At 68.9% G+C, this 57001-nt stretch carries 47 protein-coding genes and 1 pseudogene (2 of these 48 only partly in view); 25 read left to right on the top strand and 23 right to left on the bottom strand.

What is annotated here, in order from left to right:
- Positions 1–309, bottom strand: partial view of a hypothetical protein gene (locus HPS01S_RS14490; RefSeq protein WP_066157462.1) — the 5' portion only. The gene continues 3 nt to the left of window position 1, outside the view; the window shows 309 of its 312 coding nt (coding positions 1–309); its start codon is at positions 307–309; the stop codon falls past the left edge of the window.
- A 66-nt stretch (positions 310–375) separates the two neighbouring features.
- Between HPS01S_RS14490 and HPS01S_RS14485 the strand changes: the two genes are divergently transcribed.
- The 4 genes from HPS01S_RS14485 (at position 376) to HPS01S_RS14470 (ending at position 7825) form a co-directional block, all read left to right on the top strand.
- Positions 376–1428: a DMT family transporter gene (locus tag HPS01S_RS14485; protein ID WP_066157754.1), complete on the top strand. Its 1053-nt coding sequence runs from the start codon at positions 376–378 to the stop codon at positions 1426–1428.
- 372 nt (positions 1429–1800) lie between these two features.
- On the top strand, positions 1801–3330 hold the full coding sequence (locus HPS01S_RS14480; RefSeq protein ID WP_084397392.1) for a BCCT family transporter: 1530 nt from the start codon (positions 1801–1803) through the stop codon (positions 3328–3330).
- Between the two features lie 211 nt (positions 3331–3541).
- Complete coding sequence (locus tag HPS01S_RS22370; protein ID WP_066157456.1) at positions 3542–5629, top strand: ATP-binding protein; 2088 nt, start codon at positions 3542–3544, stop codon at positions 5627–5629.
- Positions 5630–5731: 102 nt separating this feature from the next.
- Positions 5732–7825, top strand: coding sequence for an ATP-binding protein (locus tag HPS01S_RS14470; RefSeq protein WP_157576326.1), 2094 nt, complete (start codon positions 5732–5734; stop codon positions 7823–7825).
- Positions 7826–7840: 15 nt separating this feature from the next.
- On the opposite strand, the gene HPS01S_RS14465 is transcribed toward HPS01S_RS14470, so the two are convergent.
- Both HPS01S_RS14465 and HPS01S_RS14460 read right to left on the bottom strand, forming a co-directional pair.
- Positions 7841–8911 (bottom strand): patatin-like phospholipase family protein, encoded by a 1071-nt coding sequence (locus tag HPS01S_RS14465; protein WP_066157452.1) that lies wholly within the window; start codon positions 8909–8911, stop codon positions 7841–7843.
- A 4-nt stretch (positions 8912–8915) separates the two neighbouring features.
- Complete coding sequence (locus tag HPS01S_RS14460) at positions 8916–10010, bottom strand: calcium/sodium antiporter (RefSeq protein WP_066157448.1); 1095 nt, start codon at positions 10008–10010, stop codon at positions 8916–8918.
- 116 nt (positions 10011–10126) lie between these two features.
- Between HPS01S_RS14460 and dinG the strand changes: the two genes are divergently transcribed.
- The 4 genes from dinG to HPS01S_RS14440 are packed head-to-tail and all read left to right on the top strand — an operon-like array spanning position 10127 to position 16023.
- Complete coding sequence (gene dinG, locus HPS01S_RS14455) at positions 10127–12427, top strand: ATP-dependent DNA helicase DinG (RefSeq protein ID WP_066157445.1); 2301 nt, start codon at positions 10127–10129, stop codon at positions 12425–12427.
- 59 nt (positions 12428–12486) lie between these two features.
- Positions 12487–13962, top strand: coding sequence for an MBOAT family O-acyltransferase (locus HPS01S_RS14450; protein WP_066157442.1), 1476 nt, complete (start codon positions 12487–12489; stop codon positions 13960–13962).
- A 27-nt stretch (positions 13963–13989) separates the two neighbouring features.
- Entirely contained in the window at positions 13990–15513 is a 1524-nt protein-coding gene (locus HPS01S_RS14445) for an alginate O-acetyltransferase AlgX-related protein (protein ID WP_066157439.1), read from the top strand.
- A gap of 39 nt (positions 15514–15552) precedes the next feature.
- Positions 15553–16023 (top strand): CopD family protein, encoded by a 471-nt coding sequence (locus HPS01S_RS14440; protein WP_066157436.1) that lies wholly within the window; start codon positions 15553–15555, stop codon positions 16021–16023.
- A 20-nt stretch (positions 16024–16043) separates the two neighbouring features.
- Here HPS01S_RS14440 and HPS01S_RS14435 read toward each other — a convergent pair whose 3' ends face one another.
- The 4 genes from HPS01S_RS14435 to HPS01S_RS14420 are packed head-to-tail and all read right to left on the bottom strand — an operon-like array spanning position 16044 to position 21132.
- On the bottom strand, positions 16044–17078 hold the full coding sequence (locus HPS01S_RS14435) for a metal-dependent hydrolase (protein WP_066157433.1): 1035 nt from the start codon (positions 17076–17078) through the stop codon (positions 16044–16046).
- A gap of 44 nt (positions 17079–17122) precedes the next feature.
- Positions 17123–17764 (bottom strand): dioxygenase family protein, encoded by a 642-nt coding sequence (locus HPS01S_RS14430; RefSeq protein WP_079364272.1) that lies wholly within the window; start codon positions 17762–17764, stop codon positions 17123–17125.
- 34 nt (positions 17765–17798) lie between these two features.
- On the bottom strand, positions 17799–20477 hold the full coding sequence (locus HPS01S_RS14425) for a bifunctional acetate--CoA ligase family protein/GNAT family N-acetyltransferase (RefSeq protein WP_066157430.1): 2679 nt from the start codon (positions 20475–20477) through the stop codon (positions 17799–17801).
- Positions 20478–20487: 10 nt separating this feature from the next.
- Entirely contained in the window at positions 20488–21132 is a 645-nt protein-coding gene (locus tag HPS01S_RS14420) for a DUF502 domain-containing protein (RefSeq protein WP_066157427.1), read from the bottom strand.
- Positions 21133–21217: 85 nt separating this feature from the next.
- Here HPS01S_RS14420 and HPS01S_RS14415 point away from each other — a divergent pair, with 85 nt between their 5' ends.
- Complete coding sequence (locus HPS01S_RS14415) at positions 21218–21535, top strand: hypothetical protein (RefSeq protein ID WP_143434132.1); 318 nt, start codon at positions 21218–21220, stop codon at positions 21533–21535.
- 3 nt (positions 21536–21538) lie between these two features.
- Here HPS01S_RS14415 and rsmI read toward each other — a convergent pair whose 3' ends face one another.
- On the bottom strand, positions 21539–22453 hold the full coding sequence (gene rsmI, locus HPS01S_RS14410; RefSeq protein WP_255284219.1) for a 16S rRNA (cytidine(1402)-2'-O)-methyltransferase: 915 nt from the start codon (positions 22451–22453) through the stop codon (positions 21539–21541).
- On the opposite strand from rsmI, the gene HPS01S_RS14405 reads away from it, so the two are divergent.
- The 3 genes from HPS01S_RS14405 to HPS01S_RS14395 are packed head-to-tail and all read left to right on the top strand — an operon-like array spanning position 22453 to position 24140.
- A complete protein-coding gene (locus HPS01S_RS14405) occupies positions 22453–22869 on the top strand; it encodes a YraN family protein (protein ID WP_066157424.1) in 417 nt (138 codons plus the stop codon). The genes rsmI and HPS01S_RS14405 overlap by 1 nt on opposite strands.
- Before the next feature lie 27 nt (positions 22870–22896).
- A complete protein-coding gene (locus HPS01S_RS14400) occupies positions 22897–23517 on the top strand; it encodes an SIS domain-containing protein (protein ID WP_066157420.1) in 621 nt (206 codons plus the stop codon).
- On the top strand, positions 23514–24140 hold the full coding sequence (locus HPS01S_RS14395) for a BON domain-containing protein (RefSeq protein ID WP_066157417.1): 627 nt from the start codon (positions 23514–23516) through the stop codon (positions 24138–24140). The genes HPS01S_RS14400 and HPS01S_RS14395 overlap by 4 nt, the downstream gene beginning before the upstream one ends.
- Positions 24141–24174: 34 nt before the next feature.
- On the opposite strand, the gene HPS01S_RS14390 is transcribed toward HPS01S_RS14395, so the two are convergent.
- From HPS01S_RS14390 to HPS01S_RS14380, 3 genes are all read right to left on the bottom strand, one after another.
- A complete protein-coding gene (locus HPS01S_RS14390) occupies positions 24175–25077 on the bottom strand; it encodes an NAD(P)-dependent oxidoreductase (protein ID WP_066157414.1) in 903 nt (300 codons plus the stop codon).
- A 120-nt stretch (positions 25078–25197) separates the two neighbouring features.
- Entirely contained in the window at positions 25198–26334 is a 1137-nt protein-coding gene (locus HPS01S_RS14385; protein ID WP_066157411.1) for a PilT/PilU family type 4a pilus ATPase, read from the bottom strand.
- Between the two features lie 19 nt (positions 26335–26353).
- Positions 26354–27397: a type IV pilus twitching motility protein PilT gene (locus HPS01S_RS14380; protein ID WP_066157408.1), complete on the bottom strand. Its 1044-nt coding sequence runs from the start codon at positions 27395–27397 to the stop codon at positions 26354–26356.
- Between the two features lie 38 nt (positions 27398–27435).
- Here HPS01S_RS14380 and HPS01S_RS14375 point away from each other — a divergent pair, with 38 nt between their 5' ends.
- Positions 27436–28170: a YggS family pyridoxal phosphate-dependent enzyme gene (locus HPS01S_RS14375; protein ID WP_066157405.1), complete on the top strand. Its 735-nt coding sequence runs from the start codon at positions 27436–27438 to the stop codon at positions 28168–28170.
- Here HPS01S_RS14375 and HPS01S_RS14370 read toward each other — a convergent pair.
- Both HPS01S_RS14370 and HPS01S_RS14365 read right to left on the bottom strand, forming a co-directional pair.
- Positions 28142–28687, bottom strand: a complete 546-nt coding sequence (locus HPS01S_RS14370; RefSeq protein ID WP_066157402.1) for a DUF3617 domain-containing protein — start codon at positions 28685–28687, stop codon at positions 28142–28144. The genes HPS01S_RS14375 and HPS01S_RS14370 overlap by 29 nt on opposite strands.
- 48 nt (positions 28688–28735) lie before the next feature.
- Complete coding sequence (locus HPS01S_RS14365) at positions 28736–29209, bottom strand: Lrp/AsnC ligand binding domain-containing protein (RefSeq protein WP_066157399.1); 474 nt, start codon at positions 29207–29209, stop codon at positions 28736–28738.
- Between the two features lie 106 nt (positions 29210–29315).
- Between HPS01S_RS14365 and HPS01S_RS14360 the strand changes: the two genes are divergently transcribed.
- Positions 29316–32369, top strand: a complete 3054-nt coding sequence (locus HPS01S_RS14360; RefSeq protein ID WP_066157396.1) for an L-glutamate gamma-semialdehyde dehydrogenase — start codon at positions 29316–29318, stop codon at positions 32367–32369.
- Between the two features lie 70 nt (positions 32370–32439).
- Positions 32440–34257 (top strand): annotated as a pseudogene (locus HPS01S_RS14355) (carboxyl transferase domain-containing protein); the annotation flags it as partial.
- 25 nt (positions 34258–34282) lie between these two features.
- Here HPS01S_RS14355 and HPS01S_RS14350 read toward each other — a convergent pair.
- From HPS01S_RS14350 to HPS01S_RS14340, 3 genes are all read right to left on the bottom strand, one after another.
- The gene (locus HPS01S_RS14350) at positions 34283–34768 is read right to left on the bottom strand and encodes a response regulator (protein WP_066157393.1); all 486 of its coding nucleotides are present in this window, start codon (positions 34766–34768) and stop codon (positions 34283–34285) included.
- A complete protein-coding gene (locus tag HPS01S_RS14345; RefSeq protein ID WP_169803946.1) occupies positions 34765–38484 on the bottom strand; it encodes a PAS domain S-box protein in 3720 nt (1239 codons plus the stop codon). Before HPS01S_RS14345 ends, HPS01S_RS14350 begins: the two co-directional genes overlap by 4 nt.
- A 112-nt stretch (positions 38485–38596) precedes the next feature.
- Positions 38597–40099 (bottom strand): FAD-linked oxidase C-terminal domain-containing protein, encoded by a 1503-nt coding sequence (locus tag HPS01S_RS14340; protein ID WP_066157387.1) that lies wholly within the window; start codon positions 40097–40099, stop codon positions 38597–38599.
- A gap of 194 nt (positions 40100–40293) precedes the next feature.
- Here HPS01S_RS14340 and HPS01S_RS14335 point away from each other — a divergent pair, with 194 nt between their 5' ends.
- On the top strand, positions 40294–40722 hold the full coding sequence (locus HPS01S_RS14335; RefSeq protein WP_066157385.1) for an Hsp20/alpha crystallin family protein: 429 nt from the start codon (positions 40294–40296) through the stop codon (positions 40720–40722).
- Here HPS01S_RS14335 and HPS01S_RS14330 read toward each other — a convergent pair whose 3' ends face one another.
- Both HPS01S_RS14330 and purU read right to left on the bottom strand, forming a co-directional pair.
- A complete protein-coding gene (locus HPS01S_RS14330; RefSeq protein ID WP_066157383.1) occupies positions 40723–41592 on the bottom strand; it encodes a LysR substrate-binding domain-containing protein in 870 nt (289 codons plus the stop codon).
- A gap of 5 nt (positions 41593–41597) precedes the next feature.
- Complete coding sequence (purU, locus tag HPS01S_RS14325) at positions 41598–42446, bottom strand: formyltetrahydrofolate deformylase (protein WP_066157381.1); 849 nt, start codon at positions 42444–42446, stop codon at positions 41598–41600.
- 140 nt (positions 42447–42586) lie between these two features.
- Between purU and aptA the strand changes: the two genes are divergently transcribed.
- From aptA to HPS01S_RS14310, 3 genes are read left to right on the top strand one after another with little or no spacing between them, the layout of a single operon-like run.
- Positions 42587–43927 (top strand): omega-aminotransferase AptA, encoded by a 1341-nt coding sequence (gene aptA / locus HPS01S_RS14320; RefSeq protein ID WP_066157378.1) that lies wholly within the window; start codon positions 42587–42589, stop codon positions 43925–43927.
- A 36-nt stretch (positions 43928–43963) separates the two neighbouring features.
- A complete protein-coding gene (locus HPS01S_RS14315) occupies positions 43964–45046 on the top strand; it encodes an SPFH and helix-turn-helix domain-containing protein (protein WP_066157376.1) in 1083 nt (360 codons plus the stop codon).
- A gap of 12 nt (positions 45047–45058) precedes the next feature.
- Positions 45059–46126: a hypothetical protein gene (locus HPS01S_RS14310; RefSeq protein WP_066157373.1), complete on the top strand. Its 1068-nt coding sequence runs from the start codon at positions 45059–45061 to the stop codon at positions 46124–46126.
- Between the two features lie 20 nt (positions 46127–46146).
- Here HPS01S_RS14310 and HPS01S_RS14305 read toward each other — a convergent pair whose 3' ends face one another.
- A complete protein-coding gene (locus HPS01S_RS14305) occupies positions 46147–46974 on the bottom strand; it encodes a ChaN family lipoprotein (RefSeq protein ID WP_066157371.1) in 828 nt (275 codons plus the stop codon).
- A gap of 57 nt (positions 46975–47031) precedes the next feature.
- Here HPS01S_RS14305 and HPS01S_RS14300 point away from each other — a divergent pair, with 57 nt between their 5' ends.
- Positions 47032–48153, top strand: a complete 1122-nt coding sequence (locus tag HPS01S_RS14300; RefSeq protein WP_066157368.1) for an AbrB family transcriptional regulator — start codon at positions 47032–47034, stop codon at positions 48151–48153.
- Here the strand turns inward: HPS01S_RS14300 and HPS01S_RS14295 are convergent.
- From HPS01S_RS14295 to HPS01S_RS14280, 4 genes are all read right to left on the bottom strand, one after another.
- Complete coding sequence (locus HPS01S_RS14295) at positions 48125–49273, bottom strand: ABC transporter substrate-binding protein (protein ID WP_066157366.1); 1149 nt, start codon at positions 49271–49273, stop codon at positions 48125–48127. The two genes, HPS01S_RS14300 and HPS01S_RS14295, sit on opposite strands and share 29 nt — an antisense overlap.
- A 113-nt stretch (positions 49274–49386) precedes the next feature.
- Positions 49387–49671, bottom strand: a complete 285-nt coding sequence (locus tag HPS01S_RS14290) for a BTH_I0359 family protein (protein WP_066157363.1) — start codon at positions 49669–49671, stop codon at positions 49387–49389.
- Between the two features lie 149 nt (positions 49672–49820).
- A complete protein-coding gene (locus HPS01S_RS14285) occupies positions 49821–51062 on the bottom strand; it encodes a DUF3108 domain-containing protein (protein WP_066157360.1) in 1242 nt (413 codons plus the stop codon).
- A complete protein-coding gene (locus tag HPS01S_RS14280; protein ID WP_084397386.1) occupies positions 51059–51937 on the bottom strand; it encodes an IclR family transcriptional regulator in 879 nt (292 codons plus the stop codon). Before HPS01S_RS14280 ends, HPS01S_RS14285 begins: the two co-directional genes overlap by 4 nt.
- 145 nt (positions 51938–52082) lie before the next feature.
- Here HPS01S_RS14280 and HPS01S_RS14275 point away from each other — a divergent pair, with 145 nt between their 5' ends.
- The 5 genes from HPS01S_RS14275 to HPS01S_RS14255 form a co-directional block, all read left to right on the top strand.
- Complete coding sequence (locus HPS01S_RS14275; RefSeq protein WP_066157358.1) at positions 52083–53096, top strand: fumarylacetoacetate hydrolase family protein; 1014 nt, start codon at positions 52083–52085, stop codon at positions 53094–53096.
- 97 nt (positions 53097–53193) lie between these two features.
- Complete coding sequence (locus HPS01S_RS14270) at positions 53194–54687, top strand: DUF4178 domain-containing protein (protein ID WP_066157355.1); 1494 nt, start codon at positions 53194–53196, stop codon at positions 54685–54687.
- A 40-nt stretch (positions 54688–54727) separates the two neighbouring features.
- On the top strand, positions 54728–54949 hold the full coding sequence (locus HPS01S_RS14265) for a DUF350 domain-containing protein (protein ID WP_066157351.1): 222 nt from the start codon (positions 54728–54730) through the stop codon (positions 54947–54949).
- 109 nt (positions 54950–55058) lie between these two features.
- Positions 55059–56615: a polyamine aminopropyltransferase gene (locus tag HPS01S_RS14260; protein ID WP_066157348.1), complete on the top strand. Its 1557-nt coding sequence runs from the start codon at positions 55059–55061 to the stop codon at positions 56613–56615.
- Between the two features lie 7 nt (positions 56616–56622).
- Positions 56623–57001, top strand: the start of a protein-coding gene (locus tag HPS01S_RS14255; RefSeq protein WP_157576322.1) for an FAD-dependent oxidoreductase. 1196 nt of this gene lie beyond the right edge of the window; only the first 379 of its 1575 coding nucleotides appear in the window; the start codon lies at positions 56623–56625; the stop codon falls past the right edge of the window.

Genomic DNA, 57001 nt, shown 5'->3' with positions numbered 1-57001 from the left:
GGCGCGCGCGGAGCGCCGGGGCGGCCGGTCGAGGCCCATGGGCAACGGGTCGTCCCGGGAGCCGAACACCCAGGGCGTGGCGGGCAGTGGCGGGTGGGACACCCTGAGCACGGGGAGGGCGCGCAGCGGGCCGTCGGGCATGTCGGGCGCGTCGTCGGTGAGCCCGTGCTGCACGCTGGAGCCGAGCCCGTCGACGTCGGCGGTCAGGGCGGACTCGGTGAGTTCCGGCGAGGGCACATGCAGCGTGAAGCCGCCCAGGCTCAGCAGGAAGTGCAGGGCAAACAGGGCAACGAGGCACCGGCGGAACATCGCGCAATTATAGAAATGGGGTGCGGCACCGTCTGGGCTCGGTGGGGCGCCGATACACTGCGGCGCGTGATCCCCGCCACCCTCTCCCCCGTGCTGCGCGGCGGCCTGCTGGCCCTGCTGGCGGCGGCCCTGTTCGGTCTGAGCACACCGCTGGTGCAGCGTTTCGGCCAAGGTCTGGGACCGTTTTCCACCGCGGCGCTGCTGTATGGCGGCGCGGCGCTGGTGGCGGTCTTCACGCGACGGCGCGCTTCGGTGGAGGCGCCGCTGCGCCGCAGCGACTGGCCGCGTCTGCTGGCGATGGTGGGGGCTGGCGCGGTGCTGGGGCCGGTGGCGCTGGCCTGGGGGCTGCAGCGCACCAGCGGCGCCAGCGCCTCGCTGCTGCTCACGCTCGAAGCCGTGTTCACCGCGGTGCTGGCCTGGCGCTGGTACGGCGAGGTGCTGGACGGGCGGGTGAAGTCGGCGGTGGCGCTGCTGCTGGCCGGCGGCGCGCTGCTGGTGATCGACCAGGGCCTCACGGGCCAGGTGCAGTTGCTCGGCCTGCTGGCGGTGGCCGTGGCCACGGTGGCCTGGGGCGTGGACAACACGCTCTCGCGCGGCGTCGCCGACCGCGACCCGGGGCAGGTGGTGCTGGTCAAGGCGGCGCTGGGGGCGGTGGTCACGACGGTGCTGGCGCTGGCCCGGGGCGAACCGCTGCCGACCGTGCTTGCGGTGCTCGCATTGCTGGCGGTGGGTGCGACGGGGTATGGCCTGAGCCTGCGTTTCTATCTGCTGGCGCAGCGGCATTTCGGCGCGGCGCGCACCGGCTCGGTGTTTGCGTTCGCACCTTTCATCGGCGCACTCGGCGCGTTCGCGCTGGGCGAACGTTCGGGCAGCGTGTTGCTGCTGGCGGGCGGGGCGCTGATGGTGGCGGGGATGCTGGTGCACCTGGCCGAGGAGCATGGCCATGCCCACGACCACGAGGCGCTGGACCATGAGCACGCCCACACCCACGACGACGGGCACCACGACCACGCCCATCCGGTGATGCCCCAGGGCGCACACAGCCACCCGCACCACCACAGCCCGCTGCGCCACAGCCACCCGCACGCACCGGACCTGCACCACCGGCACAGCCACTGAGCGGGCCGCATCTCCGTGCCGGCCACTCAGGTATGTGAGCACAGGCTCACGCGCTGAAGCGCATCCGCGCACAATACGGACTTCGTTCATGACGGCATGGCCGGCGCCCCCCTTGCGCTGGCGGTGCCGGTCCTTGCTGACAGCCCCGGCACAGCGTGCTGCAATGGCACCGCTGCCACCGCCCCGAAGCGCCCCGCATGGGCCTTGCGGGCCGGGCGACACCGTCACATCGGGCCGGACCGCCGCCGTCTTCTGGCTTGATTCCCCGGCTGCGCCGGCACCCGCACCGCCCAGGCGCGCACCTGAGCGGTGCCGTGCTGTCGTCCTGAGTTGCAGCCGAAGGGCGGGCCGTTTTCCCGGAGGAGAAATCTCATGCAACTCATCGTGTCGGCCGGTCTGATCCTGGCCATTGTCCTGTGGGGTGTCATTGCCCCCGCGTCGCTGGGCGGCGTGTTCGACACCGCGCTGGCGGGCATCACACGCAACTTCGGTTGGTTCTACCTCTGGGTGGTGCTGGGCCTGGTGGTGATGGCGCTGATCCTGGCCGTCAGCCGCTACGGCGATCTCAAGCTCGGCGGCGAGGACGACGAGCCGGAGTTCTCCATCGGCGCCTGGTTCGCCATGCTGTTCGCCGCGGGCATGGGCATCGGCCTGGTGTTCTGGGGCGTGGCCGAGCCGATCTCGCACTATGGCGCACCGCCACCCGGCATTGCTGCCCACACGCCGGAGGCCGCCAACGCGGCCATGCGCTACAGCTTCTTCCACTGGGGGCTGCACCCCTGGGCGGTGTACAGCATCGTGGCGCTGGCGATCGCGTTTTTCCAGTTCCGCCACGGCGGCTCTGCGCTGGTGAGCACGGCGGTGGAAGCGCTGCCCTGGGCGCCGATGAAGAAGCTCGGCCCGGTGGTGAACGTGTTGGCGGTGATCGCCACGGCCTTCGGTGTGGCGGCCTCGCTGGGCATGGGGGCACTGCAGATCAACAGCGGCCTGGCGGCGGTGATGGGGGTGCCGGTGAACAGCACCGCGCAGGTGGCCATCATCGTGGTCACGACGGTGCTGTTCCTGACCTCGGCCGTGACCGGGGTGAGCAGGGGCATCAAGTGGCTTTCAACCTTCAACCTGATCGTGGCGGGTGTGCTGGCGCTGGCGGTGTTCGTCCTGGGGCCGACGGTGGCGGTCATCGACACTTTCACCAACACGCTGGGCAGCTACCTGAGCGAGTTCGTGCGCATGAGCCTGCGCATGACGCCGTTCCGCGACAGCGGCTGGGTGGGTGGCTGGACGGTGTTCTACTGGGCCTGGTGGGTGAGTTGGTCCCCCTTCGTGGGCCTGTTCATCGCGCGCGTTTCGCGCGGACGCACCATCCGCGAGTTCGTGCTGGGCACGGTGCTGGCACCCACGCTGGCGGCGTTCGTGTGGTTCTCGGTGTTTGGCGGCACGGCGCTGCACCTGGAAATCCTGCAGGACCTGCCCATCGCCGAAGCGGTGAGCGCCGACGTGTCCACCGGTCTGTTCGCCATGTTCGACCACCTGCCGCTGGGCGGGTTGATGAGTGGCGTCGCCACGGTGCTGGTGCTGGTGTTTTTCGTGACGTCGGGAGATTCGGCCACGTTGGTGCTGGGCATGATGAGCACCGGCGGTCAGGAAAACCCGGGCGCGCGGGTGAAGATCGTCTGGGGCTTGCTGGTTTCGGGCATCGCCATCAGTCTGCTGCTGGCCGGTGGCGTGAAGGCGGTGCAGACGGCGACCATCGTGTTTGCGCTGCCGTTTGCCGTGGTGATTCTGCTGATGGCGCTGGCGCTGTGGCGCGGCGTGCGCGAGGACTGGAACGAGGAACAGCGGCGCGACCGCGCGATGCGGCGGCGCATGCGCGACATGGTGGACCGCACGCCCGCGCCCTGACAGACGGACTCAACTTGCACCACTTCGTGACGAAATGAACGGTAGGGGGCGCTGATATCGGCTGCGCGTAAGGTTCGCGCACCAGAATCGGCCCCGCTCGCCAGCCGCCGGGTTGGTGTTCGTACATATAAAGAGAGATCGTCGTTGTGGATTGGTGCATTGCGTCCGCGCGCCCCGTGGGGTGCCGGGATCGTGGCGTGAGGGTGTCGCCTTGAAGGCGCTTTCCCGCTCCTTTGCGCTGCTGGTCGCGTTGTTCACGGTGGTGGCGGCCGGTGTGCTGTGGTGGCAGTCGCTGCGCTCCCAGAACCAGCTGCGCGATCAGGTGCTGTTGCAGGCCGAGCAGCGCAGCCTGCAGGTGGCCGATGCGATGGCCGGGCAGGTGCAGGCGCACCTCAACACCATGGACGTCACGCTTCGCACGCTGCGCGAACACTGGGTGCGTGAGCCGCGGGAGCGTTTCGACCTGCTGGCCAAGGACGCGCTGGCCAGCCTGCCGCCGGGCCTGGTCTCGCACGTGTCGGTGGCCGATGGCAGTGGCCACCTGGTCTACAACAGCCTGGGGCTGGACAACGGGGGCTATGTGGGCGACCGCGAAAGCTTCCAGTTGGCGCGCCTGGGCTCCGACCTGATGCGGGTGTCGGCGACGGTGCGTTCGCGCCTGACCGGGCGCTGGGTGTTTGCGGTGGACCGGCCGGTGCTGCGCCAGGGGCGCTTCGACGGCGTGGTCTACCTGGTGGTGGAGTCGGCCTACATCGCCCGCGAGCTGGGCAAGCTGGAACTGTCGGATCAGGACGTGGTGTCGCTGGTGCACGCCGACGGCCGCTACGTCGCGCGCAGCGAGGCCAACGAGGCGTCCGTGGGCAAACTGGTGCCCGCCGACCGGCCCTACCGCGCGCAGCCGGCGCTGATGCACGGCACCTACCGGGTCGACGATGTGATGGACCACGCGCCGCGCACCTACGGCTGGCACCGGCTGCCCGATTCGGGGCTGGTGGTGTCGGTCGGCCTGGCCGACGACTCGGTGCTGGCGCCGCTGGCGCCCGCGATGTGGCGCAACCTGCTGGTGACCGGGGTCCTGTCCCTGCTGCTGCTGGGTTTTGGCGGCGTGATCGTGCGCGACCAGCTGCGCATGGCGCGCAGCCAGCGCGCGCTGGCGCGCAGCGAGGCCGGGCTGAAGGAGGCGCAGCAGCTGGCGGGTCTGGGCAGCTGGGAATGCAATCTGGCCACGGGCCAGCTGCACTGGTCCGACGAGGTCTACCGCATCTTCGAGGTCGATCCGGCCACGGTGCGGCCCTCGTTTGAACGCTTCCTGGAGTGGGTGCATCCGGACGACCGGACGATGGTGAAACAGGCTTTCGACGGCTCGATCCGTGACCGCCGGACCTACAACGTGGTGCACCGGCTGGTGCTGCCTGGTGAGCGCATCAAGTACGTGCGCGAGCGCGGCGTGACCGAATACGAAGGCGACCGCCCGGCGCGCAGCAGGGGCACGGTGCTGGACATCACCGAGGTGCGCGAGGCGCAGCTGGCGCTGCAGCAACTCAACGATGAGCTGGAGTCGCGCGTGAGCCGGCGCACCAGCGAACTGGCCCAGGCCAACCGCGAGCTGGAGGCGTTCGCCTACAGCGTCTCGCACGACCTGCGCACGCCGTTGCGCAGCATCCACGGCTTTGCCTGCGTGCTGGAAGAGGAGGAGTCGGACCGGCTCTCCGACGCCGGTCGCCGGCACCTGCGCCGCATCCAGGACGGGTCGCGCCGCATGGGTCAGCTCATCACCGACCTGCTGTCGCTGGCGCACCTGGGTCGCGCCAAGATGGACCTGGCACTGGTGGACCTGAGCGAGATGGCGCTGCAGCTGGCGGCCGAATTGCACCGCTCGGAGCCCGGGCGCGAGGTGGACTGGGACATCCAGCCGGGCCTGCGGGCCATGGCCGATCCGGGCCTGATGCGGGTGGTGCTGCAGAACCTGCTGGGCAACGCCTGGAAGTACACCGGGCAGACGCCGCAGCCACGCATCAGCCTGACCCGCGAACACAGCGCCGATGGCCTGGTGACTTTCTGCGTGCGCGACAACGGCGCGGGCTTTGACATGGCCTATGCCCCCCAGCTGTTCCAGCCCTTCAAGCGCCTGCACGCCCACCACGAATTCGAGGGCTCGGGCGTGGGCCTGGCCACGGTCAGCCGGGTGGTCCGCCGCCACGGCGGGCAGGTGCGCGGCGAGGGGGTGGTGGGGCAGGGTGCCGCGTTCTACTTTTCGCTGCCCGAGGCGCCGGTGTTGGCGCCCGTGACGACCTGGTGACGCCGCACCGGCAAAAACAGAGTACAAATCGATACATGTCCGTGGGCCCAACCTGCCGCGAGAGCCGGGGAGCCGTCTTCATCGGACGCTACAGGGGGTGACTTGATTTATCGCCTGCGTTCCATGGTCACGGCCGTGGCGCTGTTCACCGCGCTGGCCGTGCTGCTGCTCTGGGGACTGAGCCTGCAGTTGCAGCGTCAGTTGCGCGATCAGGTGCTTGAGCGCGCGCAGCTGCGCAGCCAGCAGCTGGCCGACGCCATGGCCGGGCAGATGGACACCAGCCTCGCGGTGCTGGACCTGGGGTTGCTGAGCCTGCGGACGGCATGGCCCAAGTCCCGCGAAGCGTTCGACGAGGTCGAGCAGCAGGTGCTGGCCACCCTTCCCAGGGGGCTGGTGTCCCACCTGTCGGTGATCGATGCGGGCGGTACGGTGATCTACAACAACCTGGGGGTGGCACCGGGCACCTTTGTCGGTGACCGGCCCCATTTCCAGGCGCTGCGCCAGGGCGGCGACCGGCTGGTGGTGGGGGAGCCGGTGCGTTCGAGGCTCACCGGTGAGTGGCTGGTCATCGTGGGGCGGCCCATGTTCCGCGACGGGGTGTTCGCGGGTGCGGTGCATTTCAATGTGCCGTCCGAGCACCTGGCCCGGCTGTTGGGCCGGCTGGCGCTGTCGGGCAACGATCTGGTGGGTCTGGTCCACCCGGGCGGGGCGTTCCTGGCGCGCAGCCTGGACAACGCCTCTGCCATGGGCCAGAAGGTGCCGCCAGACCGCCCCTTTCTGCAGGACCCCGAGGCAAGCCGGGGCACTTTCCGGGTCGATGGTGTGGTCGATGGCGTGTCGCGCCTGTTCGGCTGGCAGCGTCTGTCCAACAGCCGTGTGGTGGTGGTGGTCGGCCTGTCGCATGCCTCGGTGCTGGCACCGCTGGAGCACACGCGCCGGCAGGCGCTGCTGCTGACGGCGCTGCTCTCGATGGCGCTGCTGGCTGCGGGGGGCTGGATCGGCTGGCTGCTGCACAACCTGGAGCGCCAGCAGGAACAGGCGCGGGTGAACCGCCAGCAGATGGAAGAGGCGCAGCGCCTGGCACGGGTGGGGCACTGGACCTACGACCCGGACACCGGGGCGACGACCTGGTCGCAGGAAATCTGCCGGATTTTCGGTCGGGACCCGTCGACGTTCCGGCCGAGCTTCGAGGGCTACTGGCAGCACGTGCACCCGCAAGACCGTGGCCAGCTGGAAGCGGCCGTTGCCCGGTCGCGGGCCTCGCACACCGACCTCGACGAGGTGCACCGCATCGTGCTCGCCGACGGCAGCGTGCGCTGGGTGCGCCTGCTCGCGCAGACCGATCCGGTCGCCAAGGGAACGAGCTACAGCGGCACCCTGCAGGACATCACCGAGTTGCGCGAGGCGCAGCTTGCGCTGGAGCGGCTCAACACCGAGCTGGACCGGCGGGTGAAATCGCGCACGCGCGAGCTGACCATGCTCAACCGCGACCTGGAGTCTTTCACCTATTCGGTCTCGCACGACTTGCGCACGCCGCTGCGCAGCATTCATGGCTTTGCGACCCTGCTGCAGGAGAGCGACGCGGACAAGCTCAGCGACGACGGGCTGGACGCGCTCAAGCGCATCCAGAGCAGCGCACGCCGCATGGGGCTGCTGATCAACGACCTGCTGTCGATGGCGCAGCAGAGCCGGGCCGAGCTGCGCACGCAGCACGTCGACCTTTCCGAGCTGGCGCGGTCTGTGGCCCGGGAACTCAGGCAGACCGATCCCGAGCGCCAGGTGCGCTGGGAAATCGCCGACGGCCTGTCGGCACAGGCCGACCCGGGTCTCATGACGGTGGTGATGCAGAACCTGCTGGGCAACGCCTGGAAGTACACCGGCCGCACCGAGGCGGCGCACATCGAGTTCTTCGGGCTGGGCGAGGCCGAGGGCATGGCGAACTTCTGCGTGCGCGACAACGGTGCGGGCTTCGACATGGCCTACGCCGACCAGCTGTTCCAGCCCTTCAAGCGGCTGCACCGGCTGGAAGAGTTCGAGGGCACGGGCGTGGGGTTGGCCAGCGTGCAGCGCATCCTGCAGCGTCACGGCGGCAGCGTGCGCGGCGAGGGAGCGGTCGGGCAGGGCGCGATGTTCTGCTTCAGTCTGCCGCTGGAGCCGGTGCGGCAGTTCCTGGATTCCTCCCCGCGCCAGCGTTGACGCCGCCCGCCCGCTTCAGCCGGAGTGCGTCGATGGCAGCGGGCAGGTCGAGCGGCGACCGATGTCCTGCGCGTGCGCCAGCAGCCAGTCGTGGGCGGCCTGGTGGCCGACGCGGTGCAGCTCCAGCAGGAAGCTGCGGCCGGTCTGCAGCTTGCTCGAGGCGCCGAACCGCGAGAGTTCGGCGTCGGCGTCCAGCCGGTGCAGGCGCAGGTCGTCGATGCGGCGGAACAGCGGCCGCTGGTAGCAGGCATCGGGCCGGCCGGCGTCCTCGATCAGCTCCTTGATCAGCGCGATGGTGCGCAGCTCCTTGAGCAGGCTGGCGTTGAAGACGACTTCTTCGGCGCGGTCGAGGATGTCGCTGGCCCGCGTCGGCACGGCGTCGCGCCGGCTCGGGTTGATCGGCACCAGCAGCAGGTCGTCGGCGTCGGTCTCGCTGATCAGCGGCATCAGGGTGGGGTTGCCGGCGTAACCGCCGTCCCAGTAGGCCTCGCCGCCGATCTCCACCGCCTGGAACAGCAGCGGCAGGCAGGCCGAGGCCAGCACCATGTCGGCGGTGAGTTCGTTCTGCCGGAACACGCGCAGCTCGCCGGTGGCGACGTGGGTCGCGGCGATGAACAGCTGGGTGTGGTGGCAGCTGCGCACACGGTCGAAGTCGATCGTGTGCTGCAGGATGTCGCGCAGCGGGTTGAGGTTCAGCGGGTTGAGCTGGTAGGGCGAGAACTGGCTGCCCAGCGCCTGGGCCGCCTGCCGCCAGGGCGCGATCCAGGGCTGCAGCCAGGGGTTGTCGGGGCCGAGCACCGTGGCCAGCGGGCCGTGGTGCAGCGGGCCGAAGGGCGCGGCGTCGGCCACCTTCATCCAGAAGCGGCGCAGCGCGGCCTGGGCGCCGACGCGGCCGCCCTCCATCAGCCCCGCCGCCAGCGCGACGGCGTTCATCGCGCCCGCACTGGTGCCGCTGACGCCGGCGATCTCCAGCCACTCCTCTTCCAGCAGGCGGTCGAGCACGCCCCAGGTGAAGGCCCCGTGCGAGCCACCGCCCTGCAGGGCGAGGTCGATGCGCTTGCGGGGCGGTGTTCGGTGGCTGGTCATGCGGTCAGTGTCCTCCGGACGGGGGGGCGGGTTTGCGGCCCAGCAGCGCGACCACCAGGGTGATCACGGTCAGCGGCACGACGAAGCCCATCATCGCCGCCGAGTAGGCGCCCAGCGCGGCGTGCTGCTGTGCGGCCAGGATCAGGTAGGCCACATAGGCCACGTAGTACAGCAGGAACACGCCACCTTCCCAGCGCGCGATCTCGCGCCCGGTCATGAACACCGGCACGCAGGCCAGCGCCACCGCCAGCATCACCCAGATGTCGAAGTTCATCACCGATTCGGGCACGGCCAGCCCGGTCGCGCCGGCGGCCACGCCGGCAATGCCCAGGCAGCCCAGGATGTTGAAGATGTTGCTGCCCACCACGTTGCCCACCGCGATGTCGCGCTCGCCCTTGACGGCGGCCATCACCGAGGTGGCGACCTCGGGCATCGAGGTGCCGGCCGCCACGATGGTCAGGCCGATCACCACGTCGCTCACGCCCAGCGACTGGGCGAACACCACCGCCGCATCCACCAGCCATTGCGAGCCGAGCACCAGCAGGCCCAGCCCGGCGGCCATCAGCACCAGCTGCACCGGCAGCCGGCTGTCCCAGCTGCCGGGTGCGGCGGGCTGCACCTCGGCTGCGTACTCGTCGACCGCCGCCTGCGTCTCCCGGCGCGACTGCACGATCAGGAACCCGGTGTAGGCCACCATCAGCGCGCACAGCATCACGGCGTCCCACAGGCCCAGCGAGCGGTCGAGCGCCAGCACCAGCAGCAGCAAGGAGATGCCCAGCATGATCGGCACCTCCTGGCGGATCAGCTGGATGTTGACCACCAGCGGCGTGATCACCGCCGACAGGCCGAGGATGAGCAGCACGTTGAAGATGTTGCTGCCCACCACGTTGCCGATGGCCAGGTCCGTCCGGCCGTCCAGCACCGCACCGACCGAGACGGCCACCTCGGGGGCGCTGGTGCCGAAGGCCACGATGGTCAGCCCCACCACCAGGGGCGAGATGCCGAACGAGAGCGCCAGTTTCGACGAACCGCGCACCAGCAGTTCGGCGCCGGCGATCAGGGCCACGAGGCCCGCCACAAACATGCCCAGTGTCCACATCGGTTGCGCTCCTTGGGTGGTTGGTCCGGACGGCATGTTGCCACGGCGGCGGGCAGGCCCCAGGCGTGGGGTCTCCGGGCGGTCGGAGACAATCGGGGTCCTTTTTTCCTGGCCCGATGCCCTTGACCGACGAACCGACCGACCGACCCTCCGGACCGCTGGCGCGCGAAGCCCTGGCGTTGGGCGCTTTCGACCACGTGGTCTCGCGGCTGGACGGTTTCCGCGCGCGCGCCGGCCAGCGCGAGATGGCGGCCCACATCGCCGAAACCCTGAGCCTGGTCGACTGGCCTGCCAAACCCGAGAAGGGCGACGACCCGCCGCCTGCCGGCCCGCGCGCCATCGCGGTGGTGCAGGCCGGCACGGGCGTGGGAAAGTCGGCCGCCTACGCCTCGACCGTGATCCCGTTGGCGCTGGCCCAGGGCAAGCGCGTGATGATCTCCACCGCCACCGTGGCGCTGCAGGAGCAGCTGATCGCGAAAGACCTGCCGGCGCTGGCCGCGGTGCTGCCGCAGCCCTTCGCCTTCACGCTCGCCAAGGGGCGCGGGCGCTACGTGTGCCGCCTCAAGCTCGACCAGATGGCCGGCGGTGATGCGGCCACCTCGGACCTGTTCGGCGACGAGCCCGACGACAAGCCTTCCAGCGCTGACAAAGGCGACGCGCTGGAGCGCGTGTGGGCCGAGCGCGGACGGATCTACGAGCGCTGGGGCCAGATGCTCGACAGCGGCGACTGGGACGGCGACCGCGACCGCCTGGCCGAGCCGCCCGAGGGCGATGTCTGGACCCCGGTCGCGGCCGAGCGCCACACCTGCACCGCGCGCCACTGCCCCAGCTACAACGGCTGCAGCTACTACCGCTCGCGCGCCAAGCTGGCGCAGTCGCAGGTGATCGTGGTCAACCACGACCTGTTGCTCTCCACGCTGGGCCTGCACGCGCTGCCCGACCCGTCCGACTGCTACCTGGTGTTCGACGAGGCCCACCACCTCGGGGCAGTCGCGCAGGGCCAGTTCACCGAAAGCATGGACCTGATGCGCGGCGGCTGGCTGGACAAGCTGCCGCGCGCCGTGACCGACGTGGCTGGTGCCATCGCCCACCCGCTGGGCGTGGACGTGACCACGCTGGCGCGCGAGCTCAAGGCCGCGCAGGCCGAGCTGGCGCGGCGCGCGATGGCGCGGCTGGCCGAGTCGCCCGAGTGGCTGGCGCTCTCGGGCAAGCAGGGCGGCATGCGCCCGCGCAACGGCCGCGACGGCGGCGCCGGCTTCGAGTTCAACCTGCCCAATGCGACCGAACGGCTCGAAGGCGGGCTGCTGCCGGCCGACTGGGAAGAAACCGTGGGCCAGATTGCCACGCGCGCCGGGGCGCTGCTCAAGGAGTTCGAGTTGATCGCGGCGCAGCTCAAGGTGCTGGCGCGCGACGACCCCGGCGACGCGCCGCGCTGTGCCCAGCTCTACAGCCGCATCGGCACGTTCGCCCCGCGCCTGCAGCACATGGCGGCCACGGCCGAGCTCTGGCTGCAGGCCCCGGTGGAGGGCCAGGCGCCGCTGGCCAAGTGGCTCGAAGCCGGCATCCAGAACGGCCTGGTCACGCTCAGCGCCCACGCCTGCCCGCTCAACCCGGGCGGCCTGCTGCGCGCCCACCTGTGGAGCAAGGTGCGGGCGGCGGTCGCGACCTCGGCCTCGCTGGTCACCTGCGGCGGCTTCGACCACTTCCTGCACGAGAGCGGCCTGGCCTTCGATGACGACGTGCGCGCGCGCGAGGTGCAGAGCCCCTTCGACCACGCCAGCCAGGGCCGGCTGGTGGTGGTGCAGACGCAGCACGACCCGAAAGACGTCGAGGGCTATTCGCGCGAGATGCTGGACATGCTCATGGACGACCTGCGCCACGTGAAGCGCGGCGCCCTGGTGCTGTTCACCTCCAAGGCGCTGATGAAGCGCGCGCAGGACCTGCTGGAGCGGGGCCTGCACAGCGAGCTTCGCGAGAAGGTGCTGGTGCAGGGCGAGTCCTCGCGCACGCAACTGCTCAAGCGCCACGCCGAGCGCGTGGCCGACGGTGGCGCCTCGATCCTGTTCGGCCTGCAGTCCTTCGGCGAAGGGCTGGACCTGCCGGGCGAGCTGTGCGAGTGGGTGTTCATCACCAAGCTGCCGTTCGCCTCGCCCAGCGATCCGGTGGGTCAGGCGCGCGCCGACTGGCTCAAGGCCCAGGGCCGCGACCCGTTCAGCGAACTGGTGGTGCCGGCGACCGGCGCGCGCCTGCTGCAGTGGACCGGCCGCGCCCTGCGCACCGAGACCGACGAGGCGGTGGTGGTTTGCTACGATGCGCGCCTTTTGCGCCAGAGCTACGGCCGGCGCATGCTCAAGGGCCTGCCGCCGTACCGGCTGCAGCGGCGCGACGGCGACCGTCTGACCGAGGTGGCGCGTTGACCCCCTTCGCCGTGAAACAGCCCGTGCATGCCGCGCGGGCCTGAAGGAAGTTTGTCTCCGTGGTTTTCAGCAGCTGGCCCTTCATCTTCGTCTTCCTGCCGGTGACGCTGCTGGTGTATTTCCAGCTCAACCGCGCGCGCCGCACGGTGCTGGGCAAGGCCTGGCTGGTGCTGGCCAGCCTGTTCTTCTACGCCTACTGGAACTGGGTCCACCTGCCGCTGATCCTGGTGTCCATCGGCCTGAACTTCCTGCTGGGCCGGCGCCTGGCGCGCTGGCCGGCAGGAGGTGACCTGCGGCACAAGCGCCGCTGGCTGATCGCGGGCATCGCCGCCAACCTGCTGGCGCTGGCCTACTACAAGTACATCCACTTCATCACCGAGAACCTGGCCTGGCTCTGGGGCCTGCCGGTGCAGATGGACCCGGTGGTGCTGCCGCTGGCGATCAGCTTCTTCACCTTCACCCAGATCGTCTACCTGGTGGACAGCTACCGCGGTGAAACCGGGCACTACGACCTGCTGAACTACGCCCTGTTCGTGACCTTCTTTCCGCACCTGATCGCAGGCCCGATCGTGCAGCACAGCCAGATCATGCCGCAGTTCAATTCGCGCTGGACCTGGCTGCCGCGCGAGTCGAACCTCGTCAAAGGCCTGCTGTTGTTCGGGCTGGGGCTGTTCAAGAAGGTGGCCATCGCGGACGTGTTCGCGGTGTGGGCCGACGCCGGTTTCGATGGCACCGGTCCGCTGGACCTGGTCGGCGCCTGGGTTGCCAGCCTGTCCTACACCTTCCAGCTCTACTTCGACTTCAGCGGCTACTGCGACATGGCCATGGGCGTGGCCCTGCTGTTCAACATCTGGCTGCCGATCAACTTCAACTCGCCCTACCGCGCCACCAGCATCCAGGACTTCTGGCGCCGCTGGCACATCACGCTCAGCCACTTCCTGCGCGACCACCTCTACATCCCGCTGGGCGGCAACCGCGCCGGGCGCTGGCGGACCCACCTCAACCTCGTCATCACCTTTGCGCTCGGCGGCCTGTGGCACGGCGCCTCGTGGATGTTCGTCATCTGGGGCTTGCTGCATGGCCTGGCCCTGGTGGTCCACCGGCTCTGGGGCGGTCTTGGCTGGCGCATGCCGCGCGCGCTGGCCTGGGGCCTGACCTTCCTGTTCGTCAACGTGGCCTGGGTGTTCTTCCGCGCCAAGGACTGGGACAGCGCCCGGCGCGTGCTCGCCGGCATGGTGGACTTCTCCTCTCTGCGCGCCGTGCCGCTGGCGGAAGTGCCCACCGAGGCCCTGGCCTGGTCGGGCTGGCTGGGCGATGCGCTGCTGCGCGCCATGCCCGCGCAGCTCGTCGCGCACCTGCCGGCGCTGCTGATGATCGCGCTGGCGTTCTGCATCGTGCCCCGGCCCAACGCGATCCACTGGGCCACCACCGGTGTGACCGATGCCAAAGTGGTGGCGGGCACTCTCGTGCTGGTCGCCGCCCTGGTCGCCACCCTCGCAAGCACCAGTTCCGTGTTTCTTTACTTCAACTTCTAGATGCTGCCCCGGCGCCGATCCCTTCGCATGCTGCTGGCCACCTTGCTGGGCCTGGCGGTGCTGCCGCTGCTCAACGGGTGGCTGGTGACACCGCCGCCGGGTGCGGCCTGCTGCAGCGTCGAGCGCTGGTTCTCGTCGGAGCCCTTGCTGCGCGTGGCCAGCGCGGTGCTGCACCGGGTGGGCATCAGCGTCGCGCCCCGGCAGGTGGTGGTGGGCCGCGACGGCTGGTTGTACCTGGGGGACGACCAGGCCGTGTCGCTGTCGACCCACCGGCGCGCCGGCCAGGCCAGCGACATCCGCATGGGCACGTCCTACGGCGAGGGCGCCCGCCGGTGGGACGCGTACCTGCGGAGCCGGGGTGTGAAGGCCTTCCGCATCCTGGTGGCAGCGGACAAGGAGTCGGTGTACCCGGAGCACCTGCCGCAATGGGCTTCGCCGCCGGCCGTGCCCGGCGTGGCCGACACGTTGCTGGCCCACGCCGACGCGGACCTGTTTGTCGACACCCGCGCGCTGCTGCGGCGCGCGGCGGCCACATCGCCGAGCCCGCTGTTCTATCGCCACGACACCCACTGGAACACCCTGGGCGCATCCCATGCCTTTGACGCGCTGGCGCGCTCGCTCAGGGCCGATCTGCCCGACGTGGTGTGGCCATCCGCGGAGGAGCGCCGCCTGCTGGGGCTGAGATCCCGAACCGGTGGCGACCTGGCGGACTTCTTGCGACTGGAGACCTGGCTGACCGAAACAGAACCGGTGCTTGCGGTCTCCGAAAAGCTCGGTGCGCGCGTGCACCGGCGGTATGCCAGCAGTGACCAGCTGGACCCGGCCCGTGTGGCCGACTCGCGGGTGGCGCTGACCTTTCCCATCCAGACACAGCACGACCGGGCCCTCAATGCGCGGCGTGTGCTCTGGCTCACCGACTCGTTCGGCAGAGGCATGGACGACCTGATGCACCGGACCTTTGCCGAGGTGGTGAGCCTGCACTGGCGGGACGTGCACAAGGACGGCGGCCAGCTGATCCGGCTGATTGAGGAGGTCCACCCCGAGGTGGTGGTGGTGACCGTGGTCGAGCGCGCGCTCACCACTCCCACCTTTGCCGGCATCCTGCAGTACCCGCCTGGCCCGGATGCCGGCGAGGCCGGTGGTGTCTCCCACACGGCGGAGCTGGTCGAGATGAGCGGCGTGGAGCGTCACGATGAGGGCTTCCGCGCCACATCGGGGGCCGCCTCGATGATCTTCCGTCTGCCCCGGCCGGCGGCAGGGGTTGGCGGCGTCTCGCTGCACCTGGTCTGCGCGGACGGGGCGGCCTCGCTGCCCGTCCAGCTGTTCTGGCGCGGCACGAACGAGCCGCGCTTCCACCGCGACCACAGCGTGCGCTGGTTGCACGTCGGGGACCGCAGCGCTCTGGACGGGCTGACCACGGTCGACGGGCGATCGGCCGGCGAGATGGCGGTGTTGCGTCTGGACCTGCGCGGGCAGGGGCATTGCCGCGAGTTCCGGCTGCAGGAGCTGGCGCTGCGGCCCAGCCACTCGGCGGTGGGGCGACCGCAATGAAGACTGGGCCAGCAGGACCGATCTCCGTATGATGGCCGCATGCTCTACGCCACCCTCAAACTGCTGCACGTGCTGTCCATCGTCGTCTGGGTCGGCGGCATGGTGTTCGCCCACTTTTTCCTGCGCCCGGCCGCGATGCAGTTGCCGCCGCCACAGCGCATCCCGCTGATGCATGCGGCGCTGCAGCGCTTCTTCCGCGCCGTGGTGGTGGCGGTGCTGGTGGTGTTCGTCACCGGCGGCTGGATGATCGGCCGCGCCGCGAAGGAAACGGTGCAGGCCGGGCTGGCGTTCAACATGCCGCTGGACTGGACGCTGATGGCGGCGTTGGGCGTGCTGATGATGGCCATCTTCGCCCACATCCGCTTCGCGCTCTACAAGCGCCTGGACAGGGCCGTGGCCGCGCAGGACTGGCCCGCAGGCGGCTCCGCGCTGGCCTCGATCCGCACCTGGGTTGGCGCCAACCTGGCCATCGGTGTGGTGATCATCGCCTTCACCCTGCTGATGGCCTGAGTGGCGGTCGGCCAGGCCGCTCAGGGGTTGCGACCCTTCCAGGGCGGGGGCAGATCCAGCCCCCACATGCGCCGACCGATCCAGCGCAACGCCGGGCCCACGAGCGGGCGTTCGCTGACCTGCTTGGTGGGCTCCGAGCCCACCGCGTGCAGCGGCCCGAGGTGGAAATTGAATACGTAGTCCGGCTCCTGGCCCATGCGCAGGTCGGTGATGCGCAACTGGCCGTCGGGCGTGGTCGAGAGTTTCACGAAGCCGCCGGCAAAGGCCGCGAGTCGCGAGATCGGAGCCGCCTGGCCGTGGGTCGCCATCAGCTTGGTGCCGCGGTCGTGGGCGGTAAAACGCACCGGCTCCGGTCCATCGAACAGCGACACATAGGCCTCGTGGAAATGCGGATCGGCCGGGTCGTCGGGCAATGCCACGACGCGCCAGAGCAGGGTCTGGAAGGGCGCCGGCGTGACCAGCATCTGCTCGGCCGAGATGCCCTGTTCGCGCAGCGAAGTCCGCGCCTGTTGCTCCACGTGTTCCTGTGCGAGGACGCTCCACGCGAGGTAGGCGGTGGACAGCACCAGCCCGACCGCGTTCCAGCGCAGACCGCGCGCCGCGTCCTTCATGCGCAGGGCCGCGACCACGCCCACGACCAGCGGCAGGGTGTAGGCCGGGTCGATGATGAACATGCTGCCCACACCGAAGGGGTGGTTGGTGAACGGCAGCAGCAGCTGGGTGCCGTAAACGGTCATTGCGTCCAGCAGAGGATGGGTGATCAAGACGAGCAAAAGCGCCAACCACCAATGCCTGAACAAGGGCCCCTCGCGATGGACGCGCGACACGATCCACGCCAGCAGCGGCGCGAATAGCGTCAACCAGAACAGCGCGTGGCTCTCGGCGCGGTGCAGCACCATGTTGAGCAGGGCGTCGCCGTGGTCGATGACCACGTCCAGGTCGGGCAGGGTGCCGGCGATGGCGCCCCAGGTGGCGGCCTTCCAGACCGCGGTGCGGCGGCCCATGACGCCGATGGCGACGGCGGAGCCGAGGGCGATTTGTGAGAGGGAATCCATGCGCCGAGCTTAGGGGCCGGCGATTCAAATATGGTGTTGTGGGGTCATGCCTGGACGACGACGGCGTACTCCGCCTTCATGCCGTCCGGGCCATTCACAAAGGGCCGCGTCAGGGCTGCCTGTCCCTCCTCGCCCAGCCGCCGCCAGAGAAAGTCGCGCGCGTTGCCCGGGTCGCCTTGCACATAGAACTGCGTCGTCAGCAGCTCCTGCCCGTCGAGCTTGACCTTGACGTGGATGTGCGGCGTGCGGCCGCTGTAGGGCGCGGGCTTGAGGGTGCGGAAGCGGTAGCCGCCATCTTTCCCGAGGGTGACCTTGCCGAAGCCCTGGAAGGTCGGATCGGCGCGTCCGCCGTCGCCGGGGTGGTGGTAATGGCCGTCCTGATCGCACTGCCAGATCTCGATCACACCGCCGGCCAGCGGCACGCCGCGGGTGTCGGTCACCGTGCCGCTCACCCAGGCGGGCTGGCCCTTGCCGTAGGCTGCGGCGCCGGTGCGCAGCAGGTCGAAGTCGGTGTCGGGGGGAAAGGCCACCGGGTAGTAGGGGCCTTCGGTCTGGCCTGGGGTCGGGCGCAGGGTCTTGCCCTGGGCCCGGGCGGGCGTGAGCCAGGCGGGTGCGGCGGTGGCGGCGATCAGGCCGGCGCCGCCCTTGAGCAGCGATCGGCGCGAGGACAGCGGGGCGGTCGGCATGGCAGGCTCCATGGAGAGGTGGCCCGCCACCGGTTCAGGTGCGGGACGGGTTCTGAAGATCCAGCGAGACGAAGCGCAGGCTGAGGTCGTCCGGTTCGCCGGGGTGGGCGCCCTCTTGGAAGCCCAGCGCGCGCGCAAGTTCCAGCATGCCGGCGTTTTCGCGCAGCACCACACCCACCAGGCGCTGCGTGCCGCGCTGGCGCAGGTGGCCGATCATCTTGTCCATGAGCCGGCGCCCGAGGCCGCCGCCCTTGAGGTCGCTGCGCACGATCACGCCGAACTCGGCGTCGCGGTTGTCCGGGTCGATCGCCACCCGCACCGCGCCCAGCGTTTCCTCGCCGCCACCCTCCAGCAGCCGGGTGGCGATGAAGACCATCTCGCGCGCGTAGTCGATCTGCGTCAGCCGCGCCAGCTCGCTGTGCTCGATGTGGCGGCGGCTGTAGAACACGCGCAGGCGGATGTCCTCCGGGTCCAGCTGTTCCAGGAAGGCGCGGTGCTGGGGCTCGTCCTCCGGCCGGATCGGGCGCAGGGTGATCGCCTGACCCCGCCAGTCCCAGATCTCGACCAGCTCGACCGGGTAGGGCTGGATGGCGAAGTTCGCCGCGCCGGCCGGTCGCTGGGCCGACACCCGCACGCGCGCATCCAGCGCGATGGCGCCCTCGTGGTTGGTCAGCAGCGGGTTGATGTCCAGCTCGGCGATCTCTGGCACCTCGGCCAGCAGCTCTGAGACGCTCACCAGCACCTGCGCCACCGTGTCGATGTCGGCCGCCGGCTCGTCGCGGTAGCCCTGGAGCAGGCGGTGGATGCGGGTGCGCGCGATCTGCGCCAGCGCCAGCGGCGTGTTCAGCGGCGGCAGCCCCAGCGCCCGGTCGGCCAGCACCTCGACCGCCGTGCCGCCGGCGCCGAACAGGATGACGGGGCCGAACAGGCTGTCGACGCTGGCGCCCACGATCAGTTCGTGCGCGTGCTTCTTGCGGATCATGGGCTGCACGGTGAAGCCCTGGACATCGGCGTCGGGCCGCAACTCGCGCACGCGCTGCAGCATGGCGGTGCAGACCTGCGCCAGCTCGGTCGCGCTGCCGATGTTCAGGCGCACGCCGCCAACATCGCTCTTGTGCGAGATCGCGTGCGAGAGGATCTTGACCACCACCGGGTAGCCCAGCGCTTCGGCGGCGGCTTCGGCCTCGGCGGCGCTCGGTCCGACCACCCGGGTGGGGACCACCGGCAGGCCGGCCGCGGCCAGCAGCGACTTGGCCTCGGGCTCGGTGAGGATCTCGCGGCCATCGGCCAGCACCGCGTCCACGATGGTGCGCACGGCGGGCAGGTCCATGGCGTGCGAGGCGTCGCGCGCGGGTGGCGTCTGCAGCAGCTCGGCCTGGTGCTGGCGGTAGCTGCGCAACATCGAGAACGCGCGCACCGCGTCCTCGGGCGTGGCGTAGTCGGGCACGCCGGCATCGCGGAAGGTCTGGCGCGCCTGCGCCACCGCGCTGTCGCCCAGCCAGGAGCCCAGCACGCGCCGCGGCTTGGCCGTGACCTGGTGCAGCACGGCCTGCGCGATCTCGGCGCTGGGCACGATGGCGGTGGGCGCGTGAATGAACAGCACCGCACTGGCTGCGTCGCCCGCCAGCGCCTCCAGCGCCGCCACATAGCGTTCGGCCGGGGCGTCGCCGATGATGTCCACCGGGTTGGCGCGCGACCAGTTGGCCGGCAGCACCGCGTCCAGCCGCGCCAGCATGGCGTCGTCCAGCGGCGCCAGCGGCACGCCCAGGGCCGAGGCCTCGTCGGCGGCCATCACGCCGGCACCACCGCCGTTGGTGAGCACCACCAGTTTCTCGGAGGGACCATCGCGGAAGCGCGCCAGCGTCTCGGCCGCCAGGAACAGGTCGTCCAGCGTGAGCACGCGCAGCATGCCGGCGCGCGCGATGGCGGCATCGAACACCGCGTCGGAACCGGCCAGGGCGCCGGTGTGCGAGGCGGCTGCGGCCTGGCCGGCGGCCGAACGGCCCGCCTTGACCACGATGACCGGCTTGTTGCGCGCGGCGGCGCGCGCGGCCGACATGAACTTGCGAGCCTCCTCGACCGACTCGATGTAGAGCAGGATGGCGCGCGTGTGCGGGTCGCTGCCGAGGAAATCGAGCATGTCGCCGAAGTCCACGTCGGCGTGCTCACCCAGCGAGACGAAGTGCGAGAAGCCGATGCCGCGCGCCGAGGCCCAGTCGAGCATGGCCGTCACCAGCGCGCCCGATTGCGAGACGAAGGCCAGTTCGCCGGGCTGGGCGCCGATGTGGGCGAAGCTGGCGTTCAGGCCCAGGTGCGGCACCAGCATGCCGATGCAGTTGGGGCCGAGGATGCGCAGGGTGTGGGGCCGCGCGGCGTCCAGCATGGCCTGCCTGGTGGTCTTGTCCAGGCCCGCGGTGACCACCACCGCCGCCCGGATGCCGCGCTCGCCCAGCTGGGCGATCAGGCCGGGCACGGTGGCGGCCGGGGTGCAGATGACCGCCAGGTCCGGCGCCTCGGGCAGGGCCGCAACGCTGGCATAGGCCCGGGCATCGCCGATGTGGCGGTGTTTGGGGTTGACCGGGTAGAGCCGGCCCTTGAACCCGTTGGACAGGTTGCGCCAGACGGTCGCGCCCACGCTGAAGGGCCGTTCGGAGGCACCGAAAACCGCCACCGAGGCGGGCGAGAACAGGGCGTCGAGGTGGCGGATGCTCATTGGATGGCCCTCATGCCGCGCCCTTGCCGTTCTGGTTCGACGCCATGAACGCGATCAGCGCCATGCGCATGGCCTCCTCGACCGACATGTCGACCGGCGTGGTCCAGCTGCGGGGCACGAACACGGTATAGCCACCGATCATGTAGCCCATGGGGAGGTAGACGGCCACCTGGTCGTCGAGTTCGGCCAGGCCCCGGGGCAGGCCTTTCATGCTCTGGCGCGTGACCAGCCCGACGGTGCTCAGCTCGTGCCCGGGCATCTTGAGCAGCACCACCTGCTGTGCGTCCTGTTCATGCGGGGCAAAGTAATCGGCGAAGTTCTTCAGCGAGGAATAGATGCTCTTGACCACCGGGAGGTTGGTGAAGGGCAGCTCGACATAGGACAGCAGCTTGCCTGTGACGCGCATCGACATCAGACCGCCCAATGCCACGATCAGCAGCGCCCCCAGCGCGATGCCCAGGCCGGGCAGGTAGAACTCGCCGGTGAGCGGGCGCAGCAGCTGCATGGCGGTGCGCTCGGTCCAGGTGATGAAGATCACCAGCACGTAGACCGTGATGGCCAGCGGCAGGAAGGTGATCAGCCCGCGGAAGAAGTACTGCGACAGGCGGTTTGCGAGCGGGGGGCGCGGTTCTGGCGCTGGGGCGGGCGGTTTCATGGATTCAGCATAGCAGCGGCAGGCGACAACCGGTTGACCTGGCGGAACTTGCAGGCGCGCAAAATGTCCCTATCTGATGCCTCACATGAATCCTGTGTCCGATCTGTTGTCCCGAATTTTCCGTGGTGCCCTCAAGCTGGTCCTGGTGCTGGCTGCGATGGTGTTCGTGCTGAGCTTTCTGCTCGCGGCCCTGGTGGCGGTGCTGGTGATGTCTGCGTGGTCGCTGATCACCGGGCGCAAGCCGGCGCCGGTGGTGATGTTTTCCCGCATGCGCGAGCAGTCTCGTCAGTACACGCAAGGCATGTGGCCAGGCCGGGCACCGGTGGGCGACGTGGTCGACGTGGACGCGACCGAGGTGGGCGAGCGCCCGGGCGCCGAGTCGCCGCTGCAGCGCCTGCGCTGAGCTTCAGTCTTCCTGTGCGCCCTTGCGCCGGGCCAGGGCGGCTTGGTACAGCGCATTGCGCGGCGCGCCGCTGATCTCGGCGCACAGCTTCACGGCGGTTTTGACGGGCAGCTCGGCCAGCAGCAGGTCGAGCGTGCGCAGCGTGGCCTCGTCCATGTTGTCGTCGATGGCTGCGGTGGCGGGATGCACCAGCAGCACGAACTCGCCGCGCGTGCGGTGGGCGCCTGCCTGCAGCCAGGCCGGAAAGTCCCGGGCCGCCACCTGCGCCACTTCCTCGAACTGCTTGGTCAGCTCACGGCCGATGGTGAGCGGCCGCTCGCCCAGCGCGGCCAGGTCGCGCGCCAGGGCCTCGATGCGGTGCGGCGCCTCCAGCAGCACGCAGGCGCTCGGGTCGGCCGCGATGGCCTGCACCTCGCGCTGACGCTCGGTGGTCTTGGGCGAGAGAAAACCAGTGAACACAAAGCCCCCGTCGTGGCCGCCGGTGCCGGCCACGCTCAGCAGCGCCGTGATGCTGCTGGCGCCCGGCAGGGGCAGGGCGCGCAGGCCGGCGGCGTGCACGGCGGCGCACAGTCGCGCGCCCGGGTCGCTCACCCCGGGCGTGCCGGCGTCGCTCACATAGGCCACGCGCTGACCCTCCCGCAGGCGCTGCACCACGGTCTGCGCGGCCTCGGCCTCGTTGTGTTCGTGCAGTGCCAGCAGTGGCTTGTGCAGGCCGTAGCTCTGCAGCAGGGCCGCGGTGTGGCGCGTGTCCTCGCAGGCGATGCAGTCCACCAGGTCCAGCACGTGCAGCGCGCGCAGGCCGATGTCGGCGAGGTTGCCGATCGGGGTGGCGACCATGTAGAGCGCGCCCTGCGGATAATGCTGCTGCCCCGCCATGTCACGGGCGGCGGCCAGCAGGGAAGGGGAGGGTGCGGACAATGTGGGATTCCCGGAAACAGGGGACTTCGGTCACGACCAAGCAGCGCGGCGATGCGGCCGAAGACGCCGCCCTGCGGCATCTGCTGCGACACGGATTGCGGCTGGTGCAGCGCAACTTCCGCACGCCCGGCCGCGGCGGCGGCGAGATCGATCTGATTATGCGTGAGCCCGATGGCACGCTGGTCTTCGTCGAGGTGCGCCAGCGGGCGAGCGCCAGCCGCGGCGGGGCGGGTGCGAGCATCACCGGGGTCAAGCAGCGGCGCATCGTGTTCGCCGCGCGGCACTTTCTGCTGCGGCTGGGGTCGGAACCCGCGTGCCGTTTCGACGTGGTCCTGATCCAGGGGGCACGGGACGGCGCGGAGGCTCCGGACATCCAGTGGCTGCGCGCGGCCTTTGATGCATCCGGTACCTTTTGATACCCTGCACGCCGCTATCATCGCCCCATGCTCCTGCAACGCATCCAGCAACAGTTCATCGACAGCGCCGACCTCAAATACCAGTGTGCCCAGGCGCTCGCGCCCATGGTGGAAGCCGCCACGGCGGCGGTCCTGGCCAGCGTCACAGGTGGCGGCAAGGTGCTGTCCTGTGGCAACGGGGCTTCGGCGGCGGCGGCGCAGCTGTTCGCGGCCAGCTTCGTGGGGCGCCACGAGCGCGAGCGGCCCGAGCTGGCGGCCTTCTCGCTCTCGGCCGACGCATCGGTGCTGACCGCACTGGCCACCGATTTCGACGTGCGCGCCGTGTTTTCGCGCCAGGTGCGCGCCCTCGGCCAGGCCGGCGACGTGCTGCTCGTGCTCTCGACCTCGGGCAACTCCCAGAACGTCATCGCCGCGGTCGAGGCCGCGCACGAGCGCGACATGACCGTGGTGGCGCTCACCGGTGCGCGCGGTGGCCGGCTGGCCCAGTTGCTGCGCGACACCGACGTTCACATCTGCGTGCCACACGACGTGCCGGCACGGATTCTCGAGGTGCATCACCTGGTGCTGCACTGCATCTGCGACGGAGTGGATGCCCAGCTGCTGGGCCTGCCCGAAGCCCTGCCCAATGAAACGGAGAACCTCGCATGAAGACCATTGTTTCCCATGGCCGTCTGACCCTGGCCGTCCTGAGCGTGGCTGCAGCCGCAGCGACCCTCTCGGCCTGTGCGCCGCTGGCGGTGGGCGGGGCGGCACTGACCGGCGCCATGGTGGCCGGGGACCGCCGCAGCTCGGGCTCTCAGCTGGACGACCAGGGCATTGAACTGCGCGCCGCCAACCGGCTGCGCGAGCAGATGGGGTCGCGCGCGCGCATCAGCGTCACCAGCTACAACCGCCGCGCGCTGCTGACCGGCGAGGTGGGCAGCGTCCGCGACAAGGAACTGGCCGAGTCCATCGTGAAGCAGGTGGACAACGTCGCCGTGGTCCACAACGAATTGGACGTGGCCAACAGCCCGACCTTCACCGAGAAGGCCGAGGACACGCTGCTGACCGGCAAGGTCAAGGCCGGCCTGATCGACACCAAGCAGATCTCGGCCAACGCCTTCAAGGTGGTCACTGAACGCGGTACCGTGTTCCTCATGGGCCGCGTGACCCAGCGCGAGGCCGACATCGCCACCCAGGTCGCGCGCACCACCAAGGGCGTGCAGCGCGTGGTCCGTCTGCTGGAGATCATCAGCGAGGAAGAGCTGGCGCGCATCGCGCCCAAGTCCTGAGGCCGCTTTCCTGCACCGCGGTGCAGGGAGCTGGTCACTTCAAGCGTTTGATCAGGCTGGAGGTGTCCAGCCGGTTCCCGCCCATGGCCTGCACGTCGGCGTAGAACTGGTCCACCAGGGCGGTGACCGGCAGGCGGGCGCCGTTGCGCTTGGCTTCGTCCAGCACCAGACCGAGGTCCTTGCGCATCCAGTCCACGGCAAAACCGAAGTCGAACTTGTCGGCCACCATGGTCTTGCCGCGGTTGTCGAGCTGCCAGCTCTGGGCCGCGCCCTTGCCGATCACCTCGAGCACCTGGTTCATGTCCAGTCCGGCTTTCTGCCCGAAGGCGATGGCTTCGGACAGGCCCTGCACCAGCCCGGCGATGCAGATCTGGTTGACCATCTTGGTGAGTTGGCCGGCACCGCTCTCGCCCATCAGCGTGAAGGCGCGCGAGAACGCCATGGCCGCGGGCTTCACGGCGTCGAACGCAGTGGCATCACCGCCACACATCACCGTCAGCGCGCCGTTCTGCGCGCCCGCCTGACCGCCCGACACGGGCGCATCGACAAAGGCCAGTCCGAGGTTCCTGGCCGCACCGTACAGCTCGCGCGCCACATCGGCCGACGCGGTGGTGTGGTCCACGAAGAGGGCGCCCGGCGCCATGCCGGCGAAAGCACCGTCGGCACCCAGCGCGACCGAGCGCAGGTCATTGTCATTGCCCACGCAGCAGAACACGATGTCGGCACCGGCCGCCGCTTCGCGGGGGGTGGGTTTGGCCGCACCGCCGAACTCGGCCACCCAGGCCTGCGCCTTGGCCGCCGACCGGTTGTAGACCGTCACCGAATGTCCGGCCCGGGCCAGATGCCCCGCCATCGGGAAACCCATCACACCCAGACCGAGAAAAGCCACCTTCTTCGGTGTCGTTGATTCGTAGGTTTTGGAGGCGATGCTGCTCATGTGAAGTCATCCGCGAAGGGAAGGGGAGTCCGTCGAGAAATGCCGCGGAACCGGCTTCGCCGGGCCGCAGGCATTGCCCCCTTGAGGGGGTGACGCACCGCAGGCGCGGCGCGGGGGTGGTCAAACGATCGTGAGGTGTTCGGTGCCCGCCGCCAGATCTTGCGTCTTGGCGCGCTGGCTGTTGAGCTTGATCTGCAGCCGCAGGTCGTTGAGCGAGTCGGCGTTGCGCAGCGCATCCTCGTAGCTGATGATGTTCGCCTCGAACGCATTGAACAGCGCCTGGTCGAAGGTCTGCATGCCGATGTTGGTGCTTTTCTTCATGATCTCCTTGATCTCGGCGACTTCGCCCTTGAAGATCAGGTCGGCGATCAGCGGAGAGTTGAGCATGATCTCCACGGCCGCGTGGCGTCCCTTGTTGTCCTGGCGCGGCACCAGCCGCTGCGAAATCATGGCGCGCAGGTTCAGCGACAGGTCCATCAGCAGCTGCGGACGGCGCTCCTCCGGGAAGAAGTTGATGATCCGATCCAGGGCCTGGTTGGCGCTGTTGGCATGCAGGGTGGCCAGACACAGGTGACCGGTTTCGGAGAACTGGATCGCGTACTCCATGGTCTCGCGGTCGCGGATCTCGCCCATCAGGATCACATCCGGGGCCTGCCGCAGCGTGTTCTTCAGCGCCACCCCCCAGTCGTCGGTGTCCAGCCCCACCTCGCGCTGCGTGATCACGCAGTTCTTGTGGGCGTGGATGAACTCCACCGGGTCCTCGATGGTGATGATGTGGCCGTGGGTGTTCTCGTTGCGCCAGTCGACCATGGCGGCCAGCGACGTGGACTTGCCCGAGCCGGTTGCGCCGACCACGATGCACAGCCCGCGCTTGGACAGCGTGATGTCCTTGAGCACCTGGGGCAGGTTGAGCGAGTCGATGGTGGGCAGCACCGCGGGAATCGTCCGCATCACCATGCCGACCTTGCCCTGCTGGACAAAGGCGCTGACGCGGAAACGCCCGATGGCCGGCGGCGAGATTGCAAAGTTGCATTCCTTGGTGCGCTCGAACTCGGCGGCCTGCTTGTCGTTCATGATGGCGCGCGCCAGGGCCAGCGTGTGCACGCCGTTGAGCGGCTGGGGCGAGACCTTCACCACCTTGCCGTCGACCTTGATGGCGGGCGGGAAGTCGGCCGTGATGAACAGATCGCTGCCGCCGCGGCTGAGCATCAGCTTGAGCAGGTCGTTGATGAATTTCGATGCCTGATCGCGTTCCATGAGGTCGTACCTTCTGGGCTCAGCCGGGGAAGTTCTCGGGGATTTTTGCCTTGCTGCGCGCTTCGGCCGGGCTGATGACGTTGCGCTTGACCAGCTCGGCCAGGTTCTGGTCGAGTGTCTGCATGCCGACGTTCTGGCCGGTCTGGATGGCCGAGTACATCTGGGCCACCTTGGCTTCGCGGATCAGGTTGCGGATGGCGCTGGTGCCGATCATGATCTCGTGCGCCGCCACACGGCCGCTGCCGTCCTTGACCTTGCACAGCGTCTGAGAGATCACGGCCACCAGGGACTCCGACAGCATGGCGCGGACCATGTCTTTTTCTTCGGCAGGGAACACGTCGATGATCCGGTCGATGGTCTTGGCGGCGCTCGAGGTGTGCAGGGTGCCGAACACCAGGTGACCGGTTTCGGCGGCGGTCATGGCCAGGCGGATGGTTTCCAGGTCGCGCATTTCACCCACCAGGATCGCATCCGGGTCTTCCCGCAACGCCGAGCGCAGGGCGTTGGAGAAGGAGAGGGTGTGCGGGCCGACCTCGCGCTGGTTGATCAGGCACTTCTTGGATTCGTGCACGAACTCTACCGGGTCTTCCACCGTCAGGATGTGGCCGTACTCGGTTTCGTTGAGATGGTTGACCATGCCGGCGAGGGTGGTCGACTTGCCCGAGCCGGTCGGCCCCGTCACCAGCACCAGACCCCGCGGACGCAGCGCCAGATCCGCAAAGATCTTGGGCGCGTTGAGCTGTTCCAGCGTGAGGATCTTGCTCGGAATCGTCCGGAACACCGCGCCGGCACCGCGGTTGTGGTTGAAGGCGTTCACACGGAAGCGGGCCAGACCCTCGATCTCGAACGAGAAGTCGCATTCCAGAAACTCCTCGTACTGCTTGCGCTGCGCGTCGTTCATGATGTCGTACACCATGCTGTGCACCATCTTGTGGTCCAGCGGCTCGACGTTGATGCGCCTGACATCGCCATGCACCCGTATCATGGGCGGCAGCCCGGCCGAGAGGTGAAGGTCGGAGGCTTTGTTCTTGACGCTGAAGGCGAGCAGTTGGGTGATATCCATCCCGTGATCCCGTGCAGTGTTGGTGTAACAGACTGATTATGACGACGATTGAAGGCAATCTCCAACAAGTGCGGGAGCGGCTCGCCAGGGCCTGTGAAGCGGCAGGTCGCGATGCGAACGCCGTCACATTGCTGGCGGTTTCCAAGACCTTCGGGCCGGAACAGGTGGCGGACGCAGTGGCGGCAGGACAACGCGCCTTTGGCGAGAACTACATCCAGGAGGGTGTCGAGAAGGTGCTGGCCCTGCAGGCCCTGCTCCCTGGAGCCGATCTGGAATGGCACTGCATCGGCCCGGTGCAGAGCAACAAGACACGGCTGGTGGCCACCCACTTCGACTGGGTGCATTCGGTGGACCGGCTCAAGATCGCGCAGCGCCTGTCCGAACAGCGGCCCGAGGACCGCGCGCCCCTGCAGGTGTGCCTGCAGGTGAACGTCGACGGAGGGGCGAACAAGTCGGGTGTGGCGCCGGACGAACTGTCTGTTCTGGCCCACGCGGTGGCGACCTTGCCCCGCCTGCGTCTGCGGGGGCTGATGTGCATCCCCGAGCCGAGCGAGGACATGGCGGTGCAGCGCGCGGCGTTCCGGCGGGTGCGTGAGCTGCAGCAGGCGCTGACGGACCAGGGGCTGGCGCTCGACGTGCTGTCCATGGGCATGAGCGACGACCTGGAGCCAGCGGTGGCCGAGGGGGCCACACTGGTGCGCGTCGGCCGGGCCATCTTCGGTCACCGGCCGCGCAAGGAGCCGGTCACTGCTTCGGCGGCTGGATCGGCTTGATGGCGCCGCAGTCGGCCGAGAGCCACTTGCCCTGACCTTCCATGGTCATGGTCTCGGGTTTGCCGTTGCGGACTGTCTGCATGACCATCTTGGTGGCAAAGGCCTTGTCGCCGCTGAAGGTGTAGGTGCCTTCGCCCGTGGTCGGCGGGTTCTTGCAGGCGAACTTCGACTTCAGGGTGTTGCCCGTGCGCGAGATGATGGTCGAAGTGCAGTCGCCTTCGGTCTGGCTGGGCAGTTCCGACCGCGCAGCCATTTCGGGGGTGATGCACACCTTGACAGTCACCGCGCCGCCAGCGCCGACGCTCATGCCGTTCTGGCCCATCATGGCTTCCATCTGCTTGCGCTGCGCGGGCGGCATGGCGGCCAGCTGCTTCTGCATCTCGGCCATGGCCTTGTCCAGCTCCGGGTTGCCTCCCATCTTGTTCTGGATGGCCCACAGGCCGGGCGCGGTGGTCTGGGCGAAGGCGCTGGCGGAACACAACAGAAGGCAGGTCAGCAGTCGGGACGGGGCACGCATAAGAACTCCGGTGGGTGAGGGATCGTTCTATTGTGCGTCGCCAAGGCCTCACAGCGGCAGCCGGCTGCTGTTCTTCACCTCTTCCATCACTGCGTAGGTGCGCGTCTCGCGCACGCCCGGCAGCTGCCACAGCACGCTGCCGGCGAAGTCGCGGAAGGCGGCCATGTCGGCCATGCGGGTCTTGATGAGGTAGTCGAAGCCGCCGGCCACCATGTGGCATTCCAGGATCTCGTCGCGCACCTGCACCGCGGCCTTGAACTCGTTGAACACGTTGGGCGTGGTGCGGTCGAGCAGCACCTCGACGAAGACCAGCATGCCGCGCCCGAGCTTGAGCGGGTTCAGCCGCGCCTCGTAGCCCAGGATGTAGCCCTCGCGCTGCAGGCGCTGGGTGCGCGCCAGCACAGCGGTGGGCGACAGCGACACCGCCTCGGCCAGTTTGAGGTTGGAGATGCGGCCGTCGGCCTGCAGGACGTTCAGGATGCGCAGGTCGATGCGGTCGAGGTCGGGGGCGGCTTCGCTCATGGATAGTGAATTATCCTGTTTTATGCCGAAAATTAGACAAAAATTCGTCGAATGGTTCTTCAGACTCCGGGCATTCACCAATTTGTCCTGTTTCAGGAGACCCGCCATGCCCCGCAGCACCGACCGCCTGCCCTTCCCCTACCGGCCCGAGGCCGAGACTGTTGCCCAGCGCCTGGCCGCGCTGCAGGGGGCGCTGGATTGGGCCGCCGCCGCCCACGTCGCGGCGCCCTGGGTGCGCGCGGTGCGCGAGAACCCGCCGCCGTTCTGGGCCATGGAAAGCCTGCTCAAGGAATACCCGATTTCCAGTGCCGAAGGCCTGGCCCTGATGCGCCTGGCCGAGGCCCTGCTGCGCGTGCCCGATGCCGAAACGGCGATCGCGCTGACGGCCGACCAGCTGGGTCGCGCCGACTTCGACGGCGCGGCCGACTCGACACTGGCGAGGCTGTCGTCGACGGCCATCGCCATGTCCAAGCACTTCCTGCCCGAGTCCGGCCACGAGCCGGGCCTGATGGCCAAGCTGGGCGCGCGCACCGTGGTGGCCGCCACGCTGCGCGCGGTGCAGCTGCTGGGCCGCCAGTTCGTGCTGGGGCAGACCATCGGCGAGGGCATGAAGGAGGCGACAGCGGCGCGCAGGAAGCAGCCCAACCTCCAGTTCAGCTACGACATGCTGGGCGAAGGTGCGCGCACCGCGGCCGACGCGCTGCGCTACCAGGCCAGCTACGAGAACGCCATCGCCGCCATCGCCCAGGGCGCGGACCCGGCGCGCCACCCGGCTCAGAACGACGGCATCTCGATCAAGCTCAGCGCGCTGCACCCGCGCTACGAAGATGCCCAGCACGAGCGCGTGATGAACGAGCTCGTGCCGCGCGTGTGGACTCTGTGCCGCGCGGCCGCGGCGGCCAACCTGAACCTGACCATCGACGCCGAGGAGGTGGACCGGCTCGAACTCTCGCTGGACGTGTTCGAGGCGCTGGCCGCGCTGGTGGCCGAACATTGCCCGCAGTGGCAAGGTCTGGGCCTGGCCATGCAGGCCTACCAGACGCGCGCGGTCGAGCTGATCGCGCACATCGCCGCGCTGGCCCGCCAGTACCGTATCAAGTTCATGTGCCGCCTGGTCAAGGGCGCCTACTGGGACGCCGAGATCAAGCGCGCGCAGGAACAGGGCCTCCCCGCTTACCCGGTGTTCACCCACAAGCACCACACCGACGTGAGCTACCTGGCCTGCGCCAAGACGCTGCTGGACGCGCCCGACGCGATCTTTCCGCAGTTCGCCACGCACAACGCCGGCACGATTGCGGCCATCCTGCAGATGGCATCACGGCAGATCGGTGCCGAAGGTTTCACCGCCGGGCCGCCCCAAGGTGAAACGCGCCCCCTCGGGGGGCAGCGACCCGCGCAGCGGTGGAGCGTGGGGGTGCCCAGCTTTGAACTGCAGCGCCTGCACGGCATGGGCGAGGGCATCTACCGCGAGGTGCTGAAGAACCCGCTGGTGAGCTGCCGCGTCTACGCCCCCGTGGGCGCGCACCGCGACCTGCTGGCCTACCTGGTGCGGCGCCTGCTGGAGAACGGCGCCAACTCTTCCTTCGTGCACCAGCTGGCCGACGAGTCGGTGGGCATGGACGAGCTGCTGATCTCGCCGCTGCGGCTGGAGCCACAGGCCTCGTTGCCGCTGCCGATGGACCTGTACGGCACGGCTCGCGCCAACAGCAGCGGCCGTGACCTGACCGTGATTGCGCAACGCGACGAACTGCTGGCGGCGCACGCGGCCTGTGTCGTTCCCGTGGTGGCGGAGGCGATGGCCAGTGACGCCACCGCCGCCGTGGCACGCGCCGTCGCTGCCTTTGGCGCCTGGAACCACACGCCGGTGGCGCAGCGCGCCGCCGTGCTGCGCTTTGCCGCCGATGCGCTGGACGCCGCGCTGCCGCGCTTCTGCGCCCTGCTGGTGAAGGAGGCGCACAAAACCTGGGCCGACACCGTGTCCGAGGTGCGCGAGGCGGTGGACTTCCTGCGCTACTACGCCAACGAAGCCGAGCGCGTGCAGGCGCCGCAGACCCTGCCCGGCCCCACGGGCGAGAGCAACACATTGCGGCTGGAGGGCCGCGGCGCCTGGGTTTGCATCAGCCCCTGGAACTTCCCGCTGGCCATCTTCCTGGGCCAGGTGGCGGCGGCGCTGGCCACCGGCAACACGGTGCTGGCCAAGCCGGCCGAGCAGACGCCGGCGGTCGCGCTCGAAGCGGTGAAGCTGCTGCACAGGGCCGGCATCCCCGCCGATGCGCTGCAGCTGCTGCACGGCCCGGGCGAGACGGTGGGTGCGGCCCTGGTCGCGGCGCCCGGCGTGGCCGGCGTGGTGTTCACCGGCTCGACCCAGGTGGCCAAGATCATCCAGCGCGCACTGGCGGCCAAGGACGGCCCCATCGTGCCGCTGATCGCCGAGACCGGTGGCATCAACGCCATGCTGGTCGACAGCACGGCCCTGCCCGAGCAGGTGGCCGACGCGGTGGTGCAGAGCGCCTTCCGCAGCGCGGGCCAGCGCTGCTCGGCCCTGCGCCTGCTCTGCGTGCACGAGGCGATCGCCGACGGCGTGATCGAGATGATCCAGGGCGCGGCGAAGGAGCTGGTGGCCGGCGATCCGTCGCTGTTGTCTACCGACCTCGGCCCGGTGATCGACGCCGAGGCCTTCGACAACATCCAGCGCCACGTCGTGCGTCTGCGTGGCAATGCCAGGGCCTTGCTGCCCGAAGCCGCCCCGGCGCAGGCCCTACCCAATCTCGTGCCGCCGCAGATGTTCGAGGTCGGCCCCATCGCCGAAGTGACGCAGGAAATCTTCGGCCCGGTGCTGCAGGTGGTGCGCTGGGGCGGCGACCCGATGGACGTGATCCGCCAGATCAACGCCCTGGGCTACGGCCTGACGCTGGGCATCCAGACCCGCATCGACAGCCGCGCCCAGGCGCTGGCCGCGGCGGCGCGGGTGGGCAACGTCTATGTCAACCGCAACATGATCGGCGCCGTGGTGGGCGTGCAGCCCTTCGGCGGCGAAGGCCTCTCCGGCACCGGCCCCAAGGCCGGCGGGCCGAACTACCTGCAACGCTTCTGCGCCGAGCAGACCCTGACCATCAACACCACCGCGGCGGGCGGCAACGTGGCGCTGTTCGCCGGCTGAGCTTTCTGTCGCGTGCTTGACCCGGGGGCGCAGGGGCCGGCGGAACAATGCCGGCATGACACCCTTTTGCGCCCCGTTGCAGTCCCAGGTCGTCGAGGTTTGCGTGTCTGTGGGAGATGCGGTGCGCGCCGGCGACCCGCTGGTGATCGTCGAGGCCATGAAGATGGAGCACGAGCTGCGCGCCGTGGCCGATGGCCGTGTGACCGAGCTGTGTTGCGCGGTCGGGGACGTGGTTCAGGAGGGCGATGCGCTGCTGGTGCTCGCACCGGTGGTGATTGCCCCTGAAGCCGCTTCAGTGCCGGCGGAAGTGCCGGCAGGAGCGCCGGTGGCCGGGGGCGCCGGGCGGGCCGATCTGGCGCGGCTGCGCGAGCGCGAGCGCTTTCTGCTGGACGCTGCAAGACCGGAGGCGGTGGCGAAACGCCATGCGCTGGGCCTGCGAACCGCGCGAGAGAACATCGCCGACCTGTGCGACGAGGGCTCGTTCATCGAATACGGCGCGCTGGCCGTGGCGGCGCAGCGCAACCGCCGCAGCGCCGAGGACCTGATCGCGAACACGCCCGCCGACGGCATGGTGACCGGCATCGGTTCGGTCAATGGCGCCGAGTTTGGCGCAGGGCGTTCGCGCACTGTGGTCATGGCCTACGACGCCACCGTGCTGGCCGGCACGCAGGGCATGCGCAACCACGCCAAGACCGACCGCCTGCTGGGCGTCGCGCTGGCGCAGAAGCTGCCGGTGGTGCTGTTCGCCGAGGGCGGTGGCGGGCGGCCGGGCGACACCGACATGCCCATCGTCGCGGGCCTGCATGTGGGCACCTTCGCCGCGTTCGCCCGGCTGTCCGGCCAGGTGCCGGTGGTCGGCATCGCGGCGGGCCGCTGCTTCGCAGGCAACGCGGCGCTGCTGGGCTGCAGCGACGTGGTCATCGCCACACGCAGCAGCAACATCGGCATGGGCGGCCCGGCCATGATCGAGGGCGGCGGGCTGGGCTTGTACCGGCCCGAAGAAATCGGCCCGTCGGAAGTGCAGCACGCCAACGGCGTGATCGACATCCTGGTCGAGAACGAAGCCGAGGCGGTGGTGGCCGCAAAACACTACCTGTCGTTTTTCCAGGGCTGCACGATCGGCTGGGCGGCGCCCGACCCGCAGACCTTGCGCGACGTGGTGCCCGAGAACCGGGTGCGCGCCTACGACAGCCGGGCCGCGATGGCAGGGCTGGTGGACGTGGGCAGCCTGCTGCCGCTGCGCACCGGTTTTGGCGCCGGCATCCACACCGCGCTGGGCCGCATCGAGGGTCGGCCGGTGGGGCTGATGGCCAACAACCCGCTGCACCAGGGCGGCGCCATCGACGCCGACGCGGCCGACAAGGCGGCGCGCTTCATGCAGCTGTGCGATGCGCACGGCCTGCCTCTGGTCAGCCTGGTGGACACGCCAGGTTTCATGGTCGGACCGGCCACCGAGGCCACGGCCCAGGTGCGGCACGTCAGCCGTCTGTTCGTGCGCGCCGCGCATCTGCGCGTGCCGGTGTTCGCGGTGGTGATGCGCAAGGGCTATGGCCTGGGGGCGATGGGCATGAGCGCCGGGGGCTTCCACGCACCGGTCTTCACGGTCGCCTGGCCATCGGCCGAGTTCGGCGCCATGGGGCTGGAAGGCGCGGTGCGGCTGGGCTACCGCAAGGAGCTGGAGGCGGTGCCTGAGGGCCCGCAGCGCGAGGCGCTGTTCCAGTCGCTGCTGGCGCAGATGGTGGCGCGGGGGGCGGCCACCGAGATGGCCAGCACGCTGGAGATCGATGCGGTGATCGACCCGGCCGACACGCGGGCCTGGCTGGTCCGGGGGCTGGCCGGCTCAAGGGTGGCCGCACCGCCCGCACGGGGCGGCATCGACACCTGGTAGCAACGCGCCGCGGGCAAGGCGGCGGTCAGTGCAGGTCGCCGAACGAGGTGGAGCGCACGCCGGCGCTGGGGGACTGCGGCGCGGTCTGGTTGATGTTGATCCAGAACTCGCAGACGTGCTTCATGGCGCTGAGGAACTGCGCGAATTCGGTGGGTTTGGCGATGTAGGCGTTGGTGCCGGCTTCGTAGGCCCGCTGCAGGTCACTGGGTTCGGTGGACGAGGTCAGCACCACCACCGGGATGTTGTGCAGCGTGTCCGAACCCTTGATTTCCTTGAGCACGCCGATGCCGTCGAGCAGTGGCATCTTCAGGTCCAGCAGCACCAGCACGGGGTTGCCGCCCGGGCGGTCGGCAAAACCGTCGCGCCGGTACAGGTAGTCGAGCGCCTGCATGCCGTCGGAGACGTGGGTCACGCGCCCGTCCAGTCCGTGGCGGGCCAGCGCCAGCTTGGTCAGTTCTGCGTCGTCCGGGTTGTCCTCGACCAGCAGGATGGCTTCAGCGTTCTTGTTCATGGTTCCAGGACCGAAGGTATGGAGTCGTGCGACGAGTCTGACGGGCTGCAGCCTTCAAAAGGCAGCGAGAAGTGGAACGTGCTGCCCTCCCCCTGTTGGCTCTCTGCCCAAATGCTACCACCGTGGCGTTCGAGAATGCGGCGGGTGAGGGCCAGCCCGATGCCGGTGCCTTCGAACTCCGAGGCCCGGTGCAGGCGCTGGAAAACGCCGAACAGCTTCTGCGCGTACTTGGTGTCGAAGCCGACGCCGTTGTCCTTGACGTAGAAGGTGTAACCCACGGCGGGGTCGACGCTCCAGCCGACCTCGATGCGGGCGCGTTCGCGGGGGCGGGTGTACTTGAAGGCGTTGCCCAGCAGGTTGGCCCAGACCTCGCGCAGCAGCAGCGCGTCGCCCTGGACCACCGGCAGGTCGGGTGCGATCACCCAGTCGACCACGCGGCCTTCGGTGTCGTGCGCGATCTGGCTGACCACCGCCTCGACCAGCATGGTGAAGTCCACGGGCATCACGTTGACCGCCGAGCGGCCCAGGCGCGAGAACGCCAGCAGGCCGTCGATGAGCTGGCTCATGTGGCGCGCCGAGTTGCCGATGGTGCCCAGATAGCGCTGCGTGGTGTCGTCGACCTTGTCGGCCAGGTGCTCTTCCAGCAGGCTCACGAAGCTGGAGATGTGGCGCAGCGGCGAGCGCAGGTCGTGGGAAACCGAGTAGGAGAAGGACTCCAGGTCCTTGTTGGCGGCCAGCAGCTGTTCGGTGCGCTCGACGACCCGGTTCTCCAGCTCGTCGTTGATGTTGCGCATCAGGTCGTCCAGCCGCTTGGCGTCGGTCATGTCGCGGCTGATCTTGGAGAAGCCGCGCAGCTCGCCGCTGTCGTCCCGCAGCGCGATCAGGATCGAGTGGGCCCAGTAGCGCGAGCCGTCCTTGCGCGTCTGCCAGCTGTGCAGCTCGTGCTGGCCCCGGGATGCCGCCATGCGCAGCATCTGTGCGGCGATGCTCGATGCCTCGTCCGGGTTGTCAGGCTGCAGCAGCTTGGCGTAGTGCTGCCCGAGCATCTCGGAGGGCGAATAGCCTTCCATGCGCTGGGCACTGTCGGTCCAGTCGGTGATGCAGCCCTGGGCGTCCAGGAAGTAGATGCTGTAGTCGCGCAGGTTGTCCGCCATGAGGCGGAAGCGCTGCTCGCTCTCCAGCAACTCCATCGACCGTTCACGGATCCGCATCTCCAACTCGTCGTTGAGCTGGTGCACGCGTTCCTCGACGCGCTTGCGTTCGGTGATGTCGATGATCTGGACGATGATGCCTTGCACCAGGCCTTCGTAGATGTCTGGCAGCAGGGTGGCCCGGATGTAGATGTCCTCTCCGCTCACGGTGTGGCGCCAGGATTCGTAGTGCTGGACCTGTCCGTCAAGGGCCGCCTGGTACCGGGGCTGGACCTCCTGCCAGACCAAGGCCGGCAGGCACTCGCTGATGTGGAGTCCGAGAATGCGAGCCGGGTCCAGACCATAGAGCCGGCGGTGTTCTTCGTTGGCGAACCGGAACCTGAGCATGGCGTCCAGGTAGGCGATCACGCCGGGCACGTGGTTGGTCACCGTCTGCAGGAAGCGCTGGTTTTCCTGCAGCGCCAGCTCCGCCTGCCTGCGCTGGGTGATGTCCACCACCGTGGTGTTGCTGCGCAGGAAGCGTCCCTTTTCGTCGCGCACGGCTGCGGATGACAGCAGTGCGTGGAACACCGAACCGTCCTTGCGGCGCATCTCGTATTCGGCACCCGCCAGCGAGCCCTCGCGGATCAGCCGCTCCATGCGGTCTTCCAGCAGAGGCACGCGCGAGGGCAGGACCACATCTCGGTAGCTCAGCCGGCCGATGACCTCGTCGCGCTCGTAGCCCAGCCAATGCAGCTCGGTGTCGTTGATCGACTCGTACACACCGTCGGCATTGAGCGAGTGGTAGCCGCAGGGGGCCTGGTTGTAGAGGGCCTGCGCCTGCTGCAGGGCGTCGGCCAGCTGGCGGTTGGTGCTCTGCACACGGTCTTCAGAGGCCTTGCGCTCGGTGATGTCGACCATCTGGATGATCAGCCCCTGCACCTGGCCGTTCTCAATGTATGGCGTGTACCCGATGCTCGCGTAGAACTCGTGGCCGTCCGGGAAGCGGCGCAAGCCTTCAAATTGCTGGGGTTCGCCGTGCAGCGCGGCTTCCAGGCGCGCGCCGGCCGTGGCAAAGTCCTCGGGCCTGGCGATGTCGCGCAGGTGCAGGCCGATTAGGCTGGCCGGCTCGGTGCCCACCCAGCGGGCGTAGCTGGCGTTGGCGAAGCGGCAGATCAGGTCGCGGTCGTAGAAGGCGAGCTGCACCGGCACGGTGTTGGTGACAGTCTGCAGGAAATTGCGTTGGACGTGCAGGGCGTGTTCGGCCAGCTTGCGCGCCGAAATGTCCACCAGGGTGTTGTTGGTCCGGACAAAGCGCCCCTGTTCATCGACCACGGCCGTGCTGCTGAGCAGGGCCACGAAGGTCGTGCCGTCACGGCGGCGCAGGCCCAACTCGACCGATTCCAGCTTTTCGCCTTTGATCAGGCGCTGAAGCCGGTCCCTGATCATGGGCCGGTCTTCGGGCAGCACCTGGTCACGGAAGGTCATCTTGCCGATGACTTCCTCCCGGGTGTATCCCAGCCAGTCCAGTTCGGTCTGGTTGATCAGGACGAAGATGCCGTCGGCGTCCACCGAGTGGTAGCCGCAGGGGGCCTTGTTGTAGAGCGTCTGGGCGTCGTGCAGCGTCTGCCGCAGCCGCTCGTTGACCGTCGCCAGCTGGCTGGTCCGTTCCTGGACCCGAGACTCCAGCTCGCTGTTGAGCCGCTGGATCTGGTGCTGCTGCTCGTGGGTCTCCGTGATGTCGCGCGACACCGCCAGCAGCATCACCGGCTGGCCGCTGCTGTTGGTGATCGGTGAGACCACGGTGTCCCACCACTTGGGTGTGCCCTTGAACGTGTTGCCGAAGGCCACAAAGCGCGCGCCGCCAGCGGTGCGCGCCTGGTCGAGTGCCGAGCGTGCGAGGTTCTGTCCTTCTTCGGGCCACCAGGTGGTCCAGTCGCTGCCGCGGACCTGCTCAAAATCATCGACCTCTACCAGCTTGCAGCCACGGGCGGTCATCTGGAGCACGTGGCCCTGCAGGTCCAGCACCTTGGTGCAGTCCGGGCTGCTGGCAATGATCTGGCGGTTGAGCTCGTCCTTGATGCGTGCTTCTGCTTCCAGCTTGCGCAGCTGGCTGATGTCCTGCACGAAACCCAGCTGTCCGGTGAGCCGGCCCTGTTCGTCAAACTGGGGGATGTTTCGCGCAATCACATGGGCGATGTCCTCGCTGCCTGGCCGGATGATGCGGAATTCAAGGCTCGTGCTCGTGCCTGTGGCCACGCCGCGTTCCCAGTATTCCTTCACAACCGCCACGTCGGCCGAATGAACGCAGCGCATCCAGCCGAAATTGAAGAAATCCTGCTCTTCCAGGCCGAAGATCTGCTGCAGCATCTGATCGACCTGTATCAGAGAACCATCGGGCTGGATGCGCAGCATGCCAATGGGGAACACGCTGTTGAGGGCCGCGAACAGAGAGCTGTAGGGGTCCGGCGATTCGCTGCGGAGACCATGGGCGGGGCCGGGCGATGCGGCGGGGCGCCGCAACTGCGCCAGCTCGGCGCGCAGGGCCTGCACCTCGGCTTCGAGCGCGCGCTCACGATCGGACACCTGCTCTTCGTCAGGTGTCTTTCTGGCTTTGTTCCCAGGAAACGGGTGGATCGCGCTCATCGCGGACCCACTTTACCGCAGGGGGCCGCAGCCCAGATGTGAAATCTGACCGTCAGAACCGGGGCAAATCCGGGTGGCTGATCTGGCCTGCGCGCACCAGCATCTTTCCGTATTCGGCACAACGTTGCAGCGTCGGAATCACTTTTCCGGGGTTCAGTAGCTCTTTGGTATCAAAGGCACGTTTGACGGCGAACATCTGTGCGTTTTCCTCTGCGGAAAACTGAACGCACATGCTGTTGACTTTTTCCACACCCACGCCGTGTTCGCCTGTCACCGTGCCGCCCATGGCGACGCTGGTTTCCAGGATGTCGGCGCCGAACAGCTCGCAGCGGCGCAGCTGGTCCGGGTCGTTGGCATCGAACAGGATCAGCGGGTGCAGGTTGCCGTCGCCGGCATGGAACACGTTGGCGCAGCGCAGGCCGTACTTCTTCTCCATCTCGCCGATGGCGATCAGGATGTCGGCCAGGCGCTTGCGCGGGATGGTCGAGTCCATGCACATGTAGTCGGGGCTGATGCGGCCGCTGGCCGGAAAGGCGTTCTTGCGGCCGCTCCAGAAGCGCAGGCGCTCGGCCTCGTCGCGGCTCACGGCGATGGCGGTGGCACCGCAGCCGCGCAGCACCGTGCTCATGCGGCCGATTTCCTCTTCCACCTCTTCGGGTGTGCCGTCGCTCTCGCACAGCAGGATCGCCTCGGCGTTCAGGTCGTAGCCGGCCTTGACAAAGTCTTCCACCGCGGCGGTCATGGGCTTGTCCATCATCTCCAGCCCGGCCGGGATGATGCCGGCCGCGATGACCGAGGCCACTGCGTCGCCCGCCTTCTGGATGTCGTCGAAGCTGGCCATGATGCAGCGCGCCAGCTGGGGCTTGGGCACCAGCTTGACCACCACCTCGGTCACGACCGCCAGCATGCCCTCGCTGCCGATCACCAGCGACAGCAGGTCCAGGCCCGGCGTGTCCAGCGCGGTGCCTCCGAAGGTGACCGGTTCACCCTCGACCGTGAAGCCGCGCACCTGCAGCACGTTGTGCACCGTCAGGCCGTACTTCAGACAGTGCACGCCGCCCGAGTTCTCGGCCACGTTGCCGCCGATGGTGCAGGCGATCTGGCTGCTCGGGTCCGGCGCGTAGTACAGGCCGTGCGCCGCGGCCGCTTCGCTGATGGCGAGGTTGCGCACGCCGGCCTGAACCACCGCGGTGCGCGATCGGGCGTCGAGCGACACGATCTTGTTGAACTTGGCCAGCGACAGCGTCACGCCCATGGCGTGCGGCATGGCGCCGCCGGAGAGGCCGGTGCCGGCGCCGCGCGCCACCACCGGCGCATTCAGTGCGTGGCAGGCCTTGAGCACAGCCGCCACCTGGGCTTCGGTCTCGGGCAGGGCCACCACCAGCGGCCGCTGGCGGTAGGCGGTGAGGCCGTCGCACTCGTAGGGCACGGTGTCCTCGGCGTGCCAGAGCAGGGCGTGGGCCGGCAGCACGGCCTGCAGGGCGCGCACCACCTCAGCCTGGCGGGCGGCGCGTTCGGCGCGGGTGACTTCGGCGGGGGAGGTGGGGGCGTTCATGCGCGGCAGTGTACGGCTGGCTGGCCGCTTGTGCATTGAAGAAACTTGCAGCCCGATGTGAGAGGACTTGAGTGGTTTTGACCCGCGTCAAATGCCGGGGTCTTGAAAAGCGCAGGATGGGAATCTATCTGTCTGGCACGGGAGCGGCGATGACCGGTCCCCCGAATGCACCACCACCTTCAGGAGTGAACGCCATGAACCATCTGATCGCACGCACCGGCCTGTTCGACGACTTCTTCAAGGACGTCGCCCCCGGTTTTTATGTCCGTCCGCTGCACGGAGACTCGTTGCCCTCGCCCTCGCAGATCAAGATCGACGTGAAGGAAACGCCGTCGGCCTACACCGTGGTCGCCGAGGTGCCTGGCGTGGCCAAGGAAGACATCCACGTGACCGTCGAAGGCAGCGTGGTGACGCTGCGCGCCGAGATCAAGCAGCAGGACAGCCAGACCCAGGACGAGAAGGTGCTGCGCACCGAGCGCTACTATGGCGCCGTGGCCCGCAGTTTCCAGCTGGCCACCGACATCGACAACGAGAAGTCGAAGGCGAAGTACGAAAACGGCGTGCTGACGCTCACGCTGCCGAAGAAGCTGGCGCTCGCGGGCCAGCGGCTGAACGTCGAATGATCAGCTGAGGGAGTTGCGCAGCCACTCGGCGAAGGCGGCGCACTCCCAGCGGTCCATGGTGCCGGTCCGCCAGCACAGGTAGTGCGCGTGCGGGCTGGGCACATGGCGCGGGTAGAGCGGCACCAGCGTGCCGTTCTCCAGCCAGGGCGCGGCCAGCTTCATGCGCACCAGGGCCACACCCATGCCGGCTGCAGCGGCGTCGCACATCAGGCCGATGTCGTTGAACTGCGAGCCGTCCACCGGCTCGGGCCAGTCCAGGTCGTGCGCCGCGAACCAGGTGCGCCAGGGCTCCAGCGGGCTGCGCAGCAGCGGTTCGCCCTCCAGATCCTGCGGCGTCTCGAACGGGCCGTGCTCGCGCACGAAGGTCGGCGAGGCCAGTGGCGTCACCTCGTCCTTCATCAGGCAGACATGTTCCACGTCGGCGTAGCGCCCGGTGCCGAAGCGGATCATCAGGTCCGCGTCCTCGGCCACCACGTCCAGCAGCGGAATGCTGACCTGGAGCGTCAGATCGATCTCGGGGTAGGCGTCGGAAAACTGCTTGAGGCGCGGCAGCAGGATGGAGCGCGCAAAGGTCGGCGTGACCGCCAGCCGCAGCTTGCGCCGGCCCGGTGAGGCGGCGCTGCTGGGAAACTTCTGCAGCGAGGCCAGGCCTTCGCGCACCTGCGCCAGGTACTCGCTGCCCTCGGTGGTCAGCGAAAAATCCGCCCGCCCGAACAGCTTGGTGCCCAGGATCTGTTCGAGCTGCTTGATGCGGTGGCTCACCGCGCTGGGTGTCACGCACAGCTCTTCCGCTGTCTGCGTCACGCTGCGCAGGCGCGCCAGCGCTTCGAACGTCAGCAGACACTGGATGGGCGGAATCCTGATCGCCATCTGGTTTATTTGAAGACAACGGTCTTGTGGCCGTTGAGCAGCACGCGGTGCTCGCTGTGCCACTTCACCGCGCGCGCCAGCACCTGGCTCTCGGTGTCGCGGCCCAGGGCGGTGAGGTCTTCCACCGTGTCGGTGTGGTCCACGCGGGCCACGTCCTGCTCGATGATCGGGCCCTCGTCCAGATCCGCCGTCACGTAGTGAGCGGTGGCGCCGATCAGCTTCACGCCGCGGTCGTGCGCCTGGTAGTAGGGCTTGGCGCCCTTGAAGCTGGGCAGGAAACTGTGGTGGATGTTGATCGCCTGGCCCGAGAGCTCGCGGCACAGGTTGTCCGACAGGATCTGCATGTAGCGCGCCAGCACCACCAGCTCCGCGCCTTCGCTGCGGATCACCTCCAGCTGCTTCGCCTCGGCCAGCGCCTTGGTGGAGGCCGTCAGCGGAATGTGGTGGAACGGCACGTTGTAGCTGGCCGCCAGCTGGTAGAAGTCGCGGTGGTTGCTGACGATGGCCCGGATGTCCAGCCGCAACAGGCCACTCTTCCAGCGGAACAGCAGGTCGTTCAGGCAGTGGCCTTCCTTGCTCACGAAGATGACAGTCTTCATCGGCTCGGCCAGGGGGTGCAGTCCCCATTGCATGCCGAACGGTTCGGCAAACAAGCTCAGGTGGGTGCGCAAGTCGTCCTGGGTCAGTTGGCCGCAAGTGAACTGGACCCGCATGAAGAACAGGCCGGTGCCGTGGTCGTTGTACTGGGCGGCTTCTTCGATGTTGCCGCCACGCTCCAGCAGGAAACCGGAGACGGCGTGCACGATGCCGGGACGGTCCTGGCAGGAGAGGGTGAGAACGTAGGTGTGGATCATGGTCGGGCGGATTGTCGCAGGGTGGCTGGGGGTGGGTCCGGGTGGTCCGAGGTCAGTGGACCTCACGATTCGATGTTTCCGGTGCCAGAATCCGTCCACTTCATTGTCTGCGCACGCTGCGCCCGCCCAGGAGACCGACCATGGCCTACAACGACTTCCGCATGGACAACCAGTGGTTGCCCTTCACGCCCAACCGTGCTTTCCAGAAAGACCCGCGCGTCTTCGTCGGCGCCGACGGCATGTACTTCACCACGCACGACGGCCGCCAGATCATCGACGGCATTTCCAGCCTGTGGTGCGTGGGCGCGGGCCACAACCGCAAGGCCATCAACGAGGCCATCAAGGCCCAGCTGGACACGCTGGACTACTCGACCGCCTTCAGCGTCAGCAACGACAAGGCCTTCCGTGCCGCCGAGATGATCGCGGCCATGGCGCCCGGCGACCTGAACAAGGTGCTGTTCTGCAACTCCGGCTCGGAAGCGGCCGACACGTCCCTGAAGGTGGCGCTGGCCTACCATCGCGCGCGCGGCGAAGGCCACCGCAACCTCTTCATCGGCCGCGAGCGCGGCTACCACGGCGTCAACTTCGGCGGCATGAGCGTGGGCGGCATTCCGGCCAACCGCAAGGTCTACGGCGCCGCGCTGCTGCCACGCGTGGACCATCTGCGCTTCATCCACGACCCGGTGAACCACGCCTACATCCACAACCAGGAACCGGTGTGGAACGAGGACATCCTGCTGGAGCTGGAGAACCGCATCCTGCCGCTGCACGACCCGAGCAACGTGGCGGCGGTTATCGTCGAGCCGGTGGCCGGCAGCGCGGGCTGGTACATCCCGCCGCAGGGCTACCTCAAGCGCCTGCGGGAGATCTGCGACAAGCACGGCATCCTGCTGATCTTCGACGAGGTCATCACCGGCTTCGGCCGCCTGGGCACGCCGTTTGCCTCCGACTACTACGGCGTGCAGCCCGACATGCTGAACTTCGCCAAGGCGGTCACCAACGGCGTGATCCCCATGGGCGGCGTGGTCTGCAGCGACCGCATCTACAACGCCATGATGGGTGCCCACGGCAGCGCGCCGGAGCACGCCATCGAGTTCTTCCACGGCTACACCTACTCCGGCCACCCGGTGGCCTGTGCCGCGGCCATTGCCACGCTGGAGCTGTTCCAGCAGGAAAACCTGTTCGCTCGCGCGGGTGAAATGGGTCCGGTGCTGGGCGACGCCGCCCACAGCGCGATCAAGGGCCTGCCCAACGTCATCAGCATCCGCAGCCTGGGCCTGGCGGTCGGCATCGAACTGGCGTCCATCCCCGGCCTGCCGGGCAAGCGGGCCTACGACATCTTCCTGGACTGCTACCACCGCGGGGTGCTGGTGCGCAATGCGGGCGAAAACCTGGTGTTTGCGCCGCCCTACATTGTCGAGCGCGAGCAGATTGATACGATGGTCAACGTGCTGGCCGACGCGATCAAGCGCCACGCCTGACACCCGTCCACCCTTTCCGCCGCAAGGAGGCTCCGCATGGCCATCATGGATTTCCTGAACCGCCAGTTCATCGATGTCATCGAATGGACCGACGACTCGCGCGACACGCTGTCGTACCGCTTCCCGGACGACGACAAGCAGATCAAGAACGAGGCCCAGCTGATCGTGCGCGAGAGCCAAGTGGCGCAGTTTGTCTACGTCGGCCAGTTCGCCGACACGCTGGGGCCGGGCCGCCACACGCTCAAGACCGAGAACATCCCCATCCTCTCGGACCTGCTGGGCTGGAAGTACAAGTTCCAGACGCCGTTCAAGGCCGATGTCTACTACGTCGTCACCCGCGTCTTCACCGGCAACAAATGGGGCACCTCCAACCCGGTGATGATGCGCGACGCCGACTTCGGCGTGGTGCGCATGCGCGCCTTCGGCACCTACGACTTCAAGATCGTCGACCCGGTCAAGTTCCTCAAGGAAGTCGCGGGCACCGACCACCATTTCCGGCTGGACGAGTTCAACGACGTGATGCGCTCGCGCCTGGTGAGCGTGTTCAGCGAGACCCTGGCCAAGGCCAAGGTGCCGGCGCTGGACGTGGCCACGCGCTACGGCGAGTTGGGCGAGGCGCTGCTGGAGCCGATCAACGTCGCCACGCGCGAGAAGTACGGCATCGAGATGACCGCCTTCGTGGTGGAAAACGTGTCGGTGCCGCCCGAGCTGGAGCAGGCGATCGACAAGCGCGGCTCCATGACCGCCATCGGCAACCTCAACGACTACATCAAATACAACATGGGCAACGCCCTGGCCGAAGGCAAGGCGGGCACCGCCGGCATCGGCGCAGAGCTGGCGGCCGGCCTGGCCATGGGCCAGTCGATGATGCAGGGCATGGCCGGCGGGACCGCCCAGGCGCCTTCGCAGCCGGGTCTGGTGCCCCAGGCCCCCGCGGCGGCCGCGGCCCCGGCGTCGGCGCCCATCGCGCTGATGACCCCCGAACAGGTGGCCGAGGCCCTGGGCGTGAGTCCGGCCGACGTGCTGCAGGAGCTGGAGGCGGGCAACCTCAAGGGCCGCAAGATCGGCAGCCAGTGGCGCGTGCCGCAGGCGGCGCTCGATGATTTTCTCAAGGGTTGACGCCACAGGCCCATGCAGCTGAGCGAAGTCACCGCACGCCAGAAGCTGGCCTGTCCGGCCTGCGGCGGCGAGGCGCAGTGGAACCCGGCGAAGAAGGCGCTGATCTGCGCCTACTGCGGCACCGAGTCGCCTTACGAGGTCCAGACCGACGGCGAGATCGTCGAGCACGACCTGGTCGCGGCGCTGCAGTCGATCCCGCAGAGCGCGCGCGGCTGGCAGGACCAGCGCCGGCCCGTGCGCTGCCAGCACTGCCAGGCGATCAGCACCTTCACCAACGCCCAGCAGGGCAAGGCCTGCGATTTCTGCGGCTCGACGGCGCTGGTGGCGTTTGAGGAGACCGGCGACATCATCCGGCCCGAAAGCCTGCTGCCGTTCGACGTCAGCGAGCCCGCCGCGCGCGACAAGCTGCGCAGCTGGTACAAGTCGCGCTTCTGGGCGCCCAACAACCTTGGCGGCAAGGCGCTCACCGACACCGTCAAGGGCGTCTACCTGCCGTACTGGACCTTTGACGCCGAGGTCAGCGCGCGCTACACGGCCGAGGGCGGCGAGTACTACCAGAATCAGAAGGGCGAACGGCAGGTCCGCTGGTTCCCGGTCAGCGGCCAGGTGCGGCACTTCTTCGACGACACCCTGGTCTGCGGCTCGCGCGGGGTGCACCCGCGGCTGGTGGAGGCGGTCGAACCGTTCCCCACCGCCTCCGAGCGCCTCAAACCCTACGACCCGGGCTACCTCAGCGGCTGGACGGTGGAGCGCTACCAGCTCGACCTCGTGGCCGCCGCCCAGCGCGGGCGCGAGCGCATGGTCGAGGCGATCCGGCGGATGTGCGCGCAGGACATCCGCACCGACACCCACCGCAACCTGCAGGTCGCACCGAGCTTCGACCGCCAGACCTTCAAACACGTGCTGCTGCCGGTCTGGCTGGTGGGTTACCGCTACGGCGCGAAGGACTACCAGGTGGTGGTGAACGGCGCCACCGGGCAGGTGGCGGGCGAGTACCCCAAGAGCTGGGTCAAGATCGCGCTGGCGGTGATCGCCGGGCTGATCCTGCTCTACATCCTGATGTCGCTCGAAGGAAGCTGAGCGCCGGGCCTCGGGCCGGCTCAGCGGCCCATCTGCTGCCGCATCTCGGCGCAATGGTCCTTGGGGGGACGCCGTGGCGTGCCCCACTGGCGATCGGCCACGGCCGGATCGACCGGCCTGGCCACGTCGCCGGTCAGCGCCATCACCACGCGGTGCGGCTGCCCGGCGGGCAGGTGGCGCGGCACCCCCAGGTCGCGCTGCACGTGGCCGTTGCCCGCGATCAGCAGCACGGTGCGCCCCGGCTGGAGCGCGTCCACGGCAGTCTGGGCCATGGCCCGGTCGCGGGCGATCTGGATGCGCGTCATCGGTGCGATCTGGGTGTCGGGCAGCAGCTGACAGTGGCCGTCGCGGATCGCCTCGCGCTGCCGCTGCAGGGCCGGCGCAGGCAGCGTGCCGTCCAGGGAGGCATCGGCCATGGCCGTGCGCATCCCGGCGCGGGGCAGGTTGCCGCCCAGCACCGGCGCCCCGGCGCGCACCGCCGACAGGATGGTCGGGCCGTACACTGCCCAGGGCCAGGCGCCCGTGTTGCGTTCGGCGGTCCAGTCCAGCGCCTCCCGCACCTGGGCTTCGGTTGCGTCGGGCGGCAAATGGCGGGTGTCCCGGCCCTGATCGACCATCTCCAGCACCAGCGCCCCCAGTTCGCCGCGGGCGGCCAGCTGATGCACGGTGTCGCGCTGCAGGGCCTGGTGTTCGGGTGCGTCGTGCTGCTCCCCGACCAGCAACAGCGGCGTGGGCAGCAGGCCCTCGAGGTCCGCCGTGGCCAGGGGCATGGCACTGCAGGCACCAATCGCCAACGCCATCAGGGCGACGGTGAACCGGCGGACGATGACAGCGGGGCGACAGATCATGACCCGATACTACGCGTCCTGCTGTTGTTGCGTCGGCGCCTTACCGGTGCCCTGCCCGTGTCGCCCGTTCCCGATCCTGAGGCCCCGACCACCCGGGGCGCCCCCTTCGTCCTTCGTGTCTTGCTGACCCTGGTGCTGGCCTTCGGGGCGGCGCGCCTGTGCGTCTGGCTGAATACGCCCATTCCCTGGATGCTGGGACCGCTGCTGGCGACGGCGCTGGTGTCGGTGTTCGGTGCGCCCACGGCGAGCTGGATCCCGCTGCGCAACGGCGGCCAGTGGGTGATCGGCGCCGCGCTGGGCCTGTACTTCACGCCCGCGGTCGGGGTGCTGGTGGTCGGGCTCTGGTGGGCGATCGCCCTGGGCATCGTCTGGGCGCTGGCACTGGGCCTGGGGTTCGGGGTCTGGCTGCGGCGTGTCCATGCACAGCAGCTCGGGCATCTGAGCCCGGCACAGCTGCGCAGCACCACCTATTTCGCCGGCGCCATCGGTGGTGCCTCCGAGATGACCCTGATCGCGGAGCGCCACGGCGCGAGCACCGATCTTGTGGCGGCGGCCCACAGCCTGCGCGTGCTGCTCGTCACCGTGACCATCCCGTTCGCCATGCAGGCTTGGGGCGTGTCCGGTCTGGAGCCGGCACCTCCCGGTGCGCGCGCCGTGGACATCGTGGGACTCGCCCTGCTGGGCGGCCTGACCCTGGCGGGCATTCTGGTGATGCGCCGGCTGGGCCGCGCCAACCCCTGGTTCATGGGGGCCCTGGTGGCCACCATGGTGCTGACGCTCGGCGGCGTGACGCTGTCGGCAATCCCGCCTGCGCTCAGCGCCGCGGCGCAACTGGTGATCGGCGTGAGCCTGGGGGTGCGGTTCACGCCCGCGTTTGTACACACCGCGCCGCGCTGGCTGGGCTCGGTGGCGCTGGCCAGCCTGTTCATGATGGCGGTCTGCGCCGGCTTCGCCTGGCTGCTGTCCCTGATGACCGGACTGCACCCGGCCACCATGGTGCTCGGCACCTCGCCGGGTGGCATCGCCGAGATGTCAATCACCGCCAAGGTGCTGCAGCTGGGCGTGCCCATGGTGACGGCGTTCCAGGTCTGCCGCCTGGTGGCGGTTCTGATCCTGGCCGAGCCGGTCTACCGCTGGTGGGTGCGCCGGCTCAGTGCCGGAAGCGACCCTCGCGGGTGACGATCGCCAGGTCGACCAACGACATGCCGGTGTGGGTCCCGTCGCGGTAGCTGATCTTCATGCCCTCGATGGACAGCTCGGTGTTGCGCAGGCCGGCCAGGAACGAGTCGCGGCTCGGGTTGGGCCCGGCGCGCCGCAGGGCTTCGATCAGCGCCCGCGCGGTGAGGTAACCCTCCAGGCTGCCGTACGAAAAGGGCTGTCCCGGCTGGCCACTGGAAAAGGTGTCCTGGTAGGCGCGCGTCAGCGCCGTCTTGCGTTCCCACGGGCTGGGCATGACTTGCGCAAAGATCATGCCGTGCGCCAGTTCCCCCAGATGGCTCGCGAGTTGCGAAGAGCCCGAGTTGACGCCGTAGAAGGCGGCCTTCACGCCCGCCTGCCGCGCCTGACGGATCAGCTTCTCGTACATGCCGGCCCCGCCATGGTTGAACACCATCTGGGCCTTGCTGTCCGCCAGCTGCCGGACCATGGCCGCGATGTCCGCGTCGCCGATGTCCGATTTGAACGGCAGGTCGGTCACCGCCTCGATGCCCGTTTCCCTGGCCAGTCGCTGGACGTTGGCCAGGTGCAGCTGACCCGTTTCCGAGTCCGAGCGCACGAAGGCCACGCGGCCCATGCCCAGGCTCCGGGCGTGCAGCATCAGGGCCCGAAACTCGTCCTTGTGTTCGGCCCGCACCGGGAATACCAGGGGCTGGTGCGGCGTGCGCAGGGTCGGCGATCCCGCCATCGGGCCGAAAAACGGCACCTTGAGGTCGACTGCGGCCTTCATGACGGCGGTGGACGGCCCCCCCTCGATCGATCCGAACAGCAGGAACACCTTGTCCTGGGTCACCAGCTGCCGGGCATTGGCCTCGGCCAGCGCCGACTTGTTGTCGTCGTCCATCACCTTGAGGACCAGCTTGCGACCCGCGACGCCGCCGTTGCGGTTGGTCTGCTCGATGGCCGCCTGGACGCCGGCCAGCACGGCGGTGCCATATTCGTTCTTGCCGCCCTGGAGGGTCAGCGTCTGTCCGATCAGGATCTGCTCGGGGGTCACGCCGTCGGCGGCCGCCTGGGTGAGGCTTGGGGAAAGACCCAGAAGGACCAGGGGCAGCAGGGCGGCGGCCAGGGGCGGACATTTCATCGGATACTCCTCTGTGTATTTCGCCAGTGTATGAACATGCCCCGCCAGCGGACAACAAAAAAGCCGGTGCAGGGCACCGGCTTTGTGTTGAAAGTCAACGGTTTCGCTGAATTTCAGTGCATGACCACCGGCATCTGGGCCAGCGAGGCATAGCCTTCGAGCGTGTCTTCCACTTCTTCCTGAGAGGGCGTGTTCTGTTGCCAGGCCTGGATCTGTTCCTGGAACATCTCGGCCCAGGAGCCGTCGAGGTAGACCTCCTTGCCCGAGCGCTTGTCGACGATTTCAAAACCGTGGCGGGGAATCTGCGGGCCCAGGAGGCGCTGCGCTTCGCCGTCTTCCGGCGCATTGGCCAGGATGTGGACCACCGCAAAGGCATCGGAGTCGTAGAGCATGTGCATGGCTGTATTTCCTTCCACAGGGCGAAACGGTGCGCCTGTTGTCACTTATATCGGCAATTCGCCGCCGGGCTTCAGGCCCATTGCACATTTAGATGGTCCTGTGCGCCGAAGTTTCAAGATGCGTGTGTTTTCCGGCACAGTTCGGACGATCAGGGGGGATCGTTTCTCTGCGGCAGCGCGGGCAGGTCCTGCAGGACCATGTCCAGGTAGTCGCCGTTGGGCTCGGTGATGCGGATGCGGCCGGGCAGGTGGGCGTAGGCCGGCATCAGCCAGACCTCCACCTTGCGGTCGTATTCCTTGCGCGGCGATCGGGTCAGCCGCACGGTCTGCACTTCGCCGGCGGGCAGGGTTTCGCTGGCGACCGGCCCGACCTGGAACAGCCAGACCTCGGCGGTGTCCACGCCGCTGACGGGCAGCCGCAGCACCTTGCCCTCGGTGTAGGCCTCGGGCCGTGCGTTGAAAAGGGCCGAGAGCTGGAAGTTCACCGACAGGCGGTCCTGCGCGCCGGGCAGCAGCTTGGCGTCCGGCGCGTTGTTGCTGAAGCGCAGCCGCTGGCCCTCGCGGTCGAAGTGTGCGGCGCGTTCGCTGCTGCGGCGCTGGTCGGTGAACCGGTCGGGCGCCAGACCCTTGGCTCCGAGCTGGCCCTTGCTGCCCTGCGAGAGCACAGTGAACACCAGCACGCGCACGGTCAGCCTGGCTTCGTACGTATTGCCGTCGTTGGACCATTCCAGCTGCGCAGAGCCGTTGTAGGTCTTGCCTTTGGAGATGGATGTGGCGGAGAAGCGCAGATCTGCGCCCGGCGGCGGCAGGGCCGGCGGCAGGCCGGCGTCGGCCAGTCCCGCGCCCTGGCCCTGGACCGTGCTGGCAGCGACCTCGGTGGCTGCAGGCAGGTCCGACACCGGGGCGGGCGGATTGACAGGCGTGGCCTCGACCGGCGGCGGAGCGGGCGGCTCCGGAGGCGGCGCAACGGCCACTTCGACCGGCGGGGGCTCGGCCGGAGGTTCGGCGGGGGGCTCCACCACGACCGCTTCCACCGGCGGGGGCGGCGGGGGTTCGACCACCTTGGGCGGAGGGGGCGGTGGGGGAGGTGGCGGCGCCGGTTCGGGCGCCGGCGGCTTGGGCAATATCCAGCGCACGCGGCTGCTGCGCACGGGCGGCGGCAGTTCCTCGCTCATGGCGGCGGCCAGTTCGGGTGGTGGCGGCGCACCGGTCGCATCGGGTGCGCTCGCGGGATCGGAGGCGGTCGCGGTGAACATGTCCAGCGACAGGCCGGACAGGCCGCCGCTGAGCAGGCTCAGGTGTGCCAGCAGCACGCCCGCACCCAGCGCGAACAGCACGCGCCGGCGTGGCGCCGCGCGCTCGACGGGAAAGTGCGGCACGGCAGCGGTCATGGCGTCGGCCGGTGGCCCAGATCGTCGCTGAGCTGGCGGGCGCAGCGCCGCAGCGCCTGGGCGGGTGCGCCGTTCCAGTCGGTGTCCAGCGTCGCCACCGAGCCCAGCACCACGAGGCCCAGCGCCAGCCGGCCCTGGGCGTCGAACACCGGCGCGCAGAAGCCGCCCACGCCGGGCAGCAGGCTGTGCACCACCCGGCCCAGGCCCTGGGCGCGGGTTTCATCGAGCATGGCCTGGACATCCTGCAGGGTCTGAGGCACGTCTTCCAGCGGCAGGCCGTTGCGTGGCAGTTTTTTCACCCGGGCCAGTTCCTCGCGGATCATGGGCGCGATGCGCTGGGCGTCGCGGCCTTCCTGGCCCATGAACGCGGCGAAACAGCGCCCGGTGGCCGAGGTCAGCAGCGGCATCACGTCGCCCAGGCGCAGGGTGACCGGCACGGTCTGCGGGGCCTCGGCCCAGTGCACCATGGTCGGCCCCTGGTTGCCCCAGACGGCAATCGCCAGCGTGTGGCCGGTCTCTGCCAGCAGCGCGGGAACGCGGTCGCGCGCCAGTTTCACGGCGTCCAGCCGGCTCAGGCTGGCCAGCCCCAGGCGCAGCGAGGCCGGGCCCAGGTCGTAGCGGGTGCTCACCGGGTCCTGCATCACCAGGCCCATGCGCTGGAAGCTCACCAGGTAGCGGTGGGCCTTGGCCGCGCTCATGCCGGCGGCGGCGGCCAGGTCGCGCAGCATCAGCGCGCCGGGGGCCTGGGACAGGGCGTTGAGCAGCTCGAATCCGACCTCGACCGACTGGATGCCGGCGCGCAGATGCTCGGTGTCCGTTTCGGTGGTGTCGCGTCGGTGGGAGGCCTCGGAGGCAGGGGTTTTCGCGGCGGGCATCGGAACAACGTCGGGAGCGCTGGGGTGGAATGAGGGGCTTTCACACGCAGATGTGCGCCGTGAACTAGAATGCGATTTTTACGTATAGGTTAACGAATTTCACTATTCGTAATCATGTAAACCCCACACACCGCAGGAGACTCGCATGAAACTCGCCACCTACAGGGACGGCTCGCGTGACGGACAACTGGTGGTCGTCTCGCGCGACCTGACGACCGCCCATTATGCGACGGGCATCGCCACCAGGCTGCAGCAGGTGCTGGACGACTGGAACTTCCTGGCGCCCCAGCTGCAGGACCTGTACGTCACGCTCAACCAGGGCAAGGCGCGCCACGCCTTCCCGTTCGACCCGGCCATGTGCATGGCGCCGCTGCCGCGCGCCTACCAGTGGGCCGACGGCTCGGCCTACATCAACCACGTGGAGCTGGTGCGCGCCGCCCGCAACTCCGAGGTGCCGGCCAGCTTCTACGAAGACCCGCTGATGTACCAGGGCGGCAGCGACGACTTCATCGGCCCGCGCGACGACGTGGTCGTGCCCAGCGAGGACTACGGCATCGACTTCGAGGCCGAGATCGCGGTCATCACCGGCGACGTGCCGATGTGCGCCACGCCCGAACAGGCGCTGGACGGCGTGCGCCTGCTGATGCTGGCCAACGACGTCAGCCTGCGCAACCTGATCCCGGCCGAGCTGGCCAAGGGCTTTGGTTTCTTCCAGAGCAAGCCGGCCACCGCGTTCAGCCCCGTGGCCGTGACGCCCGACGAGCTGGGCGACGCCTGGCAGGGCGGCCGCGTGCACCTGACCCTGCAGAGCACCTGGAACGGCCGCAAGGTCGGCATGTGCGACGCCGGCCCCGACATGACCTTCCACTTCGGCCAGTTGATCGCCCACATCGGCAAGACGCGCAACGTGCGCGCCGGCTCCATCGTCGGTTCGGGCACGGTGAGCAACCGCGGCGTCGAGGTCGACGGCAAGAAGGACTGGCCCAAGGGCTATTCCTGCATCGCCGAGAAGCGCGCCATCGAGACCATCCTGGACGGCAAGCCCTCGACCGAGTTCATGAAGTTCGGCGACACCATCCGCATCGAAATGAAGGGCAAGGACGGCCAGAGCATCTTCGGCGCGATCGACCAGAAGATCGCCCCCCTGGCCCGGAGCTGAGCCGCTCGCACCGCCCTTATGATCGGCCGCACCATGCGAAGGGTGCGGCCGATTTCTGTTGTGCAGTACGAGACGGCGGCACCCGTCGGCAGTGGCCATGGCTGAGGGCACCCAGCGTCGCTACGAGGCACCTTGCCCGGGTTGCGGCGCTCCGGTGCCGTTCCAGAGCGCCCAGTCCACCCACGCCGTCTGCGCCTACTGCCACTCCAGCGTGGTGCGCCAGGCCGATGCGCTGGCCCGCCTGGGCCGCATCGCCGACGAGTTCACCGACTACAGCCCACTGAAGATCGGCGCCACCGGCCAGTGGCGCGGCAAGGCCTTCACCCTGGTCGGTCGCCTGCAGCTGGGCAACGCCGCGGCGCGCTGGACCGAGTGGCAGGCGGTGTTCGACGACCAGAGCCTGGGCAGCCTGAGCGAGGACAACGGCAGTTTTGTCTTCAGCGTGCCACGCAAGGTCTCGGGCAGCCTGCCCGCGTTCAAGGACTGGCGCGTCGGCCGCAGCCACGTGCTGGGCGGCGAGACCTTTGCCGTCGGCGCGGTCACCGAGGCCTCGGTCCTTGCGGCGCAGGGTGAGCTCTCGCACCTGCCGGAGCCCGGCAAAGTGTTCGGGGTGGTCGAGCTGCGCAACGACGCCGGGTCGGTCTGCAGCATCGACTACGCCAGCGAGCCACCCGCGGTCTGGCTGGGCGCGCAGGTCCCGCTCGACGAACTCCAGCTCGCTGGTCTGGCCGGCGATTCGGTGCGCAAGGACGAAGGGCGGCACTTCAACTGCCCGAACTGCGCGGCGCGGCTGGAGGTCAAGCTCGAAACCACCAAGAGCATGAGCTGCCCCTCGTGCGACGCGCTGATCGACCTGTCGGCCGGCATCGGCGGCGAGCTCAAGCATGCGATCCAGGACGAGCCGGTGCGCCCGCTGATCCCGCTGGGCACCGTCGGCCAGCTGCGCGGTGCGTCCTGGCAGGTCGTGGGCCACCAGCACCGCAGCGGCACCGAGCCGGGCGAGGACGAGGTGTTCGCCTGGCAGGAGTACCTGCTCTACAACCGCAAGGAAGGCTTCCAGTTCCTGGTGGACGCCGAAGACGGCTGGAGCCTGGTCAAGCCCGCCACCGGTGCACCCAAGGTGTCGTCGGGCGGCAAGACCGCCACCTACCTGGGCAAGCGCTACCAGCTGCAGTACAGCTACCGCGCCGAGACGCAGTACGTGGCCGGCGAGTTCTACTGGAAGGTCGAGCGCGGCCAGGTGACCGAGAACTCGGACTACGCCAGCGGCCAGCACCTGCTGTCACTGGAGAAGTCGCGGGACGAGTGGACCTGGTCGGTGGGCGAGCGGCTGGACAGCGCCACGGTGGCCAAGGCGTTCAAGCTCGACCAGAAGAAAGACCTGTTCAAGCGCGGCGATGCGACGCCCCTGAGCAGCGACGGCTGGTCGGTCGGCAAGGTGGTCCTGTTCGTGGTGGCCGTGCTGATCGTGGTGATGCTCGAGCGGGGCTGCGACGACTGCGATCCCCAGGTCGAGAACTGCAGCTCCACCTCCGGCCGCTGGGGCGGCGGCTCCTACGGCGGCAGTTCCAGCGGCGGCTGGCACAAGTAAAACGGATATTCCCTTTCCCCATTTCGACAGGAGCAAGCACATGGACATTGAATGGCTCAGGCCCGCAGCGTTTCTGGGATCGATCCTGTTCGCGCTGATCGGCGTGCTGGTGTTCTGGATCAGCTTCATCGTGATCGACAAGCTCACGCCCTACGACCTCTGGAAGGAGCTGGTCGAGAACCGCAACATGGCGCTGGGGCTGGTGGTGGCGGCGATGTCGCTGGGCATCTCGATCATCGTGGCCGCCGCGATCAGTGGGTGACCCCCCGCGCCGCCTGCGGCGTCACCCCCCAGGGGGCGTCGTCTGCGGCCCGGCGGAGCCGGTTCCGCGACGACCTTGACCGCTCGTGCCTGCGCGACCGCCAACGAACGTGACCACTGAAACCGAACCAACCAGCCACGCCCCCGGCCCGGTGGAGATCGCGCTGCTGGCCAGCGTGTTTCTCGTGGCCGCTTGCGGCCTGGTGTACGAGCTCGCGGCGGCGGCGCTGGCGTCCTATGTGCTCGGCGACTCGGTGTTGCAGTTCTCCACCGTCATCGGCACCTACCTGTTCGCCATGGGCATCGGCAGCTGGCTTTCGCGCCACATCGAGCGCCAGCTGCCCGCGCAGTTCCTGCGCATCGAGCTGCTGATCGCGTTGATCGGCGGCCTGCTGCCGGCGCTGCTGTTCCTGGCCAACGCCTACCTGCCCGGGGCCTTCCGCGGGCTGCTCTACGGGCTGGTGCTGCTGGTGGGCACGCTGGTGGGGCTGGAGATCCCGCTGGTGATGCGCATCCTGCGCCGCCACGTGGTGCTCAAGGACCTGGTGTCGCAGGTGCTGACCTTCGACTACCTGGGCGCGCTGGCGGTGTCGATCGCCTTCCCGCTCTGGCTGGTGCCGCAGCTGGGCCTGGCGCGCACCGGCCTGCTGTTCGGCCTGATGAACGCGGCCGTGGCTTTCTGGGCGCTGTGGCTGTTCCGGCACGAGATCCGTGCGCGCGCGGCGCACGCGGCGTCGGCCGTGCTGGTGCTGGCGGCGCTGCTGGTGGCCTGGGCGCTGGCCGACCGCATCACCACCGCCGCCGAAGAACGCTTCTTCGAGGACAAGGTGGTGCTGGCCGAGACCTCGCCCTGGCAGCGCATCGTACTCACGCGGGGCGCCCAGGGTCACCGGCTGTTCCTCAACGGCAACCTGCAGTTCGCCGAAAGCGACGAGTACCGCTACCACGAGGCCCTGGTGCACCCGGTGATGTCGGCCTACGCGCGCGGGGGCGGTGCGCCGCGGCGCGTGGCGGTGCTCGGCGGTGGCGACGGCATGGCGGTGCGCGAGGTGCTGCGCTACCCGGGCGTGCAGCAGGTGACCCTGGTCGAGCTGGACCCGGCCATGACGCGGCTGTTCTCCAGCGATCCGGCGCTGCAGCGGCTCAACGGTGACGCGCTGCGCTCGCCGCGCGTGCAGATCGTCAACACCGACGCCTTCCGCTGGCTGGAGGAAGGCACCGAGATGTTCGACGTGATCGTGGTGGACTTTCCCGACCCGACCAACTTCTCGGTCGGCAAGCTCTACACCGAGTCCTTCTACGCGCTGCTGTCGCGGCGCCTGTCGGCCAGCGGCTTTGCCGTGGTGCAGACCACCTCGCCGCTGGTGGCGCGCCAGAGCTACTGGACGGTGGCGACCACCATCGAGGCCGCCGGCCTGCGCACCGCGCCGTACCACGCGCACGTGCCCAGCTTCGGCGAGTGGGGCTTCATCGTCGCCAGCCACCGGCCGTTCACGCCGGCCGTCACACCGCTGCCCGAGGGCCTGCGCTTCCTCACGCCCCAGACCCTGCCGCTGCTGTTCGACTTCCCGGCCGACATGGGGCGCGTGCCGGCCGAGGTGAACCGCCTGTCGAACCAGGTGCTGGTGCACACCTACGAAACGGAATGGGGAAAGGTCTCGAAGTGAAGGGCCCATGTCACTGACGCGGCGCGACTGCCTGGGCTGGCTGGGCGCGTCGGCGGGGGCGGGCCTGCTCGGCTGCCAGCCGGCGCCGAGCGAGGTGACGGGCGGCTTCACCGGACCCGACCCGGCGCGCGGCCACCGCTGGCGCGATGCGGCGCTGGCCCAGCCGGCCGAACAGCGCCGCGCCGACGTGCTGGTGCTCGGCGGTGGCGTGGCCGGGCTGGCGGCGGCGCGGGCGCTGACGATGGCCGGGATCGAGGACTTCGCGCTGCTGGAACTGGAGCCCGAGGCCGGCGGCAATGCGCGCGCCGGGCGGCTGGGTGGTCTGGCCTGTCCGCTGGGCGCGCACTACCTGCCCGTGCCCTCGGACGACGCGCCCGAGCTGCAGG

Source organism: Hydrogenophaga pseudoflava NBRC 102511 (genome assembly GCF_001592285.1).
Classification (GTDB): domain Bacteria; phylum Pseudomonadota; class Gammaproteobacteria; order Burkholderiales; family Burkholderiaceae_C; genus Hydrogenophaga; species Hydrogenophaga pseudoflava.
This window is presented reverse-complemented; position numbering and strand designations above follow the sequence as displayed.

Excerpts from the sequence above, each read along its gene's own strand:
- HPS01S_RS14390 (WP_066157414.1), bottom strand. The coding sequence starts at position 25,077 with ATGAGCAGCATCGCCTCCAAAACCTACGAATCAACGACACCGAAGAAG.
- HPS01S_RS14265 (WP_066157351.1), top strand. The coding sequence starts at position 54,728 with ATGGACATTGAATGGCTCAGGCCCGCAGCGTTTCTGGGATCGATCCTG.
- HPS01S_RS14315 (WP_066157376.1), top strand. The coding sequence starts at position 43,964 with ATGGCCATCATGGATTTCCTGAACCGCCAGTTCATCGATGTCATCGAA.
- HPS01S_RS14370 (WP_066157402.1), bottom strand. The coding sequence starts at position 28,687 with ATGCGTGCCCCGTCCCGACTGCTGACCTGCCTTCTGTTGTGTTCCGCC.
- HPS01S_RS14415 (WP_143434132.1), top strand. The coding sequence starts at position 21,218 with ATGAATCCTGTGTCCGATCTGTTGTCCCGAATTTTCCGTGGTGCCCTC.
- HPS01S_RS14275 (WP_066157358.1), top strand. The coding sequence starts at position 52,083 with ATGAAACTCGCCACCTACAGGGACGGCTCGCGTGACGGACAACTGGTG.
- HPS01S_RS14290 (WP_066157363.1), bottom strand. The coding sequence starts at position 49,671 with ATGCACATGCTCTACGACTCCGATGCCTTTGCGGTGGTCCACATCCTG.
- HPS01S_RS14395 (WP_066157417.1), top strand. The coding sequence starts at position 23,514 with ATGAAGACCATTGTTTCCCATGGCCGTCTGACCCTGGCCGTCCTGAGC.
- HPS01S_RS14420 (WP_066157427.1), bottom strand. The coding sequence starts at position 21,132 with ATGAAACCGCCCGCCCCAGCGCCAGAACCGCGCCCCCCGCTCGCAAAC.
- purU (WP_066157381.1), bottom strand. The coding sequence starts at position 42,446 with ATGATCCACACCTACGTTCTCACCCTCTCCTGCCAGGACCGTCCCGGC.
- HPS01S_RS14305 (WP_066157371.1), bottom strand. The coding sequence starts at position 46,974 with ATGATCTGTCGCCCCGCTGTCATCGTCCGCCGGTTCACCGTCGCCCTG.
- HPS01S_RS14350 (WP_066157393.1), bottom strand. The coding sequence starts at position 34,768 with ATGAACAAGAACGCTGAAGCCATCCTGCTGGTCGAGGACAACCCGGAC.
- HPS01S_RS14310 (WP_066157373.1), top strand. The coding sequence starts at position 45,059 with ATGCAGCTGAGCGAAGTCACCGCACGCCAGAAGCTGGCCTGTCCGGCC.
- HPS01S_RS14480 (WP_084397392.1), top strand. The coding sequence starts at position 1,801 with ATGCAACTCATCGTGTCGGCCGGTCTGATCCTGGCCATTGTCCTGTGG.
- HPS01S_RS14365 (WP_066157399.1), bottom strand. The coding sequence starts at position 29,209 with ATGAGCGAAGCCGCCCCCGACCTCGACCGCATCGACCTGCGCATCCTG.
- HPS01S_RS14440 (WP_066157436.1), top strand. The coding sequence starts at position 15,553 with ATGCTCTACGCCACCCTCAAACTGCTGCACGTGCTGTCCATCGTCGTC.
- HPS01S_RS14340 (WP_066157387.1), bottom strand. The coding sequence starts at position 40,099 with ATGAACGCCCCCACCTCCCCCGCCGAAGTCACCCGCGCCGAACGCGCC.
- HPS01S_RS14295 (WP_066157366.1), bottom strand. The coding sequence starts at position 49,273 with ATGAAATGTCCGCCCCTGGCCGCCGCCCTGCTGCCCCTGGTCCTTCTG.
- dinG (WP_066157445.1), top strand. The coding sequence starts at position 10,127 with ATGCCCTTGACCGACGAACCGACCGACCGACCCTCCGGACCGCTGGCG.
- HPS01S_RS14335 (WP_066157385.1), top strand. The coding sequence starts at position 40,294 with ATGAACCATCTGATCGCACGCACCGGCCTGTTCGACGACTTCTTCAAG.
- HPS01S_RS14385 (WP_066157411.1), bottom strand. The coding sequence starts at position 26,334 with ATGGAACGCGATCAGGCATCGAAATTCATCAACGACCTGCTCAAGCTG.
- HPS01S_RS14425 (WP_066157430.1), bottom strand. The coding sequence starts at position 20,477 with ATGAGCATCCGCCACCTCGACGCCCTGTTCTCGCCCGCCTCGGTGGCG.
- HPS01S_RS14430 (WP_079364272.1), bottom strand. The coding sequence starts at position 17,764 with ATGCCGACCGCCCCGCTGTCCTCGCGCCGATCGCTGCTCAAGGGCGGC.
- HPS01S_RS14280 (WP_084397386.1), bottom strand. The coding sequence starts at position 51,937 with ATGCCCGCCGCGAAAACCCCTGCCTCCGAGGCCTCCCACCGACGCGAC.
- aptA (WP_066157378.1), top strand. The coding sequence starts at position 42,587 with ATGGCCTACAACGACTTCCGCATGGACAACCAGTGGTTGCCCTTCACG.
- HPS01S_RS14360 (WP_066157396.1), top strand. The coding sequence starts at position 29,316 with ATGCCCCGCAGCACCGACCGCCTGCCCTTCCCCTACCGGCCCGAGGCC.
- HPS01S_RS14330 (WP_066157383.1), bottom strand. The coding sequence starts at position 41,592 with ATGGCGATCAGGATTCCGCCCATCCAGTGTCTGCTGACGTTCGAAGCG.
- HPS01S_RS14445 (WP_066157439.1), top strand. The coding sequence starts at position 13,990 with ATGCTGCTGGCCACCTTGCTGGGCCTGGCGGTGCTGCCGCTGCTCAAC.
- HPS01S_RS14270 (WP_066157355.1), top strand. The coding sequence starts at position 53,194 with ATGGCTGAGGGCACCCAGCGTCGCTACGAGGCACCTTGCCCGGGTTGC.
- HPS01S_RS14460 (WP_066157448.1), bottom strand. The coding sequence starts at position 10,010 with ATGTGGACACTGGGCATGTTTGTGGCGGGCCTCGTGGCCCTGATCGCC.
- HPS01S_RS14435 (WP_066157433.1), bottom strand. The coding sequence starts at position 17,078 with ATGGATTCCCTCTCACAAATCGCCCTCGGCTCCGCCGTCGCCATCGGC.
- HPS01S_RS14465 (WP_066157452.1), bottom strand. The coding sequence starts at position 8,911 with ATGACCAGCCACCGAACACCGCCCCGCAAGCGCATCGACCTCGCCCTG.
- HPS01S_RS14375 (WP_066157405.1), top strand. The coding sequence starts at position 27,436 with ATGACGACGATTGAAGGCAATCTCCAACAAGTGCGGGAGCGGCTCGCC.
- HPS01S_RS14400 (WP_066157420.1), top strand. The coding sequence starts at position 22,897 with ATGCTCCTGCAACGCATCCAGCAACAGTTCATCGACAGCGCCGACCTC.
- HPS01S_RS14380 (WP_066157408.1), bottom strand. The coding sequence starts at position 27,397 with ATGGATATCACCCAACTGCTCGCCTTCAGCGTCAAGAACAAAGCCTCC.
- HPS01S_RS14285 (WP_066157360.1), bottom strand. The coding sequence starts at position 51,062 with ATGACCGCTGCCGTGCCGCACTTTCCCGTCGAGCGCGCGGCGCCACGC.
- HPS01S_RS14405 (WP_066157424.1), top strand. The coding sequence starts at position 22,453 with ATGTGGGATTCCCGGAAACAGGGGACTTCGGTCACGACCAAGCAGCGC.